Annotated in this window: 62 protein-coding genes; 26 read left to right on the forward strand and 36 right to left on the reverse strand. The window is 71.7% G+C overall.

From position 1 onward, the window contains the following. Both AB0K09_RS01825 and cynR read right to left on the reverse strand, forming a co-directional pair. Positions 1 to 1,026, reverse strand: a 1,026-nt coding sequence (locus AB0K09_RS01825; RefSeq protein WP_366063234.1) for an ADP-ribosylglycohydrolase family protein, incomplete at its 3' end; no start/stop codon positions are given. Positions 1,027 to 1,071: 45 nt separating this feature from the next. After that, entirely contained in the window at positions 1,072 to 1,971 is a 900-nt protein-coding gene (gene cynR / locus AB0K09_RS01830) for a transcriptional regulator CynR (protein ID WP_366063235.1), read from the reverse strand. A 133-nt stretch (positions 1,972 to 2,104) separates the two neighbouring features. On the opposite strand from cynR, the gene AB0K09_RS01835 reads away from it, so the two are divergent. The 3 genes from AB0K09_RS01835 (at position 2,105) to AB0K09_RS01845 (ending at position 3,752) form a co-directional block, all read left to right on the forward strand. Then, positions 2,105 to 2,698, forward strand: a complete 594-nt coding sequence (locus tag AB0K09_RS01835; protein ID WP_366063237.1) for a carbonic anhydrase — start codon at positions 2,105 to 2,107, stop codon at positions 2,696 to 2,698. A gap of 71 nt (positions 2,699 to 2,769) precedes the next feature. After that, positions 2,770 to 3,240, forward strand: a complete 471-nt coding sequence (cynS, locus tag AB0K09_RS01840; RefSeq protein ID WP_366063238.1) for a cyanase — start codon at positions 2,770 to 2,772, stop codon at positions 3,238 to 3,240. Positions 3,241 to 3,254: 14 nt separating this feature from the next. Next, entirely contained in the window at positions 3,255 to 3,752 is a 498-nt protein-coding gene (locus tag AB0K09_RS01845) for a nucleoside deaminase (RefSeq protein WP_366063239.1), read from the forward strand. Here the strand turns inward: AB0K09_RS01845 and AB0K09_RS01850 are convergent. Next, on the reverse strand, positions 3,734 to 4,147 hold the full coding sequence (locus tag AB0K09_RS01850) for a cytidine deaminase (protein WP_366063240.1): 414 nt from the start codon (positions 4,145 to 4,147) through the stop codon (positions 3,734 to 3,736). The genes AB0K09_RS01845 and AB0K09_RS01850 overlap by 19 nt on opposite strands. A gap of 22 nt (positions 4,148 to 4,169) precedes the next feature. Beyond that, the gene (locus tag AB0K09_RS01855) at positions 4,170 to 4,775 is read right to left on the reverse strand and encodes a disulfide bond formation protein DsbA (RefSeq protein ID WP_366063241.1); all 606 of its coding nucleotides are present in this window, start codon (positions 4,773 to 4,775) and stop codon (positions 4,170 to 4,172) included. Between the two features lie 160 nt (positions 4,776 to 4,935). Here AB0K09_RS01855 and AB0K09_RS01860 point away from each other — a divergent pair, with 160 nt between their 5' ends. The 6 genes from AB0K09_RS01860 (at position 4,936) to AB0K09_RS01885 (ending at position 10,051) form a co-directional block, all read left to right on the forward strand. Further along, entirely contained in the window at positions 4,936 to 5,379 is a 444-nt protein-coding gene (locus AB0K09_RS01860; RefSeq protein ID WP_366063242.1) for an RICIN domain-containing protein, read from the forward strand. A 49-nt stretch (positions 5,380 to 5,428) separates the two neighbouring features. Beyond that, positions 5,429 to 6,334 (forward strand): oxidoreductase, encoded by a 906-nt coding sequence (locus AB0K09_RS01865; protein ID WP_366063243.1) that lies wholly within the window; start codon positions 5,429 to 5,431, stop codon positions 6,332 to 6,334. 199 nt (positions 6,335 to 6,533) lie between these two features. After that, positions 6,534 to 7,541 carry a bifunctional lytic transglycosylase/C40 family peptidase gene (locus tag AB0K09_RS01870; protein WP_366063244.1) on the forward strand — a complete coding sequence of 336 codons (1,008 nt, stop codon included), beginning with the start codon at positions 6,534 to 6,536 and terminating at the stop codon, positions 7,539 to 7,541. Between the two features lie 216 nt (positions 7,542 to 7,757). Beyond that, a complete protein-coding gene (locus AB0K09_RS01875; protein ID WP_366063245.1) occupies positions 7,758 to 8,471 on the forward strand; it encodes a phosphatase PAP2 family protein in 714 nt (237 codons plus the stop codon). A gap of 102 nt (positions 8,472 to 8,573) precedes the next feature. Then, on the forward strand, positions 8,574 to 9,386 hold the full coding sequence (locus AB0K09_RS01880) for a pentapeptide repeat-containing protein (RefSeq protein ID WP_366063246.1): 813 nt from the start codon (positions 8,574 to 8,576) through the stop codon (positions 9,384 to 9,386). Positions 9,387 to 9,472: 86 nt separating this feature from the next. Then, a complete protein-coding gene (locus AB0K09_RS01885; RefSeq protein WP_366063247.1) occupies positions 9,473 to 10,051 on the forward strand; it encodes a hypothetical protein in 579 nt (192 codons plus the stop codon). Between the two features lie 19 nt (positions 10,052 to 10,070). Here AB0K09_RS01885 and AB0K09_RS01890 read toward each other — a convergent pair whose 3' ends face one another. Next, positions 10,071 to 11,657, reverse strand: coding sequence for an FAD-binding oxidoreductase (locus tag AB0K09_RS01890; RefSeq protein ID WP_366063293.1), 1,587 nt, complete (start codon positions 11,655 to 11,657; stop codon positions 10,071 to 10,073). A gap of 221 nt (positions 11,658 to 11,878) precedes the next feature. Next, positions 11,879 to 12,070: a hypothetical protein gene (locus tag AB0K09_RS01895; protein ID WP_366063248.1), complete on the reverse strand. Its 192-nt coding sequence runs from the start codon at positions 12,068 to 12,070 to the stop codon at positions 11,879 to 11,881. 91 nt (positions 12,071 to 12,161) lie between these two features. Between AB0K09_RS01895 and AB0K09_RS01900 the strand changes: the two genes are divergently transcribed. After that, complete coding sequence (locus tag AB0K09_RS01900) at positions 12,162 to 13,064, forward strand: hypothetical protein (RefSeq protein ID WP_366063249.1); 903 nt, start codon at positions 12,162 to 12,164, stop codon at positions 13,062 to 13,064. A gap of 111 nt (positions 13,065 to 13,175) precedes the next feature. Beyond that, positions 13,176 to 13,355: a hypothetical protein gene (locus AB0K09_RS01905; RefSeq protein ID WP_366063250.1), complete on the forward strand. Its 180-nt coding sequence runs from the start codon at positions 13,176 to 13,178 to the stop codon at positions 13,353 to 13,355. Positions 13,356 to 13,390: 35 nt separating this feature from the next. Here the strand turns inward: AB0K09_RS01905 and AB0K09_RS01910 are convergent, their stop codons facing one another. Continuing rightward, on the reverse strand, positions 13,391 to 13,771 hold the full coding sequence (locus AB0K09_RS01910; RefSeq protein ID WP_366063251.1) for a metal-sensitive transcriptional regulator: 381 nt from the start codon (positions 13,769 to 13,771) through the stop codon (positions 13,391 to 13,393). Between the two features lie 254 nt (positions 13,772 to 14,025). Here AB0K09_RS01910 and AB0K09_RS01915 point away from each other — a divergent pair, with 254 nt between their 5' ends. After that, a complete protein-coding gene (locus AB0K09_RS01915) occupies positions 14,026 to 14,646 on the forward strand; it encodes a DUF47 family protein (RefSeq protein WP_229358014.1) in 621 nt (206 codons plus the stop codon). 6 nt (positions 14,647 to 14,652) lie between these two features. Then, a complete protein-coding gene (locus AB0K09_RS01920) occupies positions 14,653 to 15,651 on the forward strand; it encodes an inorganic phosphate transporter (RefSeq protein WP_366063252.1) in 999 nt (332 codons plus the stop codon). A 305-nt stretch (positions 15,652 to 15,956) separates the two neighbouring features. Here the strand turns inward: AB0K09_RS01920 and pstB are convergent, their stop codons facing one another. From pstB to pstS, 4 genes are all read right to left on the reverse strand, one after another. Next, entirely contained in the window at positions 15,957 to 16,736 is a 780-nt protein-coding gene (pstB, locus tag AB0K09_RS01925) for a phosphate ABC transporter ATP-binding protein PstB (RefSeq protein WP_366063253.1), read from the reverse strand. Between the two features lie 64 nt (positions 16,737 to 16,800). After that, positions 16,801 to 17,874 carry a phosphate ABC transporter permease PstA gene (pstA, locus tag AB0K09_RS01930; RefSeq protein WP_366063254.1) on the reverse strand — a complete coding sequence of 358 codons (1,074 nt, stop codon included), beginning with the start codon at positions 17,872 to 17,874 and terminating at the stop codon, positions 16,801 to 16,803. Next, on the reverse strand, positions 17,871 to 18,866 hold the full coding sequence (pstC, locus tag AB0K09_RS01935) for a phosphate ABC transporter permease subunit PstC (RefSeq protein ID WP_366063255.1): 996 nt from the start codon (positions 18,864 to 18,866) through the stop codon (positions 17,871 to 17,873). The genes pstA and pstC overlap by 4 nt, the downstream gene beginning before the upstream one ends. Positions 18,867 to 19,007: 141 nt before the next feature. Further along, the gene (gene pstS, locus AB0K09_RS01940; protein ID WP_366063256.1) at positions 19,008 to 20,138 is read right to left on the reverse strand and encodes a phosphate ABC transporter substrate-binding protein PstS; all 1,131 of its coding nucleotides are present in this window, start codon (positions 20,136 to 20,138) and stop codon (positions 19,008 to 19,010) included. Positions 20,139 to 20,535: 397 nt separating this feature from the next. On the opposite strand from pstS, the gene AB0K09_RS01945 reads away from it, so the two are divergent. Further along, a complete protein-coding gene (locus AB0K09_RS01945; RefSeq protein ID WP_366063257.1) occupies positions 20,536 to 21,663 on the forward strand; it encodes an NlpC/P60 family protein in 1,128 nt (375 codons plus the stop codon). A 211-nt stretch (positions 21,664 to 21,874) separates the two neighbouring features. Next, the gene (locus AB0K09_RS01950; RefSeq protein WP_366063258.1) at positions 21,875 to 23,104 is read left to right on the forward strand and encodes a fused response regulator/phosphatase; all 1,230 of its coding nucleotides are present in this window, start codon (positions 21,875 to 21,877) and stop codon (positions 23,102 to 23,104) included. Here the strand turns inward: AB0K09_RS01950 and AB0K09_RS01955 are convergent. The 5 genes from AB0K09_RS01955 to AB0K09_RS01975 form a co-directional block, all read right to left on the reverse strand. After that, positions 23,091 to 23,426 (reverse strand): DUF2516 family protein, encoded by a 336-nt coding sequence (locus AB0K09_RS01955; protein ID WP_366063259.1) that lies wholly within the window; start codon positions 23,424 to 23,426, stop codon positions 23,091 to 23,093. The two genes, AB0K09_RS01950 and AB0K09_RS01955, sit on opposite strands and share 14 nt — an antisense overlap. A gap of 98 nt (positions 23,427 to 23,524) precedes the next feature. Continuing rightward, positions 23,525 to 24,109 carry a hypothetical protein gene (locus AB0K09_RS01960; RefSeq protein WP_366063260.1) on the reverse strand — a complete coding sequence of 195 codons (585 nt, stop codon included), beginning with the start codon at positions 24,107 to 24,109 and terminating at the stop codon, positions 23,525 to 23,527. 32 nt (positions 24,110 to 24,141) lie between these two features. Further along, positions 24,142 to 24,540, reverse strand: a complete 399-nt coding sequence (locus AB0K09_RS01965) for a helix-turn-helix transcriptional regulator (protein WP_366063261.1) — start codon at positions 24,538 to 24,540, stop codon at positions 24,142 to 24,144. Positions 24,541 to 24,711: 171 nt separating this feature from the next. Further along, positions 24,712 to 25,611: a LysR family transcriptional regulator gene (locus tag AB0K09_RS01970; protein WP_366063262.1), complete on the reverse strand. Its 900-nt coding sequence runs from the start codon at positions 25,609 to 25,611 to the stop codon at positions 24,712 to 24,714. Between the two features lie 298 nt (positions 25,612 to 25,909). Beyond that, positions 25,910 to 26,281, reverse strand: coding sequence for a VOC family protein (locus AB0K09_RS01975; RefSeq protein WP_366063263.1), 372 nt, complete (start codon positions 26,279 to 26,281; stop codon positions 25,910 to 25,912). A 202-nt stretch (positions 26,282 to 26,483) separates the two neighbouring features. Here AB0K09_RS01975 and AB0K09_RS01980 point away from each other — a divergent pair, with 202 nt between their 5' ends. After that, positions 26,484 to 26,885 carry a PPOX class F420-dependent oxidoreductase gene (locus AB0K09_RS01980; RefSeq protein WP_366063264.1) on the forward strand — a complete coding sequence of 134 codons (402 nt, stop codon included), beginning with the start codon at positions 26,484 to 26,486 and terminating at the stop codon, positions 26,883 to 26,885. A 288-nt stretch (positions 26,886 to 27,173) separates the two neighbouring features. On the opposite strand, the gene AB0K09_RS01985 is transcribed toward AB0K09_RS01980, so the two are convergent. Together AB0K09_RS01985 and AB0K09_RS01990 are read right to left on the reverse strand one after the other, a co-directional pair. Continuing rightward, on the reverse strand, positions 27,174 to 27,833 hold the full coding sequence (locus AB0K09_RS01985) for a response regulator transcription factor (RefSeq protein WP_366063265.1): 660 nt from the start codon (positions 27,831 to 27,833) through the stop codon (positions 27,174 to 27,176). Further along, on the reverse strand, positions 27,830 to 29,029 hold the full coding sequence (locus AB0K09_RS01990; protein ID WP_366063266.1) for a sensor histidine kinase: 1,200 nt from the start codon (positions 29,027 to 29,029) through the stop codon (positions 27,830 to 27,832). The genes AB0K09_RS01985 and AB0K09_RS01990 overlap by 4 nt, the downstream gene beginning before the upstream one ends. A gap of 130 nt (positions 29,030 to 29,159) precedes the next feature. Between AB0K09_RS01990 and AB0K09_RS01995 the strand changes: the two genes are divergently transcribed. Both AB0K09_RS01995 and AB0K09_RS02000 read left to right on the forward strand, forming a co-directional pair. Next, a complete protein-coding gene (locus AB0K09_RS01995; RefSeq protein WP_366063267.1) occupies positions 29,160 to 30,074 on the forward strand; it encodes an ATP-binding cassette domain-containing protein in 915 nt (304 codons plus the stop codon). Then, positions 30,071 to 30,925 (forward strand): ABC transporter permease, encoded by an 855-nt coding sequence (locus AB0K09_RS02000; protein ID WP_366063268.1) that lies wholly within the window; start codon positions 30,071 to 30,073, stop codon positions 30,923 to 30,925. Before AB0K09_RS01995 ends, AB0K09_RS02000 begins: the two co-directional genes overlap by 4 nt. A 160-nt stretch (positions 30,926 to 31,085) precedes the next feature. Here the strand turns inward: AB0K09_RS02000 and AB0K09_RS02005 are convergent, their stop codons facing one another. Both AB0K09_RS02005 and AB0K09_RS02010 read right to left on the reverse strand, forming a co-directional pair. After that, complete coding sequence (locus AB0K09_RS02005; protein WP_366063269.1) at positions 31,086 to 31,832, reverse strand: SDR family oxidoreductase; 747 nt, start codon at positions 31,830 to 31,832, stop codon at positions 31,086 to 31,088. Between the two features lie 115 nt (positions 31,833 to 31,947). Beyond that, complete coding sequence (locus AB0K09_RS02010; RefSeq protein ID WP_366063270.1) at positions 31,948 to 32,313, reverse strand: MerR family transcriptional regulator; 366 nt, start codon at positions 32,311 to 32,313, stop codon at positions 31,948 to 31,950. Between the two features lie 86 nt (positions 32,314 to 32,399). Here AB0K09_RS02010 and AB0K09_RS02015 point away from each other — a divergent pair, with 86 nt between their 5' ends. Continuing rightward, positions 32,400 to 33,194 carry an alpha/beta fold hydrolase gene (locus tag AB0K09_RS02015; RefSeq protein WP_366063272.1) on the forward strand — a complete coding sequence of 265 codons (795 nt, stop codon included), beginning with the start codon at positions 32,400 to 32,402 and terminating at the stop codon, positions 33,192 to 33,194. 17 nt (positions 33,195 to 33,211) lie between these two features. Here AB0K09_RS02015 and AB0K09_RS02020 read toward each other — a convergent pair whose 3' ends face one another. Both AB0K09_RS02020 and AB0K09_RS02025 read right to left on the reverse strand, forming a co-directional pair. After that, positions 33,212 to 33,745, reverse strand: coding sequence for a GNAT family N-acetyltransferase (locus tag AB0K09_RS02020; RefSeq protein WP_366063273.1), 534 nt, complete (start codon positions 33,743 to 33,745; stop codon positions 33,212 to 33,214). Positions 33,746 to 33,792: 47 nt separating this feature from the next. Then, positions 33,793 to 34,614, reverse strand: coding sequence for an NAD(P)H-binding protein (locus AB0K09_RS02025; protein ID WP_366063274.1), 822 nt, complete (start codon positions 34,612 to 34,614; stop codon positions 33,793 to 33,795). A 70-nt stretch (positions 34,615 to 34,684) separates the two neighbouring features. Here AB0K09_RS02025 and AB0K09_RS02030 point away from each other — a divergent pair, with 70 nt between their 5' ends. The 3 genes from AB0K09_RS02030 (at position 34,685) to sigJ (ending at position 37,015) form a co-directional block, all read left to right on the forward strand. Then, a complete protein-coding gene (locus tag AB0K09_RS02030; RefSeq protein ID WP_366063275.1) occupies positions 34,685 to 35,128 on the forward strand; it encodes a helix-turn-helix domain-containing protein in 444 nt (147 codons plus the stop codon). A 125-nt stretch (positions 35,129 to 35,253) separates the two neighbouring features. Beyond that, positions 35,254 to 36,090, forward strand: coding sequence for an NAD(P)H-binding protein (locus AB0K09_RS02035; protein ID WP_366063276.1), 837 nt, complete (start codon positions 35,254 to 35,256; stop codon positions 36,088 to 36,090). 34 nt (positions 36,091 to 36,124) lie between these two features. Next, on the forward strand, positions 36,125 to 37,015 hold the full coding sequence (gene sigJ / locus AB0K09_RS02040; RefSeq protein WP_366063277.1) for an RNA polymerase sigma factor SigJ: 891 nt from the start codon (positions 36,125 to 36,127) through the stop codon (positions 37,013 to 37,015). 29 nt (positions 37,016 to 37,044) lie between these two features. Here sigJ and AB0K09_RS02045 read toward each other — a convergent pair whose 3' ends face one another. Further along, positions 37,045 to 37,842, reverse strand: a complete 798-nt coding sequence (locus AB0K09_RS02045) for a putative protein N(5)-glutamine methyltransferase (protein WP_366063278.1) — start codon at positions 37,840 to 37,842, stop codon at positions 37,045 to 37,047. Between the two features lie 192 nt (positions 37,843 to 38,034). Here AB0K09_RS02045 and AB0K09_RS02050 point away from each other — a divergent pair, with 192 nt between their 5' ends. Then, the gene (locus AB0K09_RS02050) at positions 38,035 to 38,448 is read left to right on the forward strand and encodes an AraC family transcriptional regulator (RefSeq protein WP_366063279.1); all 414 of its coding nucleotides are present in this window, start codon (positions 38,035 to 38,037) and stop codon (positions 38,446 to 38,448) included. A 49-nt stretch (positions 38,449 to 38,497) separates the two neighbouring features. Further along, positions 38,498 to 38,905 carry a VOC family protein gene (locus tag AB0K09_RS02055; RefSeq protein ID WP_366063280.1) on the forward strand — a complete coding sequence of 136 codons (408 nt, stop codon included), beginning with the start codon at positions 38,498 to 38,500 and terminating at the stop codon, positions 38,903 to 38,905. A gap of 108 nt (positions 38,906 to 39,013) precedes the next feature. Here AB0K09_RS02055 and AB0K09_RS02060 read toward each other — a convergent pair whose 3' ends face one another. The 4 genes from AB0K09_RS02060 to AB0K09_RS02075 form a co-directional block, all read right to left on the reverse strand. Continuing rightward, the gene (locus AB0K09_RS02060; protein WP_366063281.1) at positions 39,014 to 39,616 is read right to left on the reverse strand and encodes an NAD(P)H-dependent oxidoreductase; all 603 of its coding nucleotides are present in this window, start codon (positions 39,614 to 39,616) and stop codon (positions 39,014 to 39,016) included. Positions 39,617 to 39,706: 90 nt separating this feature from the next. After that, on the reverse strand, positions 39,707 to 40,948 hold the full coding sequence (locus tag AB0K09_RS02065) for a GNAT family N-acetyltransferase (RefSeq protein ID WP_366063282.1): 1,242 nt from the start codon (positions 40,946 to 40,948) through the stop codon (positions 39,707 to 39,709). Positions 40,949 to 41,089: 141 nt separating this feature from the next. Beyond that, the gene (locus AB0K09_RS02070) at positions 41,090 to 42,064 is read right to left on the reverse strand and encodes an asparaginase (RefSeq protein ID WP_366063283.1); all 975 of its coding nucleotides are present in this window, start codon (positions 42,062 to 42,064) and stop codon (positions 41,090 to 41,092) included. 61 nt (positions 42,065 to 42,125) lie between these two features. After that, the gene (locus tag AB0K09_RS02075; RefSeq protein ID WP_366063294.1) at positions 42,126 to 42,623 is read right to left on the reverse strand and encodes an ABC transporter substrate-binding protein; all 498 of its coding nucleotides are present in this window, start codon (positions 42,621 to 42,623) and stop codon (positions 42,126 to 42,128) included. 221 nt (positions 42,624 to 42,844) lie between these two features. Here AB0K09_RS02075 and dtd point away from each other — a divergent pair, with 221 nt between their 5' ends. After that, a complete protein-coding gene (gene dtd, locus AB0K09_RS02080) occupies positions 42,845 to 43,270 on the forward strand; it encodes a D-aminoacyl-tRNA deacylase (RefSeq protein WP_366063284.1) in 426 nt (141 codons plus the stop codon). Between the two features lie 53 nt (positions 43,271 to 43,323). On the opposite strand, the gene AB0K09_RS02085 is transcribed toward dtd, so the two are convergent. From AB0K09_RS02085 to AB0K09_RS02095, 3 genes are all read right to left on the reverse strand, one after another. After that, positions 43,324 to 44,304, reverse strand: coding sequence for a folate-binding protein (locus AB0K09_RS02085; protein WP_366063285.1), 981 nt, complete (start codon positions 44,302 to 44,304; stop codon positions 43,324 to 43,326). A 10-nt stretch (positions 44,305 to 44,314) separates the two neighbouring features. Next, positions 44,315 to 44,752, reverse strand: a complete 438-nt coding sequence (locus AB0K09_RS02090; RefSeq protein ID WP_366063286.1) for a transcriptional repressor — start codon at positions 44,750 to 44,752, stop codon at positions 44,315 to 44,317. A 79-nt stretch (positions 44,753 to 44,831) separates the two neighbouring features. After that, positions 44,832 to 45,431, reverse strand: coding sequence for an FABP family protein (locus AB0K09_RS02095; RefSeq protein WP_366063287.1), 600 nt, complete (start codon positions 45,429 to 45,431; stop codon positions 44,832 to 44,834). Positions 45,432 to 45,696: 265 nt separating this feature from the next. Here AB0K09_RS02095 and AB0K09_RS02100 point away from each other — a divergent pair, with 265 nt between their 5' ends. Then, the gene (locus tag AB0K09_RS02100; protein WP_366063288.1) at positions 45,697 to 46,062 is read left to right on the forward strand and encodes a DsrE family protein; all 366 of its coding nucleotides are present in this window, start codon (positions 45,697 to 45,699) and stop codon (positions 46,060 to 46,062) included. 13 nt (positions 46,063 to 46,075) lie between these two features. On the opposite strand, the gene AB0K09_RS02105 is transcribed toward AB0K09_RS02100, so the two are convergent. From AB0K09_RS02105 to AB0K09_RS02130, 6 genes are all read right to left on the reverse strand, one after another. Beyond that, positions 46,076 to 46,363, reverse strand: a complete 288-nt coding sequence (locus AB0K09_RS02105; RefSeq protein ID WP_366063289.1) for a DUF3099 domain-containing protein — start codon at positions 46,361 to 46,363, stop codon at positions 46,076 to 46,078. 89 nt (positions 46,364 to 46,452) lie between these two features. Further along, a complete protein-coding gene (locus tag AB0K09_RS02110; RefSeq protein WP_366063290.1) occupies positions 46,453 to 46,740 on the reverse strand; it encodes a DUF1416 domain-containing protein in 288 nt (95 codons plus the stop codon). A gap of 40 nt (positions 46,741 to 46,780) precedes the next feature. Then, the gene (locus AB0K09_RS02115; protein ID WP_366063291.1) at positions 46,781 to 47,617 is read right to left on the reverse strand and encodes a sulfurtransferase; all 837 of its coding nucleotides are present in this window, start codon (positions 47,615 to 47,617) and stop codon (positions 46,781 to 46,783) included. A gap of 109 nt (positions 47,618 to 47,726) precedes the next feature. Next, positions 47,727 to 47,807 (reverse strand): Ms5788A family Cys-rich leader peptide, encoded by an 81-nt coding sequence (locus AB0K09_RS02120; RefSeq protein WP_366063295.1) that lies wholly within the window; start codon positions 47,805 to 47,807, stop codon positions 47,727 to 47,729. Between the two features lie 293 nt (positions 47,808 to 48,100). After that, complete coding sequence (locus AB0K09_RS02125) at positions 48,101 to 50,002, reverse strand: ABC transporter ATP-binding protein (RefSeq protein ID WP_366063296.1); 1,902 nt, start codon at positions 50,000 to 50,002, stop codon at positions 48,101 to 48,103. 104 nt (positions 50,003 to 50,106) lie between these two features. Then, positions 50,107 to 51,034: ABC transporter ATP-binding protein (locus tag AB0K09_RS02130; protein ID WP_366063292.1), on the reverse strand; the 928-nt coding region annotated here is incomplete at its 5' end.

Consider the following 51,034-nt stretch of genomic DNA (forward strand, 5'->3'; position numbering starts at 1 on the left):
GCCCTCCGTCCGTGAGAGCCAGGCCGGGGGCAGGGCCGCGTCGCCGTGCAGGGCGCCGAGGAGGTTGCCGCAGAGGGAACCGGTGGAGTCGCTGTCGCCCGAGTGGTTCACGGACAGCAGGAGGGCGTCGGCGACCGAGTCCCGGCGGGCCAGCGCGGCGTAGACGGCGATGGCGAGCGCCTCCTCGGCGATCCAGCCGCCCCCGAGGGTCTCCAGCTTCTCGGGCGTCGGCGCGCCGTCGGCGGCGAGGCCGAGGGCCGCGCGGAGGGCGGCGGACGTCTCCTCGTGGCCCGGGTAGTGGGCCAGGAGTTCCAGCGCGCGCAGGACGGAGCCGTGGAGGTGCACGCCGTCGAGGAGGTGGCGGACGATCGCGGCGAAGGCGCCGGCCGCGTACGCGCCGGTGGGGTGGCCGTGCGTGATCCGGGCGCACCGCGCCGCGAGTTCGAAGGCCCGCACGGCGGGCGCGCCCGTGAGGCCGAAGGGCGCGGACCGCATGACGGTGCCGCAGCCCTTGGATTCTGAGTTGACGGGCCCCGGCGTGCCGTCGAGGGGTTCGCGCGGGTCCGGGATATGGCCCTGGCCGAGTCCGGAGAGGCAGGCGTTTCCGGGCGCCCGCCGGGCGTAGAGCCAGGGCTCCAGCCGCAGCCAGCCGGAGCGGACGATGTCGCGGGTGCCGTCCGGCGGGGGCGGGGCGGGGTGGTTCTGGGTGTCCAGCCAGCGCAGATACGCGTTGCGGACGACGGCTGTCCCGGCGCCGCCGATGCCCTTGGAGGCGGCGCGGGCCCGGGCGCGGATGAGCCCCTCCGCCGTGAAGAGGGTCATCTGGGTGTCGTCGGTGACGCGTCCGGCGATGCCCTCGTCGTCCGGCACGAGCCCGGTGACGCCGGCCGGGCCGTACGTGGCGCGGATCGCGGTGAGGGAGAGGAATTCGACGGGGTTGCCGAGCGCGTCCCCGATCGCGCCGCCGAGGAGGCAGCCGCGGATGCGGGCGCGGAGGTGGTGGGTCGCTTGCTGCTCGTCGGTCATGGGGGTACGCGGTCCTCTCGGTGGTTCGCGGATGGTCGGTGCGGCTCAGGCCGTCGCGTAGCCCCGTTCCCGTACGAGGTCGTGTGCGAGCCGGGTGAAGGCGCGGGTCGCCGCGCTGCGGTAGGCGCCCTCTCGCCGGAGGAGCGTGACCGCGCGCGGGGGCAGGGGCGGTTCGAGGGGGACGGGCGTGAGGCCCGGGCGGTCGTGGGCGAGGGCGTCCGGCAGGACCGTGGCGAGGCCCGGGGTGCGGCGGACGATCTCGGTGAGGGCCTGGACCGAGTTGGCCTCCACCGCGATGCGCGGGCTGACGCCGTGCCGGGCGAAGTAGGCGTCGATGTGGCCGCGGGTGGCGAAGTCGGGGCTGAGCAGCGCCAGATGCAGGCCGGCGACCTCGGGCACGGGCAGCGGGCGGTCCGGGGCGGTGGCCGCCCCGGTGACGAGGCCCAGGGTCTCCGTGAAGAGCGGGGCCGCGGCGATGCCCGGCAGGTGGGGGCCGTGGAAGGCAATGCCGAGGTCGAGGTCGTCGGCGAGCAGGGCGGATTCGATGCGGTCCTGGGTGGTCTCGGTGACGGTCAGGGTGATGCCCGGGTGGCGGGAGTGGAGTTCGGCGGTCAGGGGCCCGACGAGGTAGGCGGTGAACGTGGGGGTGACGGCCAGGCGCAGATGGCCGCGGGAGAGGTCCTGGACGTCGTGCACGGCACGTTCCGCGGCGGCCAGGTCGCGCAGGGCACGCCGCGCGTGGCGGACGTAGACGTCACCGGCGTCGGTGAGCCGTACGGTGCGCCCCGTGCGGTCCAGCAGTTGCACGCCGACCGTGCGCTCCAGCTGCTTGATCTGCTGGGACAGGGTGGGCTGTGAGATGTGCAGGGCCTCGGCGGCGCGGGTGAAGTTGCCCTGCTCGGCCACGGCGAGCAGATAGCGCAGATGACGCAGTTCCAGGGCCATGGCCACAACTATAGACAGTATCAATGGCTTGCATGGGTGTTGCGTCTTGGACGCTATAGGTGCAGGTCGTGCACGGTGGTTTCAGAGCCGGTCCGGGTCGTCGGGCCGGAAGATCACCGAAGGGAGTGAACCCATGCGCGACCTCGCCGAGGGCGTCGCCCGTTTCCGCCGGGACGTCTTCCCGGCCCGCGCGGAGCTGTTCGCCCGGCTGGCCACGCGGCACGAGCCGAGCACCCTGTTCATCGGCTGCTCCGACGCCCGCGTCGTCCCGGAGCTGATCTGTGGCAGCGAGCCGGGCGAGCTGTTCGTGATCCGCACCGCCGGCAACCTCGTCCCCGCGTACGCCCCGGGTCCCGACGGCGTGGCGGCCGGCATCGAGTACGCCGTGGCCGTGCTCGGCGTCCGCGCCATCGTCGTCTGCGGGCACTCCGCCTGCGGCGCGATGACGGCCCTCGCCGAGAACCACGACCTCACCTCCGTGCCGGCCGTCGCCGGCTGGCTGCGGCACGCGGACGCCGCCCGGGCCCGTACCGCCGACGCGACCGCGACAGCCGCGCTCGTACGGCAGAACGTGCTCGCGCAGCTGGCCAACCTCGCCACCCACCCCTCCGTCGCCCGCGCGCTCGCCGAGCGGACCGTGACCCTGCACGGCTGGGTCTTCGACATCGCCACCGGCCGCATCGAGGACATCCACCCCGACGGTTCCACCGCCGCACTCGCCGCCTGACTCCGGCAGCAATCCGGCAGCAATCCGGCAGCAATCCGGCAGACAACCTGACAGACAAGGAAGACCACACCATGCCGCACGCCCAGTTCGACCCCGCCGCCCGCCAGACCCTGGCCGCCCTCGCGGTCGAGGCCAAGACCCGCAAGGACCTCACCTGGCAGCAGATCGCCGACGCCGCCGGGCTGTCGGTCGCCTTCGTCACCGCCGCCGTGCTCGGCCAGCACCCCCTGCCCGAGGAGTCCGCCGAGGCCGTGGCCGAGCTGCTCGGCCTGGACGAGGACGCCGCGCTGCTCCTGCAGACCATCCCCACCCGCGGCTCGATCCCCGGCGGGATCCCCACGGATCCGACGATCTACCGCTTCCACGAGATGCTCCAGGTCTACGGCACCACCCTCAAGGCCCTCGTCCACGAGCAGTTCGGCGACGGCATCATCTCCGCGATCAACTTCCGGCTGGACGTGAAGAAGGTCGCCGACCCCGAGGGCGGCGAGCGCGCCGTCATCACCCTCGACGGCAAGTACCTGCCGACCAAGCCCTTCTGACCGGGGAGCCGAGCATGGATTTCGTTCAGCGCACCATCGACCTCGCCCGCCGCAACGTCGCCGAGGGCGGCCGCCCCTTCGCGACCGTCGTCGTCCGGGACGGCGAGGTCCTGGCCGAGAGCCCCAACCTCGTCGCCCAGACCGGCGATCCCACCGCCCACGCGGAGATCCTCGCCATCCGCGAGGCCTGCACCAGGCTGGGCACCGAGCATCTGACCGGCGCCACGATCTACGTCCTGGCGCACCCCTGCCCGATGTGCCTGGGCTCGCTGTACTACTGCTCGCCGGACGAGGTCGTCTTCCTCACCACCCGGGACGCGTACGAGCCGTACTACGTGGACGATCGCAAGTACTTCGAGCTGGGCACCTTCTACGAGGAGTTCGCCAAGGACTGGTCCGAACGCCGGCTGCCGATGCGGCACGAGCCGCGCGAGGCGGCGGTGGACGTCTACCGGTTCTGGAACGAGCGCAACGGCGGCGAACGCCGCGCGCCTCAGTCCTCGAGCTGGTGATCGGACCAGACGTACGTCACGGGGAGCAGTTCGGCGATGGGGACGGCGCGGAGCTCGCCGCCGTCCCCGTCGGCGACGATGACCTCGATGGTGGGGTAGTAGTCGAGCAGGGCCTGGCGGCAGCGGCCGCACGGCGGTACGACGCCGCGCTCGCGGTCGCCCACGGCGACGATCGTGCGCAGGTCGTCGACGCCCTGGGCGGCCGCCGCGCCGAGCACGACCAGCTCGGCGCAGGGGCCCCCGGTGAAGTGGTAGGCGTTCATCCCGGTCACGATGCGGCCGTCCCGGCCCCGGGCGGCCGCCGCCATGGTGTGGTTGTCGCCCCGGGCGCGGGTCCGGGCGACCTCGGTCGCGGCGCCGACGAGCTCGTGGTCGACACGTTCGTTGATCGTCATGGGCCACACCCTGGCGGGGAGGTCAGCTGAAGTCCAGCTCGCCCGTGCGGGTGCGCTTCAGCTCGAAGAACTTCTCGTACCCGGCGAGCAGCCGCACACCGTCGAAGACGCGGACCGCCTCCTCGCCGCGCGGGATCGCGGTCAGGACCGGGCCGAAGAACGCCACACCGTCGACGTGGATCGTGGGCGTGCCGACGTCCTCGCCGACCGGGTCCATGCCCTCGTGGTGGCTCTTGCGCAGGGCCTCGTCGAACTCCGTCGAGTGCGCCGCGTCGGCCAGCCCGGCCGGCAGGCCGGCCTCGGCCAGCGCCTCTCTGATCAGCTCGTCCGTGGCCTCACGCTTCTCGTTGTGGATGCGCGTACCGAGCGCGGTGTAGAGGTCGCGCAGCACGTGCTCGCCGTGCGCCTCGGCGGCGGCGATGCAGACGCGGACCGGGCCCCAGCCCCGGTCCAGCAGCTCGCGGTAGCGCTCGGGCAGGCCCTCGCGGCCCTCGTTGAGCACGGACAGGCTCATCACACGGAAGCGGAGGTCCAGCTCGCGGTGCTGCTCCACCTCCAGGATCCAGCGGGAGGTGATCCAGGCGAAGGGGCAGATGGGGTCGAAGTAGAAGTCAACCTTGTGCGTCATGGGAACGAGCGTACGGGCTGGGTGGCCCGGAAGTGAGAGCCAATCGGGCTAAAGGATCTTGGGCAAATCGGGGTGCCGGCCCGTGCGGCGCCGCCTCGCCAGCCGCCCGCCGGGCCACACTGCTGCGGACGCCACCGCCGCACGCGAACGGACCGATGCCGTGACCCAGGACATCCCGCAGACGCAGCCCGCCGACGGCGTGTACGCGATCGCCCCGCCCGGCGAGGACCTGCTCACCCTCCCCGGCGAAGCCCCCGGCTCCGCCGTCGTGGTCGACCGGCGCCGCGGCCGCAAGGGTGAGCAGGAGTGGCGGGTCGAGGCGAGCGGCGACGGCCTGGTCACCATCCGGAACGTCGCCAGCGGCCTGTACCTGGGGTTCGAGGGCGAGCCGGCGGAGGACACCCGGCTGGCCGGCATCCCGGGTCCGGTGTCGTGGGCGCTGCGTCCGTCCGCGACGCAGGAGGGCAGCTACTACATCGTGGCGCCCGGGTCGGAGCTGGCGGTGGACCTCGCGAAAGAACGGGTCATCCCGCTGCTGGTGGCGCTGATGCCGCTCGACGAGAGCAACATGCGGCAGGCCTGGCAGTTCTGGGCCGGGGCGTAGCCCTTTCAAATCCCTGGCGGTCACTCCGCGATTCACTGATCATTCCGGCGTGACCCCACTCATGATCACCGCAGCGGCGGCAGGCACCTGGACCCTCGGCGACCTGGTCGTCAACCGGATCGGGTTCGGCGCGATGCGCCTGCCGCAGACCGGCGAAGCGCTCATCCCGGACGCGGTTCCGCGCGACCGCGACCAGGCCGTCGCCGTCCTGCGCCGGGCCCGCGAGCTCGGCGTCAACCACATCGACACCGCCGCCTTCTACTTCTCGCCCCTGCGGTCCGCCAACGAGCTGATCAACCGGGCCCTCGCCCCCTACCCGGACGACCTCGTCATCACGACCAAGGTCGGGCCCGCCCGGGACGCCTCCGGCGAGTGGGCCCCCCACGCCGGGCCCGCGCAACTGCGCGCCCAGGTCGAGGAGAACCTGCGCCAGCTCGGTCGCGACCACCTCGACGTGGTGAACCTGCGCATCGTCGGCAAGGGTTCGATCGCCGAACGCTTCGGCGCGCTCGCCGAGCTGCGCGAAGCCGGGCTGATCCGCCACCTCGGCCTCTCCAACGTGACCCCCGCCCATCTCGCCGAGGCCCGGGCCATCGCACCCGTGGTCTGCGTCCAGAACAGCTACGGCATCGGGATGCGGCCGGAGCAGGACGCGTTCGTCCGCGCCTGCGGCGAGCAGGGCATCGCCTTCGTGCCGTTCTACGCGATCGCCGGGACGGAACGGGAGGCGGGGGCGAGCGGCGGCGACGCCCCCGAGATCCTGTCCGTCGCCCGCGCGCACGGGGTGAGCGCCGCGCAGGTCCGGATCGCGTGGACGCTGCACCGGGGCCCGCACGTGCTGGCCATTCCGGGCACGGGCGACCCGGACCACCTGGCCGCGAACGTCGCGGCGGGCGCGCTGCGGCTGTCCGCCGACGAACTCGCGGTGCTCGACGCGCTGCACGCGCGGGGGTAGGCGGGGGTAGCGGGGGCCGGTTGCGGTGAGTCCGGGACACCGGGTGGCGGGTGTGCGCCCGCACGGTGTCCCATTCCTACCGCCGGCCGGTGAGAACCGGGGGGCTGCACCCCCGGCCCCGGCAAGGCGGTCCCGTTCCTGCCGGTGCGTTAATCAGGCGGCGTAGACAGGAAGCTGACGGACCCTGAAAACTGCTGGGGTGCGGAAGATCTGGGTTGCGGGTGGGGTCGGCCTCGGGCTCGCGGTGAGCTTTCTGGCGCTGCTCGTCATCGGTGTCTACTCGGCCGCCTGGAAGCTGGGGAGCCCCGGTTCGGGCGGGGTCGGGCTGGCGAACGGGTCCGTGCCGGCGCAGTACGAGGCGCTGGTGCAGAAGTGGGGCAACCTCTGCCCCGCGCTCAACCCGGCCGTGCTCGCCGCCCAGCTCTACACCGAGAGCAACTGGAACCCACGCGCCGTCAGCCCCGCCGCCGCGCAGGGGATAGCGCAATTCATCCCGGACACCTGGGCCACGCACGGGATCGACGGGAACGGTGACGGCAGACGCGACGTCTGGGACCCGGCGGACGCGATCCCGTCGGCCGCCGCCTACGACTGCGAGCTGTCGGGGGACGTGAAGGGCGTCCCGGGGGACGTCACCGACAACATGCTCGCCGCCTACAACGCCGGTCCGTACCGGGTGATAAGCGCGGGCGGCGTGCCGTCGATCAGCGAGACGCAGGGGTACGTCAAGGAGATCCGCACCCTGGCCAAATCTTTCGCCCGCCCCGTCACCCGGGTCGCACCCTCGCAGCAGGCCGCCGGGGCCATCTACTACGCCCAGGACAAGCTCGGCACGCCGTACCTGTGGGGTGGCGACGGCACCAAGGAGGACGGCGGGCGCTTCGACTGCTCGGGTCTGACCAAGGCCGCGTACGCCTCGGTCGGGATCGAGCTGCCGCGCGTGGCCAACGACCAGTGGAACGCCGGGCCGCACCCCAAGCGGGACGAACTGCTCCCCGGGGACCTGGTCTTCTTCGCGCACGATCTGAAGGACCCGCGCAGCATCCATCACGTGGGGCTGTACGTCGGAGGCGGATACATGATCCATGCGCCGCGCACGGGGGCCGTGATCCGGTTCGAGAAGATCGACGCGCAGCCCGACTACATGGGGGCGACCCGGGTGACGGCGGATGGCGCGAAAGCGCTCCCGAAGCAGAACAGTGTCTGAACCCCGCGAACGGGGCTGCGGGGACGGTCACCCTTCGATAACGTGATGGTGATCATTGGGTGGAGAGTGGAACGCCTGGTCGGAGTACGGCGTTCCATGAGTGTGGGGAAACAGCACCGTCGTTGACCCGGCGGTGCGCGGACCACGGGGGTCGGTGGCTGGATCAGCGGTGACAGGCGAACAGATAGGGGCCGGGCTATGGCTGGACTCGTATGGGTGGCAGATCCCGTGCCGGAGGCCAGCGGCGCGACCAACCCCGACGTCAGCCTGCTCTACGACATCAACGGCATCGCGAAGGCGGCGCCCAACTGGGTCGACCGCGGCATGGCGTTCATCGGCGAGTACGGGATCGTCTTCGGGTTCGCCCTGCTGATGCTCTGCGCCTGGTGGAGCGTCCGCAAGAGCGACGACGCGGTCGGCGGCTTCGCCGCTCTGCTCTGGGCGCCGCTCGCGGCCGGGCTGGCGCTGTTCGTCAACGTCCCGATCCGCGGCTTCGTCCACCGGCCGCGGCCCTTCCTCGAACACCAGGGGCTCGACGTCCTGGTCAAGGGCAAGACGGACTTCTCCTTCGTGAGCGACCACGCCACGCTGACGATGGCGCTGGGCGTGGGCCTCTTCGTCGCCCACCGGCGGTACGGGCTGATCGGGATCGGGCTCGCCCTTTTTGAGGGCTTCTGCCGGGTTTATATGGGTGTGCACTATCCGACCGATGTGGTCGGGGGGCTGGCGCTGGGTACGGCGGTGGCGCTGCTGCTGGCCCCGCTGGCGATGATGGCCCTCACGCCGCTCGCCCGGCGGCTGGCGGGATCGCGCGCGGGCCGGCTCGTGCGGTCGCCGCGGGCCCGGGCGACCGTGGTCCGGGCCGCGCCCGAGGAGACGGGGCTCACGGGGCGGCAGCCGCTGCACCACGACAGCGACCTGGCGGCGTAGGCGCGCACCGGGCCTCGCGCACCGCGCACCGGCACCGCGCACCGAGCTTCGCGCGCCGTGCGCGACAATGGGGGCACCCCCTTGTCGTAGGAGTGCCCTCCCATGTCCCAGCCGCGCGAAGCCCTCGATCTGCTGTCCGACTGCGCCAACTGCTTCGGGCTGTGCTGCGTAGCGCTGCCGTTCGCGCGGTCCGCCGACTTCGCCGTCGACAAGGACGCGGGCAAGCCGTGCGCGAACCTGCGCACGGACTTCAGCTGCGGCATCCACGCGAACCTCCGGGAGCGCGGCTTCTCCGGCTGCACCGTCTTCGACTGCTTCGGCGCCGGACAGAAGGTGTCGCAGGTCACCTTCGACGGCCGGGACTGGCGGCAGGCCCCCGGGACCGCGCGGCAGATGTTTGACGTGTTCCCCGTGATGCGGCAGCTGCACGAGCTGCTCTGGTATCTGAACGAGGCGCTGGGCCTGCCCGCCGCCCGTTCGATACGCGGCGATCTCCGCCGCGCCTACGACGACGTGGACGGCCGCACGCGCGGCAGCGCCGAGGAGCTCGCCGCGCTGAACGTGCCGGCGATCCGGGCCGAGGTCAACGAGCTGCTGCTGCGCACCAGCGAGCTCGTCCGGGCCCGCGTCCCCGGCAAGAAGAAGAACCACCGGGGCGCCGACCTCATGGGCGCCAGACTCAAGGGCGCCGATCTGCGGGGCGCCAATCTGCGCGGCGCCTACCTGATCGCCGCGAACCTCGAGAACGCCGATCTGCGCGACGCCGACCTCATAGGCGCGGACCTCCGCGACGCGAACCTGCGCGGCGCCGACCTCACCGGCAGCATCTTCCTCACCCAGGCCCAGCTCAACGCAGCCAAGGGCGACGCGGCGACGAAGATTCCGCCGGCCCTCACGCGCCCCGCGCACTGGTAGGCCGCCGGATGGCCTGAATCGGGCCTCTCCCCTGCCCCGGCGCGGCTATATGTTGCCCGCGACCACGACAAGGGGGGAACATCCGTATGAGATCACCAGGTCACAGACCCCGCACCCTGCTGTCGGCCCTCTTCGCGATCCTCGTCGCGATCTTCACCGTGGGCCTCGCCCCGGCCGCACAGGCCGGTACCCAGAGCCTGGACAACACCTGGGCATGCAGCGTGCCCGCCGGCTACACCTACGACCAGGTGGCCAGCCGGCTCAACGTCTGCGGATCCGGCTTCACCACGCAGTACCACCTGCGCACTCCGCAGGACAACATCTGGGTGTGCAGCGTGATGCCCGGCTACACCTACGACCAGGCCGCGAGCCGGCTGAACACGTGCAGCACCTCCGGCTTCGCGACCAGCTACCACATGCGCGCGCCCTCCGACGGGCTGTGGGCCTGCTCCGTGCCCGACTGGAACCTGACCTACGACCAGGTGGCCAGCCGGCTCAACACCTGCAGCACGTCCGGCTTCGCGACCAGCTACCACATCCGCGTTCCCGCGAACGGCCTGTGGGCCTGCACGGTGCCGCCCGGCTACACCTACGACCAGACCGCGAGCCGGCTGAACACGTGCAGCACCTCCGGCTTCGCCAACAGCTACCACCTGCGCGGCTGACGCCGCCGCCGGAGCACGGTCACAGCGCCTGGGGGAAGTCGAAGAGGCGGTGCGGGTCGTACTGGCCCTTGATCTTCGCCAGCCGGTCGGCCGCGCTGCCGTAGTAGGCCTTGCGCCAGTCCTTCAGCCCCGGGTCCGTGTAGTTCTGGTACGCCGCCCCGGACGCGTACCGCAGCATCGCGGCGTGGATCCCGTCCAGCCACGAGGTCTGCGCCGCGCCGGGGTCGCCGGCCTTCCAGGAGGTGAGGTACTGCGCCAGGAAGCGGGAGCGGCGGTGCACGAAGGCCGTCGCCAGGGGCTGCACCCGGTTGACCGCCCCGCCGAGCGCCGTCAGCTGCACCGAGGCGCCGCCTCCTCCGCCTCGCCGGCCGAAACGTTCCATCTGGTCGATCAGGGCACGCACGCCGGCCGTGCCGAGCGAGCGGTCGAAGAAGTCGGAACGGGCCGCGTACGTCTCGCGCTCCAGCTTCCCGGCCGCCTCGCGGCCTGGCGTACGGCCGGGCAGGTGGCACTGGGCGGTGGACTTGTCGTCGCAGCCGGCGTACGCCCGTACTGTGTCGAGGAAGGAGTGCGGGCGCAGCCGGGGTGCCGCCGTGTTGCCGCCGCCCGCCTTCGATATCAGCCGGTCCAGGGCGTTCTCGAGGTCGCCCCGGGTGCCGATGGTGAACGCGGCGACGGATATGTGCGGCGTCCCGCCCGCGGCGACGGACAGGTCGCACGCGGACCAGATCTCGTCCGGCAGCGCCGGGCCCCACTCCTGCCAGGCGCGCAGCACGTCGGCCGCCTTCGCCCAGGGCCAGGAGACGTAGCCCGTCACCCCGCCGGCCACCTTGCGCGTACGGAACCGCAGTTCGGTGACGACGCCGAAGTTGCCGTTGCCCGCGCCGCGCAGGGCCCAGAAGAGGTCGGGGTTGCGGGAGGAGTCGCACTCGACGGTCCTGCCGTCGGCGGTGACGAGCGTGGCGCCCGTCAGGCTGTCGCAGGTCAGGCCGTAGGCGCGGGAGAGGATGCCGTGCCCGCCGCCGAGGGTGAGGCCCGAGACGCCGACGGTGGGGCAGGAGCCCGCCGGAATGGCGACGCCCTGGCCGCCGAGCGTCGAGTAGACGTCGATGAGCTTCGCACCGGCGCCGACCACGGCCGTGGTGGAGGTCGGTGTACGGATGGCTTTCAGCCGGGACACGTCGATCACCAGGCGGTTGTCGCCGCTCGACCAACCCGCGTAGCTGTGGCCGCCGTTGCGTATGGCGACCGGTACGGAGAAGCGGCGGGCGAAGGACAGGCAGGCGGCTATGTCCGCCGTGCCGGACACATAGGCGATGCCGGCCGGGCGCAGCCGGTCGAAGCGCGTGTTGTACAGCCGGCTCGCCGCCGTGTAGTCCGCGTCGCCGGGGCGCAGGAGGCCGCCGCCGAGGCCCTTGCCGAGCGCCGTCCAGTCGGAGGCGCGGGCCGTGGACTTCGCCGCGGAGGTGGCGGCGGCGGACGCGGTGCCGAGGCCCTTGCCGGTGCCTGTCGTCGCGTGCCCGGTGTCCTCGCTGCACGCGGCGGCCCACACGCCGGTTGTCGCCGCGAGTCCGGCGCCTGCGGCCAGCAGCCTGCGCCTTGTGATGGCCATGTCGCCCCCTTGCCGATCGCCTTGCCGGCGCCTTTCCCCGATGGCGCCGTTCATTCAGATGGCGGGCGGAGTCGGAAGGTTGCGCGAGCCTTGGCGTCCCTTGCCGGCAGCAGGAAGGCGGTAGTTGCGGTGGTCGTGGATTCCGCCGGACCCTCGGCGTGGTGGTTGCCCGCCGTTGCGGCGGGGGATTTTCGCGCGGCGGCCCGGACGCGGGCCTACGCGGCGCCTCTCGGGTCCGGGGTCCGGACGGAGGCCAGGTGGGTGGTGGCGTCCTCGCGGGCCAGGGAGCGGGCTCGGCGGGCCGGGCCGCGCCAGCCGCAGGCGCAGCGGGCCGTGCAGAAGGAGCCTCGTTCGGACGTGGTGACGACGTGGTCCGCGCCCGGGCGCGGAGAAACGGAGTCGGACACGCGACCACGCTACCCCGTGCGTGACGGTGACGGTCCGCTCGTCGTTGGACAAACCGGGTTCCAACCGGCGTTACGGCAGGGGGCTACGGTCATGGCGGTGCACGGGCACAGGCGCAGGGGCGCGGTCGTGGCCGCGCTGACCGGTGCCGCCGCCGGCCTGTTGCTGGTGCCGGGGTGCGCCGAGCGCCTGTCGGGGAGCCAGGACGGGCGGGACGGTGCGGTCGTCCGCTCCGGCACCGCCGCCCAGGCCCACGACGCGGCCGTGCTCCTCGACCCCGGCGGCGCCCGTGCCGCCCTGCGGCGCGCGTCGGGCGTCCTCGCCCGGGAGGGCGGCGCGCGGGTGCGGACGTCCATGGAGACCGTCAGCGGCGGCACCCGGCTCACCATCCGGGGCCGCGGCGTCTACGACTTCGCCCGCCCCGTCGGCCGGCTGATCGTGCTCGTTCCCGAGGACGCGGCCGGCGCGGCCGAACACCGGCCGATCACCGAGATCTTCACCCCCGGCGCGCTCTACATGAAGAACAGGGGCGCGGGCGTACCCGCCGGCTCCTGGGTCCGGATCGGGACGGCCGCGCTCCCCGACGGTGATCTGCTGACGAACGGCGCGACGGATCCGCTCGCCGCCGCCGAGCTGCTCGGCGGCGCGCGTGACGTCGCCTATGTGGGGGACGACGTCGTCGACGGGGAGCGGGTGGCGCACTACTGGGGCACGGTCGACCTGGCCCGGGCCGCGCGCGTCGCCCCGGCCCGGGACCGGGGGCCGCTGACCGCCGCGGGGACGGGGTTCGCCAGCGGGACGGTCGCCTTCGACGCGTTCCTGGACGAGGCCGGACGGCCCCGGCTGCTGCGCTATCGCTTCGGGGTCGGGAGGCCGCAAACACCGATGACCGTCGTTTCGACGGTCGAACTCTCGGACTTCGGTTCACCCGTGGACGTCACGCTTCCCGCACCCGGGGATATCTATGCGGGGACCGTCGCTTCGCCGCGGAAATAGCGCGCCAGGTCACGCTTGGCCATGGAAATGGTCCTTCTGTGCCATGCGCGGAGTGTGTACCGATCACTACGCTGGAAAGCCGGGAGCGGAAGGCGCGGGGAGGTGAATCACGTGGTTTCGCGACGCGGTTCGTCGAGCGGGACGGATCCCGTGGCCCTCATCGAGATCGATCTCTACGGCGAGTTGATGATCGCGGCGTCCAGCGCGGCGGAGGACCGGCTGAGCGCCGCTCGCATCGACGAGGTGCTGCGCGTCGTGCGCGGCGAGGGCCCGAGGGAGACGGAGGGCTGAGCCTTCGTGAGCGGGGGCCCTTCGGCCCCGGTCGCTCACGTGCGCAGCAGGCGGGCGATCGCCGCGCTCGCCTCCTCCACCTTCGCGTCGATCTCGTCGCCGCCCTTGCGCGCCGCGTCGGCGACGCAGTGCCGCAGGTGCTCCTGGAGGAGCTGCAGGGCGAAGGACTGCAGCGCCTTCGTGCTCGCCGAGACCTGGGTCAGTATGTCGATGCAGTAGACGTCCTCGTCGACCATCCGCTGGAGGCCCCGGATCTGGCCCTCGATCCGGCGCAGCCGCTTGAGGTGCTGGTCCTTCTGCGGGCTGTAGCCGTGCGGGCCCGCGGGCGACTCGCCGTGGCAGGCCTCCGGCGTGCCGGCCGGTCCGCCCTCGGCGGGCCCAGTGGTGCTGGTCACTGTCGCATCCGTGGTGGTCATGGCGCCCTCCGTCGTCCCACCGGGTCCTGTCGGCGTATCCGCGCTGGTCGTCCGCTTGCGCGAGTACCCGGCCGATATACCCCTGGCGGGTATATCGTACCGAAAATGTCCTCCGAAGGCGGTGGCCGGACACCGGTACCGCCTTGAAGAGCACTCTGCCCGATGGGCGACACTGAGGGAATGCCAGTTAGCTGTGGCTGGATGATGCGCCTAGCATCGACGAGACCGAATCCGTTGCACCCCGAGGATCCCACGTGCGCTTTCGTCTGACCCCCAGGGAGACGAGCTTCTACGACATGTTCGCCGCCTCCGCGGACAACATCGTCACGGGCTCCAAGCTCCTGATGGAACTGCTCGGCGCGGACGCGTCCGCCCGGGCCGAGATCGCCGAACGCATGCGGGCAGCGGAGCACGCGGGGGACGACGCGACGCACGCGATCTTTCACCAGCTGAACTCCTCCTTCATCACGCCGTTCGACCGCGAGGACATCTACGCCCTCGCCGGCTCCCTCGACGACATCATGGATTTCATGGAGGAGGCCGTCGATCTGGTGGTCCTCTACCAGATCGAGGAATTGCCCAAGGGCGTCGAGCAGCAGATCGAGGTCCTCGCCCGGGCGGCCGAGCTGACCGCCGAGGCGATGCCGAACCTGCGCACCATGACGAACCTGACCGAGTACTGGATCGAGGTGAACCGTCTCGAGAACCAGGCCGACCAGATCCACCGCAAGCTGCTCGCGCACCTCTTCAACGGCAAGTACGACGCCATCGAGGTGCTCAAGCTCAAGCAGATCGTGGACGTCCTGGAGGAGGCGGCCGACGCGTTCGAGCACGTCGCCAATACCGTCGAGACCATCGCGGTCAAGGAGTCCTGACCTCCGGTGGATACGTTTGCACTTGTCGTGACCATCGCGGTCGCGCTCGGCTTCACCTATACGAACGGCTTCCACGACTCCGCCAACGCCATCGCCACCTCCGTCTCGACGCGGGCCCTGACCCCGCGCGCGGCGCTGGCGATGGCGGCGGTCATGAACCTCGCCGGTGCCTTCCTCGGCAGCGGCGTCGCCAAGACGGTCAGCAAGGGCCTGATCGAGACGCCGACCGGCAACAAGGGGATGGGCATCCTCTTCGCGGCGCTGATCGGCGCGATCGCCTGGAACCTGATCACCTGGTACTTCGGGCTGCCCTCGTCCTCCTCGCACGCCCTCTTCGGCGGCATGGTGGGCGCGGCGCTCGCGGGCGGCACGGCCGTCATCTGGTCGGGCGTACTCGAGAAGATCGTCATCCCGATGTTCCTCTCGCCGCTCGTCGGCCTGGTGCTCGGCTATCTGGTGATGGTCGCGATCATGTGGATGTTCCGCAGGACCAACCCGCACAAGGCCAAGCGCGGCTTCCGGATCGCCCAGACGGTGTCGGCCGCCGGCATGGCGCTCGGCCACGGCCTCCAGGACGCGCAGAAGACCATGGGCATCGTGGTCATGGCGCTGGTGATCGGTGATGTGCAGGGCAAGGACGAAGCCATCCCGATCTGGGTGAAGATCGCCTGTGCGCTGATGCTGTCGCTGGGCACCTACGCGGGCGGCTGGCGCATCATGCGGACCCTCGGTCGCAAGATCATCGAGCTGGACCCGCCGCAGGGGTTCGCGGCCGAGACGACCGGCGCGTCGGTCATGTTCACCACGGCGTTCCTGTTCAAGGCGCCGATCTCGACGACGCACGTGATCACTTCGGCGATCATGGGTGTGGGCGCGACGAAGCGGGTCAACGCGGTGCGGTGGGGAGTGGCCAAGAACATCATTCTGGGCTGGTTCATCACGATGCCGGCGGCGGCCGGTGTGGCCGCCCTCGCGTACTGGATCGTGAACCTCGCGTTCGGGTGATGCGCGCTTTCCGTGCGCGGACGGGCCCGCCCCCCTGGCTCTCACAGGGGGGCGGGCCCTTTGCCTTGCGGCGGCACCGCCATGCAGCGCCGCAAGGCGGCCTTTTGCGGGGCGCGTCTTCGGGTGCGGGCCGGCTGTGGCCGGTCGCGCAGTTCCCCGCGCCCCTTCGGGGCACGCCCGATGCGGCTGGGGGTCCGGGGGTTGTCCCCCGGGGAGGCACAGCCCCGCGCCCCTTCGGGGCACGCCCGATGCGGCTGGGGGTCCGGGGGTTGTCCCCCGGGGAGGCACAGCCCCGCGCCCCTTCGTCAGCCGAAGCGGCCCGAGATGTAGTCCTCCGTGGCCTGGACCGACGGGTTGGAGAAGATGCGCTCCGTGTCGTCGATCTCGATCAGCTTGCCCGGCTGGCCCACGCCCGCCAGGTTGAAGAAGGCCGTGCGGTCCGAGACGCGTGCCGCCTGCTGCATGTTGTGGGTCACGATGACGATCGTGAAGCGCTCCTTGAGCTCCCCGATCAGGTCCTCGATCGCCAGCGTCGAGATCGGGTCGAGCGCCGAGCACGGCTCGTCCATCAGGAGGACCTGCGGCTCGACCGCGATCGCGCGGGCGATGCACAGCCGCTGCTGCTGACCGCCGGAGAGGCCGGCGCCCGGCTTGTTCAGGCGGTCCTTGACCTCGTTCCAGAGGTTCGCGCCCTTCAGCGACTTCTCCACCACGTCGTCCAGCTCGGACTTGCGGAGCCGGCCGCCGTTGAGGCGGACGCCGGCCACCACGTTCTCGTAGATGGACATGGTCGGGAAGGGGTTCGGGCGCTGGAAGACCATGCCGACCGTGCGGCGCACGGAGACGGGGTCGACGCCGGCTCCGTAGAGGTTCTCGTCGTCCAGCATCACCTTGCCCTCGACGCGGCCGCCGAGGGTGACCTCGTGCATGCGGTTGAGGGTGCGGAGGAAGGTGGACTTGCCGCAGCCGGACGGGCCGATGAAGGCGGTCACGGAGCGGGGCTCGACGGTCATGGAGATGTCGTCGATGGCCTTGTGGTTGCCGTAGAAGGCGGAGAGGCCGCTGACGTCGATTCGCTTGGCCATGGGGATCACTTCTGCTTTCGTATGACCGCGTCAGCGGCCGGTTGCGCGGCGGAGCCGCAAATCATTACTTCGGGGCCTTCCAGCGGGCTACGCCGCGGGCAACCAGGTTCAGGATCATGACGAAGGCGATCAGGACGAGCGCGCCCGCCCAGGCGCGGTCGTAGCTGGCCGCGTTGCCGGCCGCCCACTGCTCGTAGATGTAGTACGGCAGGGACGACTGGGCTCCGTCGAAGGGGTTGTTGTTGATCACCTGGGAGCCGAAGACCAGGAGGACGATCGGGGCGGTCTCGCCGGCGATGCGGGCGACGGCGAGCATGACGCCGGTGGCGATGCCGCCGATGGCGGTCGGGAGGACGACCTTGAGGATCGTGCGCCACTTCGGCACGCCGAGGGCCAGGGAGGCCTCGCGCAGCTCGTTCGGGACGAGCTTGAGCATCTCCTCCGTGGAGCGGACCACGACGGGCATCATCAGGATCGCCAGGGCCATCGATCCGGCGAAGCCGGAGTAGCCGAAGTCCAGCATGATGATCCAGAAGCTGAGCACGAACAGGCCCGCGACGATCGACGGGATGCCGGTCATGACGTCGACGAAGAAGGTCACGGCCTTGGCCAGCCGGCCCCGGCCGTACTCGACCAGGTAGACGGCGGTCAGCAGGCCGATCGGGGCCGCGATGGCGGTGGCGATGCCGACCTGTTCCAGGGTGCCGATGATGGCGTGGTAGACGCCGCCGCCGGGCTGGATGGTCAGGACGCCGGCCATGGAGTGGCTGAGGAAGTTCCCGTCGAGCACCTTCACGCCCCGGCTGACCGTCTCCCGGACCAGGGAGACCAGCGGGACGACGGCGAGCACGAAGCAGGCCCAGACCAGGCTGGTGGCCAGCCGGTCCTTGGCCTGGCGACGGCCCTCGACGCTCGCCGCGAGGACGTAGGTGGCGATGACGTACAGGGCGCCGGCGATCAGGCCCCACTGGATCCGGCTGCCGAGCCCGGCGCCGATCCCGATGCCCGTGCCCACGGCGACCGCGCCGGCCGCGACGGCGGCCGGGGTCCAGCGGGGCAGCCGGGCCTGGCGCAGGCTGTGTGCGGGCTCGGGGGCGCTGTCGGCGACCAGCGGCTTGTCCATGGTCACTCCGCTCATGCCGTGTACTCCTTGCGGCGGGCGATGATCATCCGGGCCGCGCCGTTGACCAGGAGGGTGAGGAGGAAGAGCACCAGACCGGAGGCGATCAGCGCGTCCTTGCCGAGTTCGCCGGACTCCTTGAAGCTGCTCGCGATGTTCTGGGCGAACGTGCCGCCGCCCGGGTCGAGCAGGCTCGTGCCGATGTCGAAGCTGGGGGAGAGGACGGTGGCGACGGCCATCGTCTCGCCGAGGGCCCGGCCGAGGCCGAGCATCGAGGCGCTGATGACGCCCGAGCGGCCGAAGGGCAGGACGGACAGCCGGATGACCTCCCAGCGGGTCGCGCCGAGGGCCAGGGCGGCCTCCTCGTTCATGCGCGGCACCTGGAGGAAGACCTCGCGGCTGACGCTGGTGACGATCGGCAGAATCATGATCGCCAGCAGGATGCCGATGGTGAAGAGCGAGCGGGCGGCGCCGTCGTGGTAGGCGAGGATCCCGGTCCAGCCGAAGTAGTCGTTCAGCCAGCCGTAGAGCCCGCCCAGGTGCGGCACCAGGAAGAGGGCGCCCCACAGGCCGTAGACGATGGACGGGACGGCGGCGAGCAGGTCGATCACGTAGGACAGCGGGGCGGCGAGCCTGCGCGGCGCGTAGTGCGAGATGAAGAGCGCGATGCCGATGGCGACGGGGACGGCGATGAGCATCGCGATGATCGAGCTGACGACCGTGCCGAAGGCCAGGACGGCGATGCCGAAGACCGGCGGGGTGGCGTTGGCGTTCCACTCGAAGGTGGTCAGGAAGTTGCCCTGGTCCTTCGAGAGGGCGTTGGCCGCGCGGACGGTGAGGAACACCGCGATCGCGGCCATGATCGCCAGAAGCAGGATGCCGGAGCCGCGGGAGAGCGTGAGGAAGATCCGGTCACCGGCGCGGGTGGCGCCCTTCGGGGCCCCGGCGGGGGCCGGGGCGCTGCCCGGTGCGGGCGGCGGGGTTGCTGTGGTTGCTGGGGTTATGTCCATTGTGAGTCCACGGGTTCTCCGGTTCTGCGGAGCGCCCGGCCGGCGTGCGGCGGGGTGGGCGTTCCTGGCGGCGGTGCACCGGATGGGTGCGGGCCGGGCCCCTCACTGGGGAGGCAGGGGGCCCGGCTCACACCCCCTGGGTCAGGAGAGGGCCGCGACGTTCGCGCGGACCTTCTGGGCGATCTCGGCCGGCAGCGGGGCGTAGCCGAGGCCCTTGAGGACGGACTGGCCGTCCTCGCTCGCGATGTAGGTGAGGAAGGACTTCACGGCCGGCAGCGTCTCGGCCTTGTTGCCCTTGTCGCCGACGATCTCGTAGGTCACCAGGGTGATCGGGTAGGCGCCCTCGGCCTTGGTGGTGTAGTTCAGCTTCAGGGCGAGGTCCTGGCCGGTGCCGACGACCTGCGCCTCGGCGATGGCCTTGGAGGCGTTGTCGGAGCTGGCCTCGACCGGGGCGGCGGCGCCGGTGTTCAGCTTCACGGTGTGGATGTTGTTCGCCGTGGCGTACGAGAGCTCGAAGTACGAGATCGCGCCCTTGGTCTGGTTGACCTGCGAGGAGACGCCGGCGGAGCCGTCCGCCGACTGGCCGCTCTTGTTCGGCCAGGCCTTGGCGGGCGCGTAGGACCACGACTTGTCGGCCGCGGCCTTGAGGTACTTGGTGAAGTTGTCGGTGGTGCCCGACTCGTCCGAGCGGTGGAAGGCCTGGATCTTCAGGTCGGGGAGCTTGGCGTCCTTGTTGAGCTTGGCGATCGCCTCGTCGTTCCACTTCTCGATCTTGCCGTCGAAGATCTTGGCGAGGGTGTCGGCGTCGAGGACCAGGTTGTCCACGCCCGGGACGTTGTAGCCGATGGCGATGGGGCCGCCGACCATGGGGAGGTTGATGCCCTGGCCGCCCTTGACGACGCTCTTGGACTTCTCGACCTCTTCCGGCTTGAGCGCCGAGTCGGAGCCGGCGAAGGCGGTCTTGCCCTGGAGGAACTCCTGGATGCCCGCGCCCGAACCGGTGGCCTTGTAGTTGACCTGGATGTCCTTGCAGGCCGCCGTGAAGTTCTTGACCCACAGGTCCATGGCGTTCTTCTGCGCGGACGAGCCCGAGGCCAGCAGCTGGCCCTTGCCCTCGCACTTGATGTTGCCGGCGGCCTTGGTGGAGTCGCCACCGTTGCCGGAGCCGCCGCCGTTGTTGTCCGAGCCGCACGCCGTGAGGGCCAGGGCGCCGGAGACGGCGATGGCGCCGAGAGCGACGGCGCGGAGCCGGTTCTTGCGCTGAAGCTTCACTTTCGGGTGTTCCTTCCGGGAGCCGCCGCTCGGGCGGCGTGCGAGAGGTCGTTCGGTGCGTGGTTGGGTTTCTTCGGTATTTACGCAGGTCAGCGCGTGGATGGCTGACCCGGGTGGGGCCCCTTGTGAGGGTCCTTCCCGCACCTTGCACGACAGAAATTAGGCAGATCAGGTGAAGCCGTCGAAGGACCCGAGTGAACGGAGGGTGAACCTCGGCCGTCAGGGCGGTGGCCCTTGCGAACGGCCGGTTCCGATCGAACTGTGACGTGGGTCTCTGTCGCTTTCCGGACAGTCATGGCAGCATCCGAAGGCTTGCGTGACGGCGTGTCAGGCTTGGGGCTGAAATCGTCGGGGGGTCCGGGTGGGGCCCGTGGGGCGGAAGGGCAGGGGCGGCAGGGTGACGGACGTATCGGGCAGGACCGGCGGGGCTCGTCGGGCGCGCCGGGGCGGTACGCGGCTGGTGGCCGCGACGGCGCTGGTGTGCGGGGTGGTCGCCGGGGTGCTGGGGATGCCGGGCGCGGCGTACGCGGATCCGCTGCCGCCGTCATCGTCATCGTCATCGTCCTCCTCGCCCTCCTCGCTGGCCGAGGTGCACCAGCAGGTCGAGACCCTCTACCGGCAGGCCGAGACCGCCACCGACGCGTACAACGCGGCGAGCGAGCAGCAGCGGCTGCAGGAGAAGTCGATCGCCGACCTCAAGAACTCCACCACCGCCGCCCAGCAGCGGCTGGACAGGCTGAAGGACCAGGCCGGCGCGCTGGCCCGGGCCCAGTACCGCAGCGGGGGCCTGCCCCCGCAGGCCCAGCTCATGCTCTCGAAAACGCCGCAGGACTTCTTCGACGGTGTCTCCCTCACCCGCAAGAGCCAGCAGGCCACCCGGGGGCTGATCGCCGAGACCACCGCCCTGCGCACCGAGCTGGAGGGCTACACCAAGGCCGCCAACGAGCGCTGGAAGCTGCTCGACGCGGAGCGCAAGAAGAAGGAGAGCGCCAAGAAGGAGATCGAGGCCAAGCTCGACGAGGCCAAGAAGCTCGAGTCGCGGTTGCAGGAGCAGGAGCGCGACCGGCTGCGGCAGCTGGAGGAGGAGCAGGCCCGGCTCCAGCAGTCCCGCTGGCTCAACTCGACGGCCGGCGGCGTCTCCGTCCAGGACCTCCTCAAGGCGTCCGGCGCCGCCAGCGCCGAGGGCCGCCGCGCCATCGCCTTCGCCACGGCCCAGATCGGCAAGAACTACGTCTGGGGCGCCGAGGGCCCGGACACCTATGACTGTTCCGGCCTCACCCTGAAATCCTGGGAGGCCGCGGGCCGCGCGATTCCGCGGACTTCGCAGGAACAGTGGCGGTCCCTGCCGAAGGTGGACATTCGCGATATGCGGCCGGGGGATTTGATTATTTATTTCTCGGACGCGAGCCATGTCGGCATGTACGTGGGTGACGGCATGATCGTCCATGCGCCGCGGCCCGGGCGGCAGGTGACGCTCGCCGGCGCGGGCACCATGCCGATCCTCGGCGTCGTGCGGCCGGGGTAGTTCTCCGCTGTGACCCGGATCGCCGGACGGGTCCTTTTCCCGTCCCGTCCGGCGCCCGCCGGCGTGAGGTATCTCATTCCGCGTTCCGGCCTTTCCGGGCAGAAACCGGCCATTGACTGGTGCATATGACGCAGGCGAATGGCTCCGTACCATTCCGTTCCCATTCCTTCCCCGCTATGGTCGCCCCGGGGGAGAGAAGGAATACGACGTGATGCCCGTGACCGCAGACGACGGGCTGACCCTGTTGCTCATCGAGGACGACCCCGGCGGGTCGCTCTCGATGCCGGACGTCACCGAGATGACGAGCGCGACGGGGAAGCCCGTCCGCATACGCACCGCCCGCAACCTCACCGAGGCCGAGCGGCTGCTCACCGACGACGTGCACTGCATCCTGCTCGACCTGGGTGCGCACGGCGAGCTGGAGACCCTGCGCCAGGTGCTGCGGCTCGCCCCGCGCCAGGCCGTGCTCGCGCTGACCGCCGAGACGGACGCCGAGCGCGCCGCCGAGGCCGTCCGGGTCGGTGCGCAGGACTACCTGGTGCGCGAGGAGCTCGACGGGCGCGTGCTCAGCCGCGCCATCCGCTACGCCGTCGAGCGCAAGCGCGCCGACCTGGCCCAGCGCCAGCTCACCGAGTCCCGGCTGCGGGCCCAGGAGAACGCCCGGCTGGAGCGCGGGCTGCTGCCGACCCCGCTGCTGGCCGGCTCCGACCTGCGGTTCACCGCCCGCTACCGGCCCGGCCGCAGCCGGGCCCTGCTGGGCGGGGACTTCTACGACACCGTGCGGACGCCCGACGGCACCGTTCACGCCATGATCGGTGACGTCTGCGGGCACGGCCCCGACGAGGCGGCCCTGGGCGTGGAACTCCGCATCGCCTGGCGCACCTTGACCCTGGCCGGGCTGAGTGGCGACGAGCTGCTGCGCACGTTGCAGGAGGTCCTGGAGCACGAGCGCTCCGACGAGGAGATCTTCGCGACCCTGTGCACGCTCGACATCGCCCCGGACGGCCGCTCGGCCGGCCTGTGCCTGGCCGGTCACCCGGCGCCGCTGCTGGTGGCCCCCGGCCGCCCGCCGGTGCTGCTGCCCCAGGAGGGCGGCCCGGCGCTGGGCCTGCTGCCGTATTCGGGCTGGCCGCGCCATCAGGTGGAACTCGGCGACGAGTGGAGCCTGTTGATGTACACGGACGGCATCATCGAGGGCCGGGTCGGGGACGGCGCCCGGCGGCTCGGCCAGGAGGGCCTGAGCGAACTGATCGCCCGTCAGGCCGGAGCCGGACTGGGCGGCGAGGAGCTGCTGGACGCCGCCGTCGCCGAGGTGCAGGCGCTGAACGGAGGGGAGTTGACGGACGATGTGGCCGTCATCCTCCTGGGCCGCGGCGGTCCCGTGCCCGTCGCGGTGCCGGCGGCCGCGCCCTCGATCGCCTCTTGCCTCAGCGGCCGTTGAACGGGCCGTAGGGCCCGTCGGAGCTGGAGCCGCGCCGCCGGCGCGGACCGCCGCCGACCTGCCGCAGGGCGGGGCGGACGTCCACGAAGTACACGATCGTGGCGATCAGGCCGAGGATCGGCAGGAAGTTCAGGATGCCGAAGAAGAGATTCACGGCCACCGCGATGCCGAGGATGATCAGCCAGAAGCCCTTGCTCTGCTTGTCGGCCGCGCGGTAGGCGTCGTTGCGGTGCACGGCGGCGTCGATCAGCGCGACGAGCGTGAAGACGAGCAGGCCGATGGACACCCAGTACATGACCTCGCCGAAGGCCTCCACCAACATGCCGTCCACCTCTTCGTCGATCCCGTTACCGCCACCGTACCGCTACCCCCGGGGAACGATCCGGGCACCGCGCGGGTGCCCGGAATCCCCGGCGGGTGTCAGGCCTGGTCGTCCGCCTTGGTGCCCGTGGTCCCCGTGCCGTCCGTCTTGCGGGCGGCGGCCGGCTTGCGGGCCGCGGGCTTCCGGGCGGCGGCCGGCTTGGCGTCCGCGTCCTTGGCCTCGGCGGCCGGCTCGTCCTTCTTCTCCGCCTCCGACCCGGGCTCGACGGCCACGGCGATCTCCGTGATCTCCTCGGCGGCCTCGCCGCGCCAGGTCTTCACGGCCTCGCGGCCCCGCTCGGCCAGCTTGTCGAAGGTCTCACCGGCCTTGGCCGCCGCTCCGACCGCCTGGCCGACGCCCTGGAGAGCCAGGTCCTGCACGGTCTGGCCCAGCTTCTTGGCGTCGGTGTCCAGGTTCCCCGCGATCTTGTTGAACTGCGCGGTCAGCCGGTCCTGGGCCTCCTTGGCCTGCTGCGTCACCCGCTCGCCCAGCGCCTTCGGGTCCGTCGTGCGCACCCGCTCGATGATCCCGGGCGCCTCCGCGACAAGCTGCCCGATCTTCTCCGCCGTGAGGTCGGCGGCGCCGGCGGTGGCGTAGGCCGTGTCGGTGGCGGCCTTGCGGATGTCCTGCGTGGTGATCGCCATGGCGATTGGTCTCCCGTCTCCCGGATAAGGGATCAGCGGATGGGTTTGCTGTCGTCTTCGTCCGGCTCGTCCGTCTCGTCCGTCGCGAGCGCGTTCTCCTTGCGGAAGGACTCGTAGATCTGGAGCAGCACCTGCTTCTGCCGCTCGTTGATCGACGGATCGGCGAGGATCACGCTGCGGACCTCGGCCTCGTCCCGGTCCCGCTCGTCGAGGATCCCGGCCTGTACGTACAGGGTCTCCGCGGAGATCCGCAGGGCCTTCGCCAGCTGCTGGAGGATCTCCGCGCTCGGCTTCCGCAGCCCGCGCTCGATCTGGCTGAGATACGGGTTGGACACTCCGGCGGCATCCGCGAGCTGCCGCAGCGTCAGCTGCGCGGTGCGCCGCTGCTCGCGCAGGTACTCGCCGAGGTTGCCGACGTTGAGTGAAGCCATGCGGACGATGCTGCCGCAGCTTGCTAACTTTTGCAAGCAGGTGCTTGCAACTGTTCGTGTGGTCGCTCGTGCCGGCCGGCTGAGCCGAGGCACGATAGTTGTCGCATAGGCAGGATTGTTGTCACCGGCGACGCTGTGAGTGCATGGAAGGTTGACCTGCCGGTTGCGGCTTCACTTTCCGGCCTGGCGGGCGCAGTGGTGGGCGACGGTATCGGCGAAGGCGCGGGCCAGTGGGGAGAGGGCGTCCCAGCGGCGGACGGCCCAGCCCGCGGTGAGCGCGGGGAGGGCGGGGATCGGGATCAGCCGCAGGTCGGGGTGGCCGGGGCCGGTCCACTCGGGCAGGGTCGGAACGACCGCGTGACCGAGCCCGAGCTCGGCCAGCAGGATCGCGGTGTCCCAGTCGGTAACGCTGGTGTCGAAGATCGGCCGGATGCCCGATTCGGCGAGCCGTGAGCCGAGCTGGATACGCGCGGTCGAGTTCTCGGGCAGGCCGATGAGCCGGGCATCCTGCAGGTCGGCGGGTTCGATGAAGGACTTGGCGGCGAGCGGGTCGCCGGCCGCAACGGCGAGTGACCAGGGCAGGTGGACGACGGGGCGCTGCTCCACGGTGCTGCCCGCCGGCCGCAGGGTGATCCAGGCGAGGTCCACCGCGCCGACGGCGAGCGCGTCGAAGCAACCGCGGCTGGAGGTCTCGGTCTGGAATTCGAGGCTGGCTCGCGGGAAGCGCCGGCGGAAGTCGACCACGGCGGCGGCCATGAAGTGCCGGACGGTCGTGGCACCGGTGGTGACCCGTACCGATCCGCCCTCCGCGCGGGCGAGTTCCTCGATCCGGTGCACTGCCTGGTCGATGCGCCCCAGGCCCTCGGTCACCGCCGTGTGCAGCAGCCGCCCCGCCGAGGTCGGCGCAATCCCGCGCGGGTGGCGTTCGAGCAGGCTGAGTCCCAGTTCCCGCTCGAGTCGCTTCACGTGCTGGCTGACGGCCGACTGCGTACAACCCAGGTCACGGGCGGCACCGCTGAGCGAACCGGTTCGGCAGGCCGCTGCAAAGACACGGAGATCGTCAAGTGTCACGAGACCCAAGCTACTGCTCGGGTGTTTCCCAGCAAACCCGTGGATTGACTTGGGTGTCGCCAGGTTTGATCATCGTTCTGGGCCCAGGGCGGCAACCCGCCCGCTGTCTCTTCCGCGGTCCGGACGCGGTCCTGGATGCGGGCGGGTGCCGACCCGCCACGGGCCCGACTGGCTTCCCGGCCCCGGCCGCCCCACCTCTCGGCTCATTGATTTCCCGGACAGGAGCACACAGCGGAGATCGAGTATCGGCTCGGCAACCCCGACGGCACAGCCACACTCATCGCCGCGAGAACGCCGATCAGCGCGTGACGATGCAGAAAGGATGCCCAGCAGGATCGGTGAGGACCCGCGCCTTGTCCCCATGCGGCTGGTGATCCGGCTTGCCCGCACCCAACTCCAACAGCCGGGCCTCGGCCTGGTCCAGGCTCTCCGCGACCCTGAAGCAGATGTGAAGCTGCTGGGGCACGATCTGGTCAGGCCAACTCGGAGCCCGGTAGTCCTCAACCCGCTGGAAGCCGATGAAGAGTCCGTCCTCACGATTGAGACCGGCGAACCCGGCGTCGGACTTCGGGTGCGGTTCAAGGCCGGTGGCCTGCTGATAGAACGCCGCCAGAGCCAGCGGATCAGGGCAATCCAGTGTTATCGCAACCAGCTCCATCTGCAGGGGCATGAGACCTCCGAGCCGATCAGTGGACTTCCGCGCACGCCATGCAAGCGGCTGCCTATTGGATGAGCGGGACGGGGAGAGCACGTTCGTTCCACTCAACCGTAAGCACAGCAGGTCAGGGCCTCCACATGCCAACAGTTATCCGGGACAGGACATCGCCGAGCACCGGGGAAGATGTTGCGCCGGTGCGCCGTTGTTACCCGGCATGACACGATTCCACGGCTTCGACCCCGCCACCGCGGGCCTCCTCGACGGCAAGAACTTCGCCACCCTCGCCACGGTCAACCCCGATGGCGGCCCGCAGACTTCGGTGGTCTGGTTCGTGCGCGAGGGCGACACGGTGCTCATCTCCGTGACCGCCGGCCGCAAGAAGACCCGGAACATCGAGCGCGACCCCCGTGTCAGCCTCACGGTCTTCGATCTGGGCAACCCGTATCACTCGGCCGAGATCCGGGGCACCGCCGAGTTGCTGCCCGACCCGGACAAGGCACTGCCGAAGCGGCTCTCGCAGCGCTACCTGGGCGAGGACCCGCCGCACGAGAAGGAGACGGAGACCCGGCTGATCGTCAGGGTCACCCCGGAGCGGGTGAACGGCTTCTCGGTGTAGGGCCCGGGACCGGCTGCGTGGGCCGAAGTGCTCAGCCGGCGAGGGTGGTTTCGAGCCAGTTCCGGTAACCGGTGGGTGCCAGCCGGGCGTCGGGGCCGCGGTGAGGGCGTCGCCGTCGACGGCGGCGAACATGCCGGCCCGGTCGTTGAGGTTGACGCCGGCCGCCCATGTCACGCCTCAAGATGCCCGGACTTACCGGGGACAGAGCGAGCAGCCACGTCCCGGACAACTCTCAGCACCGCAGGTCAGCGCCTCACCCTGCCCGCACTTGTCCGGGACAGGACACGCTCAACGCCGAAGCTCCACCAGCCCGCTCTCATAGGCGATGATGACCAGCTGGACCCGGTCGCGGGCGTCGAGTTTCGACAGCAGGCGGGTCACGTACGTCTTGGCGGTCGCGACGCTGATGCGCAAATGGGCCGCGATCTCGCTGTTGGACAGGCCCGTGCCGACGAGGCCCAGCACTTCGCGTTCGCGGTCGGTGATGGCGGCCAGTGCGCCTCGCTTCCTGGTCGCCGGGGTGGGACGGCCGGCGAAGTCCCTGATCAAGCGGCGGGTCACGCTGGGAGCGATCAGCGCGTCGCCCGCGGCGACCACCCGGATCGCCGCGAGGATGTCGTCCACCGCCATGTCCTTGACGAGGAACCCGGCCGCGCCGGCGCGTAGTGCCCCGTAGACGGATTCGTCGTCGTCGAAGGTGGTCAGCACGAGGACATGCGCGGTACTCGGACCCGCGACGATCCGACGGGTCGCCTCGATGCCGTCCATGCCGGGCATGCGGATGTCCATCACGACGACGTCGGGCCCGGCGCCCACGGCCAGTTCGACCGCCTCGGCGCCGGTCCCGGCCTCCGCGACGACCTCGATGTCGGGGGAGTCGGTGATGACCATCTGGAGCGCGGTCCGGATGAGCGGCTGGTCGTCGGCGAGCAGGACACGGATGGTCATGAGATTCCTGACGGAACGGGGAGGCGGGCGGTGACCCGGAAGCCCCCTTCGGGGCGTGATTCGGCACGGAAGTCACCGTGCAGCAGGCCGACTCGTTCGCGCATGCCGATGAGCCCGTATCCGGAGCCCGGGCTGTTGGCGCGACCGGGTCCGTTGTCCAGGACCTCGATGGAGAGTTCGGCGTCCTGGCAATCGATGAACACCTGGCAGGAGTCGGCCCCGGCATGACGCACCACATTGGTGACCGCCTCCTGAATGATCCGGTAGGCGGACATGTCGATCTCGGGGGGCAGCTGCCGCCGCTCGCTTCGCCAGTGCACGTCGACCCGTACCCCGGCCTCCGTCGTCCGCTCGGCCAGCCGGTCGATGTCCGCGAGGCCGGGTGCCGGGTCGAACGGCGCCGCCTCCGCCTGCTGCCCGGGCTCCGCCTGGCGCAGCGCGCCGAGCATCCGGCGCAGGCCCGCGAGTGTCTCCCGGCCGGCGGACTCGATCGCTCGCAGCGCGCCACGGGCCGCCGCCGGCTGGGTTTCGACGACCCGGCCGGCCGCACCGGCCTGCAGAGCGATGACGCCAATGCTGTGCGCGACCATGTCGTGCAGCTCGCGGGCGATGCGCAGCCGCTCGGCGGTGACCGCCTGGGTGGTCAACTGCGCGCGCAGTGCCTGGGCATGCCGCCGGTCCTCGCGTACCGAACGCCCCGTCAGCCAGGCGACAACGGCGACCAGGACCATGACCAGCACAGCGGACGCTCCAGGACTCGCCCCGAGCAGCAGACGGACGAGCACGTAGCCGGCCATCACCGCCAGGGCCATGCCTGCGGCGGCGCGACCCGTGCGGCGCGGCCGTGTGGCGGTGATGCAGCCGAGCGCGACATCGAAGGCCAGGAACTGTGCCAGTGGGATGTCCGCCACGCTCACCGTCGTCGAGGCGGTGACCGAACCGCCCAGCAGCAGCGCCAGGGCCGGCAGCGGCCGACGGCGCAGCAGCGCGCAGGCGATCAGCGCCAGGGCGCTGGCGACGCCGCTGATCAGCGCGTACCGCAAGGGGTCGACATGGGAGGCCGGCGGCTCCCCATGCGCATGGGGCAGCCTGACGTACAGAAGGGTGGAGTAAGCCGTGGCCGCGCACCAGGTCAGCGCCGTCCATGCGCCCGGCGTCAGGCGCTTGAGCAGCGGAACGGGTGGCGTGGCGGACATGCGGTGATCGTAACCGTGGGCCCGTCGAGGGGCGTCGAGCCATGGTTGTACACCCGTGGTCGACAGCGGTGCGGACAAAGTCGGCCGTCTGTTTGATGTGCGCGGCGGCCGACTGCCGAACCATCGGAACGTGATCGAAGTCAACGGACTAACGAAGCGCTACGGCAGCACGACTGCCGTCAACGGGCTCACCTTCACCGTGCGGCCCGGCCTTGTCACCGGATTCCTCGGCCCCAACGGCGCGGGCAAGAGCACCACGCTGCGGATGGTCCTGGGGCTGAACGAGCCGACCAGCGGCAGCGTCACCATCAACGGCCGCTCGCTCCGCGACCTGCCGCGCGGGATGCGCCACGTCGGCGCCCTCCTCGACGCGGGCGACCTCCACGGCGGGCGCAGCGCCCGCGCCCATCTGACCGCGCTCGCCGTCAGCAACCGCATCCCGCGCACCCGGGTGGACGCGGTGCTCCGCGAGGTCGGACTGACCGCTGCCGCGGGCCGCCGGATCGGCGGGTACTCGCTCGGCATGCGCCAGCGCCTCGGCATCGCCACCGCCCTGCTCGGCGACCCGCCGGTCCTGCTCTTCGACGAGCCGCTCAACGGCCTGGACCCGGAGGGTGTGATGTGGGTCCGCGGCCTGTTCCGCCGGCTCGCCGCCGACGGCCGCACCGTATTCGTCTCCAGCCACCTGATGAGCGAGATGGCAGCAACTGCCGACCACCTCGTCGTCATAGGCCGAGGCCGCCTGATCGCCGACGAGAGCGTGGCGGAATTCGCCTCCAGGGGCACCCGGCCGGGCGTGACGGTGGACACCCCCGACCCGTCCGCGCTCACCGCCGTACTGAGCGCCGGGGGCGCCACCGTGCAGGCGGACGGCACGCGGCTCACGGTGACCGGCCTCACGGCCGCCCAGGTGGGGGAGATCGCCTTCCGTCACCGCGTTCCCCTGCACGAACTGGGGGCCCGGAACGCCACGCTGGAAGACGCCTTCATGCAACTGACCGCGGACAGCGTCGAATACCTCGCAGGAGCAGGAGAATCCCGGTGACGACCGCAGCGCATGACGTACCGGTCGACGTGTCGGTCGACGAACACCCCGCCGGATTCCGCGACCTGGTCTCCGCCGAGTGGATCAAGCTGTGGTCGCTGCGTTCGACGGTGTGGGCCTTCGCGGCCGCGGCGTTGGCGATCATCCTTTTCAACGTGAATGCCGCGTACGCCGACTACAGGAACTGGCCGGACTACGACGCGGACACGAGGGCCGGATTCATTCCCAGCTGGGCATTGCGTGACGCGTTCACCAACTTCGCCGGGAACGGTGTGATCCTGGCGATCAGCGCCATCGGCGCGCTCACCGTCACCAGCGAGTACGGCACCGGCCTGATCCGTACGACCTTCGCCGCCGTACCCGCCCGCCGCTCCGTCATGGCGGCCAAGGTGGTGGTCGTCGCGGTCGTCACCACCGGGTTCGGTGTCCTGTCCGCCGGAGCGTCGTTCTTCCTGACCCAGGCGGTCCTGTCGGGACGCCATACCGGGATGTCGATCACTGACCCCGGCGAGATGCGCGCCATGGCCGGGGCCGCGCTCCTCGCACCGGTCTCGGCGCTGGTGGGGATGGGCCTGGGGGCGATCATCCGGCACAGCGCGACCACCATCGTCACCAGCGTCGCCGTCCTGCTGATGCTGCCGATCAGCCTCAGCGGCGACCACTACTGGACGGCCGTCATCGGCCACACCATGCCCCACTACGCGTGGACGCACCTGATGGAGGGCGACGGCGCCGCGTGGGCCCACTACGCGTTCCCGACGACCGTGGCCGGAGCCTGGACCGTCTACGCCGCCTGGTCCTTGATCGGGATCCTGCTCGCCGTGGTGGTCCCGTCCCGCCGCGACGTGTGAGGCGGCCAGGATCAGTACCTGCTCCTTACTGGTGGCCATTCGAAGCGGCTCGCGCAGCGCTGTCCGGGCGAGGACCCGCCGCACGAGAAGGAGACGGAGCGCCCGCTGATCGTCCGGGTCGCCCCGGAGCGGGTGAACGGCTTCGCGGCGTAGGTCCCGCTCAGCCGGCGAGGGTCGTGGCGAGCCAGTCCCGGTAGTGGGTGGGTGCCAGCCGGGCGTCGGGGCCCGCGGTGAGGACGTCGCCCTCGACGGCGGCGAACATGCCGGCCCGGTCGTCGGTGATGACGGGGCGCTCGTCCTTGCGTGCGGCCAGGGTGATGCGGGCGAGCTCGTCCAGCGTGAAGACGTCGGGGCCGGCGATGTCGAGGGTCCCGTTCAGGGGCGCCGAGGTGGCGACGCCGGCCAGGGCGTCGACGACGTCGGCGCCGGCGATCGGCTGGACGGGGGTGGCCGGCAGGCGGACGGCGTTGTCGTCGGCGGTCATGGCGATCGTGGGGTCCATGAACTCGAAGAACTGGGTGGCGCGCACGATCGAGTACGGGGTGGGGCCGCCGCGCAGCAGGTCCTCCTGGAGCACCTTGGCGCGGTAGTAGTCCAGTCCTGGGACCCGGTCGACGCCGACGATCGACAGGGCGACCTGGTGGCCCACCCCGGCCCGCTCGCCCGCGGCGAGCAGGTTGCCGACGGTGGTGCGGAAGAAGGCGAGGGACCGGTCGTCGAAGGTGGGGGAGTTGCTCACGTTGACGACCGTGTGGGCGCCGGCGAGCGCCTCGTCCAGGCCGGCGCCGGTGAGCAGGTCCACGCCCGAGGACGGCGACGCGGGGACCGCCTCGTGACCCGCGTTCCGGAGCTCGGTGACGAGCCGGGAGCCGATGAAACCGGTACCGCCGATGACGGTGATCTTCATGGTGTGCCTGCCTTCGTGAGCCGGTCGCTCCCCCCGGACGTACACCTGGATACCCGATCTCCGGGGCCGGGGGCGGCCGGCGCGGCCGTGCGACGTGTCGCCGGGGCCGCCGCCGTCACCGTCGCCGCTCGGCCGGCCCTGCGGCGATGACCGCGTCGAGCATGCCCTGCGACGCCCGGAGGTCCTCGATCGCGCGGGCGATGCGCTCGCGCTCCTGCCTCAGCTCCGCCACCAGCTCCGGGCACACGGGCACGAGGCCCGTGCCCTCGTCGCGCACGCACGGCAGGACCCTCGCGATCACGGCCGTCGGGAGGCCGGCGGCGAGCAGGGTGCGGATGCGCCGCACCGTCTGTACGTCCGCCTCGCCGTAGACCCGGTAGCCGCTCGGCAGCCGGGCCGGCGTCAGCAGGCCCTGTTCCTCGTAGTAGCGCAACAGCCGCTCGCTCACCCCGGTGCGGCGGACCATCTCCCCGATGCGCACGTGACCTGCACCTCACCGCGTTGACTCTGACACCGGTGTCAGACCTTAGCGTCCCGGTCATGCCCATCGTCGAAGGAGAGACACCCATGCCCGCCGCTCTGCCCGCCTCCCGCCTCGGCCGCGTGGTGCGCGGCACCGGCCCCGGCCTGCTGCTCGCGCACGGTGCCGGCGGCGGCATCGACGCCAACTTCGGGCCGGTTATGGACATGCTGGCCGCGCAGCACACCGTGGTCGGGCCCGACTACCCCGGCACCGGCCGCACTCCGCGCGCGGCCGGTCCGCTCACCCTGGACGGGCTGGCCGACGAACTGGTCGCCACCGCTGTGGAAGAGGGCCTGGAGACCTTCGCCATCGCGGGCTACTCGCTCGGCACCGCGCTCGCCGTGCGCGCGGCCACCCGCCACCCCGGTCGCGTCACCGCACTGGTCCTCACCGCCGGCTTCGCCCGCCCCAACCCGCGGTTCCTGCTGGCGGCCCGGCTGTGGCGGGACCTGGTCCGGGCGGGCGACCCCGAACGCCTCGCGGCCTTCACGTCGTTGATCGCCTTCGGTGCGCCCGCCCTCGACGCCGTGTCCCAGGACGACCTCGACGCCGCCCTCAAGGCGGCCGCGGCCACCGTCCCGCCCGGCACGCCGGACCACCTGGACCTGCTCATCGACGGCGTCGACGTGAGCGCCGACCTGGCCGCGCTGACCGTGCCGGCCCTCGTCGTCTCCACCACGCTCGATCAGCTCGTCACCCCGTACCACCACCGGCAGCTCGCCGACGGCATCCCCGCGGCGCGGTACGCCGAGATCGCCACCGGGCACCTTCCCTTCGTCGAACGGCCCGCGGAGTGGGGCGCCCTCATCCGGGACTTCCTCCGCGACCACCGTGGCTGAGGGGGCGTCCGGACCGGTCACATGGGGAACGACAGCAGCCGCACCTCGCCCGCCGGCCATTCCGCGCCCTCGCGCAACGGCGTCCACATCGTCCGCAACGGCATGACGACGGGTCCCGCGGGTTGCTCGACGCGGACGTCCCCCTCCAGGGCCCGCCAGCCGAGCCGCCGGTAGAGGGGCACGAGCGGAGGCCGGCAGAAGAGGAGCCCGTACCGCGGCCCCGTCGTCCGCGCGTGATCCAGGGCCGCCGCCACGACCAGCCGGGCCAGCCCGCGGCCCCGCACATCGGGGGCGACGGCCACTCCGCCGACTCCCATCACCTCCGTGGCGGTGCCCCCGATCGACACGGGCAGCCGCAGCAGGCCCGCGTGGGCCACGAGGCGGCCCTCCAGCCTGATGCCGAAGTGGTCCTCCTTGGGCAGCCATGTCAGACCGGCGTCCGCGACGCCGAAGGGATCGTCGCCGTCGCCGAGGATCTCGCTCTGCTCGGTCTTCGTGTACCGCGCGAGCCGCGTCGGCGCCGGGGTCGCGGAAGGCGGGTGATCGGTCATCCCCGCATGGTGGTGTGCCCGTAGGACGTCGGGCAACCGGGGGCGGGCTATCCCCGTGCCGCGGCGACCGTGGCCGCGTACACGTCCAGGGCCGGCCGGGGCTCGCGGCCCAGGAGGGTGCGCAGGGCGTTGTCCCCGATCCCGCCGCCGTCGAGGAAGCCGCCGGCGATCGCCGAGTACGTGCTGAGCAGCATCGGTACCTGATAGGGCAGCGCCTCGCCCCCCGCGGTGATCGCCGCGCGGGTCGCGGCGAGCGAGCCGGGCCGGTAGGAGCCGCCGATCGCCCGCGCCAGGTCGGCGCCGCCCAGGGGAAGCTCGCCGACGAGCTCGTGGATCCGCCCCGTGTGCGGTTCCGGTCTGCTCGCCACCCGGGCCGCCACCGCGGCGAGGTCGGCGCGGGCGACGGCGGCCAGCCGTCCCCCGCCCAGCGGCGCCGCGATCGTGCCGTCGGGGCCCGGGGCGGCGATGCCGGCGAGGAACTCGGCGTAGAGCCCGTTGCGCAGGACCGTCCAGGCGAGCGGGCTCCGCGCGAGGCGGCGTTCGGTCCAGCGGTGGGCGAGCGCGTACGTCAGGTGGTCGCCGTCGCCGCTGAGGCTGGTGTAGACGACGTGCCGCACGCCCGCCTTCTCGGCCGCCGAGATCGCCGCGTCGTGACGGGCGATGACGACGTCGTCCTCGCCGTAGCCGGCGGAGACGATCAGCAGCGTGTCCACGCCGGTGAAGTCGAGCGACGACGGATCGTCGAAGTCGACGCGCCGCTCGGCGGCGGAGCGGGGCGTACGGGTGCCGAGCACGACGTCGTCCCGCCCGGCCAGTTCGCCGGCGACGAGCCCGCCGAGCGCGCCGCCGGCGCCGGTGATCAGAATCATGGGATACCCCTCCTGAGCTGTGTGTTCCCATCTTCCGGAGGGGACCTGGATCCCGTAAGGAGGCACATTGATGTCAGCAGGGCACACAGAGGTAACCACTCCCGTGCCGGGCGAGCCCGTGATCGTCTGTGACACCCCGCAGGACGAGTGCGGGGTGCGGGACGTGCTCGACCGGCTGGGCGACAAGTGGTCGGTGTACGTCGTGGTCGAACTGGCCTCGGGCATCAGACGGTTCAAGGAGTTGCAGCGCGCCATCCCGGGGGCCGTCTCGCAGCGCATGCTCACCCTCACCCTGCGGCGGCTGGAGCGGGACGGGCTGGTCGGGCGGACCGTGTACCCCACCATCCCGCCCCAGGTGGAGTACGAGCTGACGGACCTGGGACACAGCCTCACCCATCTCGTGAAGGCCCTGGCGGACTGGTCGATCGCCCACCGCCCGGCCATCGCGGCCGCCCGCGAGGCCTGGGACGCCGCCCGCGCGGAGCCGGCGACGGCTTCGGCGGATCTCCGGTAGTCCGTTCGCCCTCCGCGTTCGCTGTCACATTTCCCGGTTCCGGACAGTCATGAGGGTGAGGGCCGAATCAGCAGGCCCGGTCAACAGGTCCGATCCACAGCGCGAACGAAGACGGAGAAGCAGCCATGAGCGCCACGACGTCACCCCTCCTGGTCACCGGTGGTACGGGCACGCTGGGGCGGCATGTCGTGCCGCTCCTGCGGGACGCCGGTCGCGAGGTGCGCGTGCTCAGCCGGCACGGCGCGCGGCAGCCGGGCTCGGGCGGCGTCGAGTACGTCACCGGCGATCTGCTCAAGGGCGAGGGGATCGAGCCGGCGGTGGACGGCGCGGAGATCGTCCTGCATCTGGCGGGCGGGGCCAAGGGCGACGACGAGGCGACCCGGAATCTCGTGCGGGCCGCGTCCCGGGCCGGGGTGCGGCACCTCGTGTACATCTCGGTCATCGGGGCGGACCGGGTGCCGCTCGGTTACTTCCGGTCCAAGCTGGGCGCGGAGCGGGCCGTCGCCGAGTCGGGGCTGGCATGGACGACGCTGCGCGCCGCCCAGTTCCACGATCTGGTCCTGACGGTGGTGCGGAAGATGGCGAAGCTGCCGGTGGTTCCGGTGCCGGGCGGGCTGCGCTTCCAGCCGGTCGACTCCCGCGACGTGGCGGCGCGGCTCGTGGAGCTGACGCTCGGCGAACCGGCCGGCCCGGTGCCCGACCTGGCCGGCCCGGCGGTGTACGGGCTGGCCGAGCTCGTCCGCGGCTACCTGGAGACCTGCGGCAGGAGCCGGCCGATGATGCCGGTCCGCATGCCGGGGAAGGCCGGCCGCGCGTACCGGGCCGGAGAGAACCTCTCCCTCGACGGGGTCGAGACGGGCGGGCGGACCTGGGAGGCCTTCCTGGCGGAGCACACGGGCGCGGTCACGGGCGCGGTCACGGGCGCTGTCACATCCGTCCCGTCCCGTACGTCACAGGAGTGACGGATGTGACGGCTGTTCAGGGAGAATGTGGCCGGTGGACGAGAAGGAATTCCTGGCGAACCGCTTCGAGGCCCACCGCGGCCATCTGCGGGCGGTGGCCTACCGGATGCTCGGGTCGCTCAGCGAGGCCGACGACGCCGTGCAGGAGGCGTGGCTGCGGCTGAGCCGGGCCGACGCCGGGGCCGTGGAGAACCTGGGCGGCTGGCTGACCACCGTCGTCGGCCGGGTGTGCCTGGACATGCTGCGCTCGCGCGCCTCGCGGGGCGAGGAGTCGCTGGACGCGCGACTGCCGGATCCGATCATCGGGCGGCCGGACGCCGAGGCGCTCGACCCGGAGCACGAGGCGCTGCTGGCCGACTCGGTCGGGCTGGCGCTGCTGGTCGTGCTGGAGACGCTGGCTCCCGCCGAGCGCCTGACGTTCGTGCTGCACGACATGTTCGCCGTGCCGTTCGACGAGATCGCGCCCGTGGTCGGGCGCAGCTCGGCGGCGGCGCGGCAGCTGGCCAGCCGGGCGCGGCGCCGGGTGCAGGGCGCGGCGCCCGCGCCGGACGCGGATCTGGCGCGGCAGCGGGAGGTCGTGGACGCCTTCCTCGCCGCCGCCCGGGGCGGCGACTTCGACGCGTTGCTGGCCGTCCTCGACCCGGACGTCGTCCTGCACGCCGACACCGGCGTGGCCGCCGGCGGGGCGCTGAAGGTGGTCCGGGGCGCGGCGGCCGTGGCCGGCCAGGCCCTCAGCTTCCGGCGCGCCTCCCAGCAGGCCCGGCCGGCGCTGGTCAACGGTGCCGTGGGGATCGTCGCGGCGCTGGAGGGCCGGCCGGTGTCGGTCATGGGATTCACCGTCAGCGGCGGGAAGATCGTCCAGATCGACATCCTCGCGGACGCGGAGCGCCTGCGCGGGCTCGACCTGACGATGCTCGGCGACTGAGAGGCGACTGAGAGGCGACTTCGGAGCGGTCACCCGCGTCGTGTGCCGATGACGACCGTGGCGTCCAGGTCGTCGCAGGTCACGACGCGGGGGAGCAGCCCGCCGCGCGCGAAGGTCCCGACCGTGCGCGGCGCCTGCCGCTCGCTGGTCTCGACCAGCAGCCGGCCGTCCGGCGCCAGCCAGGCGAGCGCACCGGCGGTCACCCGGCGCTGGAGGTCGAGGCCGTCCGCGCCGCCGTCCAGCGCGACCCGCGGCTCGTGGTCGCGGGCCTCGGGCGGCAGCAGGTCGATGGACGCGGTGGGCACGTACGGCGCGTTGGCCACGATGACGTCGACGCGCCCCCGCAGCCGGGCGGGCAGCGGGGCGTACAGGTCGCCCTCGTACACACGGCCGTCGCCGCCGAGGTTGCGGCGGGCGCAGCGCACGGCGGCGGGGTCGATGTCGGCGGCGTGGAGCTCGACCGTGCCGAGGGCCGCGAGCAGCGCGGCGCCCACCGCGCCCGAGCCGCAGCACAGGTCGACGACCACCGCGCCGGGCCGGGCGAGCGCGATGGCCTGCTCGGCGAGGAACTCGGTACGGCGCCGGGGCACGAAGACCCCGGCGTCGACCGCGACGCGCAGCCCCCGGAACTCGGCCCAGCCGAGGACGTGTTCGAGGGGATGTCCGGCGACGCGCCGGTCCACCATGATGTCGAGTTCGTCCGGGGTGCGTGCGGCCGAGAGGAGCAGCTCGGCCTCCTCCTCGGCGAAGACGCAGCCGGCGGCGCGCAGGGCCGGGACGACGGTGGAGAGCGAGGAGGGGGAGGTGAGGGATGTCGGAGCCGACATGAGGTGAGGGCCTTTCGGATACCGAAGGGCGCTCCAGCGGTCAGGTCACGCAGACGCGTGCGTACGACCGCGGGACGGGAGCACCCGGTCTGCCACAGCGGTAATGGGGCTCACCTCCTCGGTCGTTCACTGCCTGAGGCGGCACACAGTAGCCGATCACGGCTTCGGTGTCATGGGTGCGATGATGCGCACATGGCCAACGCATCCGACCGCGCGCGCCGGGACACGGAGGACTCCAACCGCCGGATGCTGCGCGCCCGGGACGCCATGGACCGCGCCTACGCCCAGCCGCTGGACGTGCCCGCCCTGGCGGCGATCGCCCATGTCTCGCCGGCGCACTTCACCCGGGTCTTCCGCGCCACGTTCGGCGAGACGCCGCACCGCTACCTCCAGCGCCGCCGGGTCGAACGGGCGATGTTCCTGCTGCGGGAGACGGGCCGCAGCGTGACGGACATCTGCTTCGACGTCGGCTTCTCCAGCCTCGGCACGTTCAGCCGGACGTTCCGCGACATCGTGGGGGAGTCCCCGAGGGCGTACCGGCGGAGCGCGCCGGAGGCGGGCGTTCCGACCTGCTTCGCGATGGCGTGGACACGGCCACGCGGCTGAGCAGTTTCGGAGAAGTTCTCGCGCCACCCCCGACCCTAGGGTTGGGGACATGTTCAACGCCATCACGCACTCGCAGATCTACGTCCTCGACCAGGACGAGGCCCTCGACTTCTACGTCGGCAAGCTCGGCCTGGAGGTCGTCGCCGACATCCCCCTCGGCTTCATGCGCTGGCTGACCGTCGGTGTGCCCGGCGAGCCGGGCCGGCAGATCCTGCTGGAGAAGCCGGGCGCCCCGGCGCTGTCCGAGGAGACGGCCGCGCAGGTCCGTGACCTGGTGACCAAGGGGGCGATGGCCGGCTGGCTCATCTTCACCACCGAGGACTGCCACGCGACCTACGAGACGCTGCTGGCGCGCGGCGTCGAGTTCACCGAGCCGCCGACCGAGCGGCCGTACGGGATCGACTGCGGGCTGCGCGACCCGTTCGGGAACCGCATCCGCTTCACCCAGCCGAAGTAGCCGCCCCCACGGGGCCCTTCACGGGCTACCGTCCTGGTCAGGCAGAAGATCGTTCTGGGCGCGGTCGAGGTCGTCCGCGTCCTCGAACGTCCGCCTCAACGGAGTGACTCACTGGCCGTACGGCCGCGCCGCGCGGGCCTCGCGCAGGGACAGGGCCCACCAGGCCAGCTGGTCCAGGAGGGTCTTGGCCGCGTTCTCGGCCGCGGTGCCGGCCGAGTCGTCGAGGTGGCGGCCGTTCGCGTCGAAGGCGCCCCAGGGGTTGTGGAGGCTGATCGTCTCGCGGATCGTCACCGCGTGCAGCTCCGCGAAGACCGGCCGCAGGTGCTCGACCGCGCGCAGACCACCGGAGAGGCCGCCGTACGAGACGAAGGCGACCGGCTTGGCACGCCACTGCGTGTAATGACGGTCGATGAGGTTCTTGAGCGTCGCGGGGTAACTGTGGTTGTACTCCGGCGTGATGACGATGTACGCGTCCGCCTGCTCCAGGCGCGGGGTCACGGCGGCCAGCGCGGCCGCGTCCTCGGGGCCCGGCTCGCTGCTCAGGTTCATCGAGAGCGGGTGGTCGGCGAGGTCGATGACGTCCACGTCGACGTCGTCGCGCAGGTCGAGCTGTGTGCCGAGCCAGTTCGCGACCGTGGGGCCGAACCGGCCGTCCCGGGTGGAGGCGACGATGACGGCCAGGCGGTAGGGGGAGGTCAGAGTCGTGGACATGGTGGGAGGCTCCTTCTCGGGTGTTCGCGGGCGTTCGCGGTGTGCCGGGAAGAAGCCTCCAACCTCAAGCAACCTTGAGGTCAAGTCCCGTCAGAAAATGTCCGGGCACCAGGGGCGGCGCGCCGTGCGCAGCAGCAGGTCCGCCTGCCCGGCCGCGCCCGGACGCTCCTCGCGCACCCGGCCGAGCGCGGCCAGCCGCACCGCGGACTCGTCGCCGAGGGAGAGGGAGCCGAGTTCGCCCACGCCCAGGGCGAGTTCCGCCGGGCGGGAGGTGGGCACGCAGCTCGCGCCGTCCGGGCCGGCCTCCAGCAGCCAGCGCCCGGCCGCGTAGCCCTGCGGGTCGGTCACGTCGAGGACGAGCGAGCCCGCGCAGGCGTACGTGCGGGCCGTGAGCAGCGCGGGGACGTCCAGGGGGCGCAGCCAGAGGAAGTCGGCGTGCGTGGTGACGCGGGCCGCGCGCGGGTCGGGCAGGAGCAGGGGGAGCAGGTCGTCCGGGGCGCGGCGGCCGCTGTCGACCGTCCGGATCCAGTCGATGGACAGGAGGAAGTGCCACAGGGCCCGCTCGGCGACGGGGGTGACGGCCACCAGGTCGGTGACGGTCGCGGTGTTGAGGGGGCGCTTGGCCTCCCAGCGGTCGTCGGCGGTGTAGGTGACGAGGCCCTCGGGCGTGCCGTCGGGGGCGCGGTAGAGGGCGTAGAAGGGCTCGCGCCAGGTCAGGCCGGGGCGGGGGATCTCGCCCGTGGCCGTCCGCCACCAGCGCTCGGTGCGGTCGACGGCGCCGTGCCGGACGGTCCGCAGCCGCTCGTGCAGGGCAGGGCCGAGCTCGCGCACGCAGGCGCCGTCGACGAGCTCGACGCTGCCGCCGTCCTCCGGGCCGGAGTGGCGCGGGTCGAGCCCGGCGCGGGACGCGTCGATCTCCCACTGCGTCGTCCAGGTCGCGGGGCCGAAGCCGAACCGGCCGTATATCGGGTACTCGGCGGATATCAGCGTGGCGGCGGCGTCGCCGCGCTCCTTGGCGGCGCGGATGTCCCGCTCCATCATGCGGCCGAGCAGTCCGCGCCGCCGGTGCGTGGGGGAGACGGTGACGTTCGACAGCGCGTCGACCGTCACCGACGCGCCGCCGGGCAGGCTCAGCCGCTGCTCGAAGCTGCGCAGCGTGCCCACGCAGCGGCCGGCGTCGAAGACGCCCTGGGTGCGGGCGAAGTCCATGTTCGAGCCGCGCAGTTCGATCTCTTCCTTGGTGGCCGCGGGCGGCATCAGGAAGCCGGTGTACAGGGCGCGGACCCACTCGGGGAGATCGGTGTCGTCGATGCTGCGGACCTGGATGTTCATGGACCGACGCTAGGCAGCGCGCCTCGTGAGTCGCACCCGGTTTTTCGCTGCTCTCACGGCGTGCGCGAGGTTCTCACGCCAGCGCGCGGATGTGCGGGCTCCGCGCGCCGGGGGCCACCGGCGGCCGGCCCGCCACGGGGGTCAGAACGCCACGCGTATCTCGCCGACCCGCAGGCCGCCGCCGAGCAGCGGGGCCTCGCCGATACGGGCGAGCACGGGCGAGTCGACGCCCAGCAGCTGGAGCGCGCGGGCCAGCACGGGCCCCGTGGCGCGACCGGCACCGTCGTCGATCTTGAAGGCGAGCGCACGGCCGTCCGGCAGGGCCACCGCCTGGACCGCCTCGGCGCCCATCTTCGCCAGGACGCCCGGCATCTCGCGCATCAGCCAGGTGTCGGGGCGGCGGGTGCCGGCCACGTACTCGGGGTGGGCGCGCATCGCGTCCGCCACCGCCCGCTCGGCCGTGCCGGGCTCGGCGAGGACGAAGCCGCGGAAGGCGCGGGCCAGACCGGTCAGGGACAGCGCCATGAGCGGGGCGCCGCAGCCGTCCGTGCCGACGTGCGCGACACGCTCGCCGGCCGCTTCCTCGACGACCTCCAGCACGAGCCGCTGGAGCGGGTGGCCGGGGTCGAGGTACGACTCCACCGGCCAGCCGTTCAGCGCACAGGCGGCGATCATGGCGGCGTGCTTGCCGGAGCAGTTCATCGTGACCCGGTCGCGCACCTGCCCGGAGGCCAGGTACGCCTCGGCCTCGACCGGGTCGTACGGCAGGTCCGGCGGGGTCTGCAGATGGCCGTCGTGGAGGCCGAACTCGGCGATCATCTTGCGGACCAGTTCCAGATGGAACGTTTCGCCGGAGTGGCTGGCCGCCGCGAGCGCCAGCCGCTCGCCGGACAGCTCCAGCCCGGCACGCAGGACGGCCGCGGCCTGCATGGGCTTGTTCGCGGAGCGCGGGAAGACGGGGGCGGCGATGTCGCCGAGCGCCAGCTCGACGGAGCCGTCGGCCGCCAGCAGCACGAGGGAACCCCGGTGCCGGCCCTCGACGAAGCCCGACCGGACGACCTCGGCGAGGACCGGGGACGTTCCGAGGGGAGGGGCGGGGGTCGAGGAGGACGTCATCGTCGGCCTTCCGGAGATGCTGCGGACCGCTCCGCAGGGTCACCGGCCGTTCACCGGGGTCTCACAGGAGCAGGTCGTCTACTTGCGCTTCTCCTTCACGGTACCTTCGCGCGATCTCCGCACCGCAATCGTCCGCCATCCGCTGCAACTGCTGGCGGCGCACCGACACCTGCCGCTCGTACGTCCCGAGGCGGGCCATCGCCTCCCGCAGCTCCCGCTCCGTACGGGCTCCGGGGTCCGACAGGCCCACCTCGGACAGCATCTGCTCGGCCAGCCGTCGGCACTCCTCGCTGCGCGGCGTGCGCAGCGTCACATGACGGGCGGAGGAGCGGTGCGCGGAGGGGCCGTCCGCGAGGATCTCCGACAGCCGCTCCAGCAGGCCGCCGGCCTGCTCCTGGGCCGTGCGGCGGGCCAGCTCGGCCCGCACGATGTCGATGCGCCCCTGGAGCAGCCGCCGCACATAGCTGAGGTCGGCCTCCTCGCGCTGGGCGTCGCGCCGCAGCGCGCGCAGCTCGGGCAGGCCCAGCTCGCCCAGACTCCGGCCGGGGACGTCCGCCATCGGGCCGGAGCGCTGGCTGGGCGGTCTGGCGTGCAGCGTGTCCGCCTTCTTGAAGTCCTCGGTGGGTGTGGTCATCGCGATTTCCGTCCCCTCGGGCGGTGTGCGCGGCCGGAAAACACCGCCTGCACGCATCGTGCCACTCCGTGCCCCCGGCCCGCAGGGGCTCTCCACCCGAACGGCCCTCACGGGGGGCCCGGCGGGTGCCGGGCATCATGGTCCGTATGCGTGCTGTGGTGCAGAGGGTGAACGGGGCGTCCGTCTCCGTCGACGGACGGGTGGTCGGCGAGGTCGTCGGGGAGGGGTTGTGCGTGCTGGTCGGCGTGACGCACGACGACACGCCGGCGAAGGCGGCGCAGCTGGCCCGCAAGCTGTGGTCCCTGCGGGTGCTGGGGGACGAGAAGTCCTGCTCGGACGTGGGGGCGCCGCTGCTGGTGATCTCGCAGTTCACGCTTTACGGTGACGCGCGGAAGGGGCGCAGGCCGACCTGGAACGCGGCTGCGCCCGGCGGCGTCGCCGAGCCGCTCGTGGACGAGGTCGTGGCTCGGCTTCGCGCGCTGGGGGCGCGCGTCGAGACCGGGGTGTTCGGGGCGGACATGAAGGTGTCGCTGACGAACGACGGGCCGTTCACGGTGCTCCTGGAGGTGTGAGAGGACTGGGGGCTACGCCCCCAGACCCCCAGAGGCCCCCCGACCGCGCTTCGCTACGGCTCGACCACCGTCTCCTGCGACGCCGTCGTGTTCTCTCCGGCGAGGAGCGTCGCGTCCACCGCGACGTTCCGCTTCACCAGCGCCAGCGCGATCGGCCCCAGCTCGTGGTGGCGGGCCGATGTCGTGATGAAGCCGATCTGGCGGCCCTCCGGGCCGTCCGCGGCCAGCCGTACGGGGGCGCCGTGGCCCGGGAGGGTGACGCCGCTGCCGTCGAGGTGCAGAAAGACCAGCCGGCGCGGCGGCTTCCCCAGGTTGTGGACGCGGGCCACCGTCTCCTGGCCGCGGTAGCAGCCCTTCTGGAGATGGACCGCGACGCCGATGAGGCCGAGCTCGTGCGGGATGGTGCGGTGGTCGGTCTCCAGGCCCAGCCGGGGGCGGTGGGCCTCCACGCGCAGCGCCTCGTACGCCAGGACGCCCGCGGCGGGGCCGTACTCCCCGGCGAACGCCGACAGGCGCTCGCGCGGCAGGAACAGGTCGCGGCCGTGCGGGGTCTCGCGAACGGTGACGCCCTCGGGGGCGGCCGCGATCGAGCCGGCCGGGAGGTGGATGACGGCGAAGTCGGCCGTCCGGTCGGCGACCTCGACCTTGTAGAAGAACTTCATGCTCTCCAGGTACGCGAGGAGCGCGTCCTGGGTGCCCGGCTCGACATGTGCCCAGGTCGTCCCGCCGTCGTCGACGAGGGACAGGGCGTGCTCGATGTGGCCGTGCGGGGAGAGGATCAGGGCCTCGGTGGCCTGCCCGGGCGGCAGCTCGCTCACGTGCTGGGTGAGCAGGAGGTGCAGCCAGCTCAGCCGGTCCGGGCCGGTGACGGTGACGACCCCGCGGTGCGAGAGGTCGACGAAACCGGCCCCGTCGGCGAGCCGGCGCTGCTCGCGGAACAGATCGCCGTAGTGCGCGGCGACACCTTCGTCCGGGCCCTCGGCGGGAACGGCGCCGGGCAGCGACAGCAGAGGGCTCTTCGTGGGAAGCGGCATGTCGTCAAGCCTACGGCGCGGCGGGATCCGCCTTCCCGGCACAGCCCGAACAACGGCCGAAGATCGCGAAATGCTTCAGGTCGGTGTCGAAGCCGAAGTCCTCGCGCAGCTTGGCCGTGAAGTCGGCGGCGACCGACAGGTCCGCCTCGATGACGTCCGTGCAGTCGCGGCAGACGAGGTGTATGTGGTGGTGCCGGTCGGCGAGGTGGTAGGTCGGGGCGCCGTGCCCGAGGTGGGCGTGGCTGACCAGGCCCAGCTCCTCCAGCAGCTCCAGCGTCCGGTAGACGGTCGAGATGTTGACCCCGCCGGCGGTCTTGCGGACCTCGGTGAGGATGTCGTCCGGCGTGGCGTGTTCCAGCCGGTCGACCGCCTCCAGGACGAGCTGTCGCTGCGGGGTCAGCCGGTAGCCGCGCTTACGGAGATCGCTCTGCCAGTCGGTGTCCACCACGCCCCCAGTCTAGGCAGCGTCACCCCTGCCGCACTCCCCCCACAGCGGGGCCGCCGCCCGGCCGTGGGGGAGCGCGCGATTACTCCCCGGTCTCCGGGTTGTAGGGCGTGCCGTCCTGGCGGAAGAAGGAGACGCCGTCCGGCATGTCCTCCGGCAGGCTCTCCGCCCACTCCTTGAGGTCGACGACCTTCTTCAGGTGCGCCGACATGTACGGGCGCAGCGGCACCTCGGGGGTGGCCTTCTCGCCGACCCACATGAGGTCGCCCTTGACGTAGCCGTACAGGCGCTTGCCGCCGGCGTACGGGCCGGAGGCGGCGGTCCGCGCGACCGCGTCCGTGGCCAGGTCGATCTGCGGCTTCTGGTCGGCCAGCTCGCCGTACCAGACCTCGGCGACGCCCTGGTCGCGGATCATGACGACCTCGACCTTGCGGTCCTTGTCCAGGCGCCAGTAGCCGGACTCGGTCTCCAGCGGGCGGACCATCTTGCCCTCGGCGTCGAGCACCCAGCTGTGCGAGACGTACTCCAGGAAGTCCCGGCCGTCGTGGCTGAAGATGACCTCCTGCCCGAAGTTGCACTTCTCTTCGCCCGGGAAGTCGGCGACGCCGGCGCCCTCCCACTTGCCGAGGAGGAAGGCCAGGGGCACGAGGTCGGGGTGGAGGTCGGAAGGAATCTCGATCATGTGCTCAGACGATCTTCGCTAGAGGTGCGGACGGGGGCGGTCAGCGCTGGCCCTGGAACAGCTTCTTCCAGGTCAGTCCGGCGAACGCGAGAACGCCGACGGCGACCAGTACCAGCAGGGTGGTGAAGAAAGCCTCAAGCACGTGCGTGCTCCTTGGTCGAGAGGGTGGACGGACCGCGGTCGAGTCTAGTCTCACGGGTCGCGCCGGGCGCTGTGAGGTGGATCGTCCGTGGTTCGTCACGTGATCAGCCCGTAGGCTGCTGCCATGGCGAAGAAGCTCGTGATCAAGGTGACGGCCGGTGCGGAGGCGCCGGAGCGGTGCTCGCAGGCGTTCACGGTGGCGGCCGTCGCCGTCGCCAGCGGCGTCGAGGTGTCGCTGTGGCTGACCGGTGAGTCGTCGTGGTTCGCGCTGCCCGGGCGGGCGGAGGAGTTCGAGCTGCCGCACGCCGCGCCGCTGCCCGAGCTGATCGAGGGCATCAAGGCCGGCGGCGGCCGGATCACGCTGTGCACGCAGTGCGCCGCGCGCCGCGGCATCGAGGAGAAGGACCTGATCGAGGGCGCCCGCATCGCCGGCTCGCAGGTCTTCGTCAGCGAGATCATGGCCGACGGCGTGCAGGCGCTCGTCTACTAGTCCCGCTCGTCCACTAGTCCCGCTCGTCCTGTTCCCGGCCGGCCCCGGGGCGGCGCTTGCCGTCCAGCTCGTCCCACCAGCGGTCGGACTCGGGGTCGCCCGACGGGTCGTCCCACCAGCGGTCGTCCGGGCCCCGGCGGTTCGCGACGATCGCCGCGACCGGGGGGATCAGCATGGCGAACAGGCACATGCCGACGGCGGCCGGTACCGACCAGAGCCGCACGACGGCCCACGCCAGGACGAACAGGCCGATACACGTGCCCATCATGGCGAAGTACAGGTGGCGTCGCCGCGCGTACACGTTTCCACGGTAGCGCGGAGGGCCGCACCCCCGCCGAGGCGTCCAACCCCGGGTGTGCGGCCCTCCGGCCGTTCTCGGTGCCGTCAGGGTCAGACGGCGATGGCGACCTCGGCCAGTCCGCCCTCGCGCGCCACGACCGTACGGTCGGCGGTCGCGCCCGGGACCAGGGCCCGTACCGTCCACGTGCCCTCGGCCGCGTAGAAGCGGAACTGTCCGGTCGCCGAGGTGGGCACCTCGGCGGTGAACTCGCCGGTGCTGTCCAGCAGCCGCACGTATCCGGCGACGGGCTCGCCGTCGCGGGTCACCGAGCCCTGGATCGTGGTCTCACCGGGCTTGATCGTCGAGGCGTCCGGGCCGCCGGCCTTCGCTCCACACATGTGCGTTCCCGTTCCCTTTCAGTAGGAGTTCGGCAGGAGTTCAGTTGGCGCCGAGCTCGATCGGCACGCCGACCAGCGAGCCGTACTCGGTCCAGGAACCGTCGTAGTTGCGGACGTTGGACTGGCCGAGCAGCTCGTGCAGCACGAACCAGGTGTGCGCGGAGCGCTCGCCGATGCGGCAGTAGGCGATGGTGTCCTTGGACAGGTCCACACCCTCGCCCTCGTAGAGGGCCTTCAGCTCGTCGTCCGACTTGAACGTGCCGTCGTCGTTGGCCGACTTCGACCACGGGATGTTGCGCGCGGTCGGCACGTGGCCGGGGCGCTGCGACTGCTCCTGCGGCAGGTGCGCCGGGGCGAGCAGCTTGCCGCTGAACTCGTCGGGGGAGCGCACGTCGACGAGGTTGAGCGTGCCGATTGCGGCGATCACGTCGTCGCGGAAGGCGCGGATGGAGGTGTCCTGCGGCCGGGCCCGGTAGTCGGTCCGCTCCCGCTCGGGTACCTCGGCGACGAGGTCGCGGGAGTCGAGCTCCCACTTCTTGCGGCCGCCGTCGAGGAGGCGGACGTCCTGGTGGCCGTAGAGCTTGAAGTACCAGTAGGCGTAGGCGGCGAACCAGTTGTTGTTGCCGCCGTAGAGGACGACGGTGTCGTCGTTGGCGATGCCCTTCTCGGACAGCAGCTTCTCGAAGCCGGCCTGGTCGACGAAGTCGCGGCGGACCGGGTCCTGGAGGTCCGACTTCCAGTCGATCCGGACGGCGTTCTTGATGTGGTTCTTGTCGTAGGCCGAGGTGTCCTCGTCGACCTCGACGAGGACGACCTTCGGGTCGTCGATGCGGGCCTGGACCCAGTCGGCGTCCACCAGGACGTCACTGCGGCTCATGCTGTTCTCCTCCGGGCTGGTGCGGGATGCGCGGCGCACGTGCGCACTTCTTCACGTACGTGACGTGCGCGATGTGGGGCGGGAGGTGGGACGGGGGGAGCGTGCCCCGTCAGATGGGACGACACAGCATGGCGGCGACGCGGCACAGGTCGACTGCCCGCCGCTTCGTGAGATCCGCCTGTCGTTGCATGCCACCGATCGTAGGGAGGCGGCGGGGGGCGTGTCACCGGTGTTTCGTATTTCGAGACAAAATATTCCGCCATCCGGGAATGGCGGGGTGCCGGCGGTGCTCGCGGAGGGTGGAGCGTGGTGCGTCCGCACGATCGGTTCCGCTTCGCGGACCGGGGTGTCCGCCCTTTGGACGCCCTGCTGCGGACCGGGGAAACCGGCTGATCCCGACTCTAAGGGCGGTTCGCCGGGGCGGAAAGACACCGGGCCCCCGCCGTGCGGTACGGCGGGGGCCCGGGAGAGCGGGGCGCAGCCCTATGCCTCGGCCACCGGCTGGGCGAACTGCGCCTCGTACAGCCGCGCGTACGCCCCGCCCGCGGCGAGCAGCTCGTCGTGGCTGCCCTGTTCGACGATGCGGCCGGACTCCATCACGAGGATGACGTCCGCGTCGCGGATCGTGGAGAGGCGGTGGGCGATGACGAAGCTGGTGCGGCCCGTGCGCAGCCGGCCCATGGCCTGCTGGATGAGGACCTCGGTGCGGGTGTCGACCGAGCTCGTCGCCTCGTCGAGGACGAGGATCTCCGGCTCGGCGAGGAACGCGCGGGCGATGGTGATCAGCTGCTTCTCGCCGACGCTGACGTTGGAGCCCTCGTCGTCTATCACCGTTTCGTAGCCGTCGGGCAGGGTGCGGACGAAGCGGTCGACGTGGGTGGCCCTCGCCGCCTCGACGATCTTGTCCATGGAGACGCCGTCGGGCGCGCCGTAGGCGATGTTCTCCGCGATGGTGCCGCCGAACAGCCAGGTGTCCTGGAGGACCATGCCGACGTGGGAGCGCAGCTCCTCGCGGGACATGGCGGCGGTGTCGACGCCGTCCAGGGTGATGCGGCCGCCGTTCACCTCGTAGAACCGCATCAGGAGGTTGACCAGCGTCGTCTTGCCGGCGCCGGTCGGGCCGACGATGGCGACGGTCTGGCCCGGGCGCACCCGGAGCGTGAGGTCCTCGATGAGCGGCTTGTCCGGCTCGTAGCGGAAGGAGACCTTCTCGAACGAGACCTCGCCGCGCACCGCGCCGTCCGGCTTCGGGGCGTCCTCGGCGTCCGGGGACTGCTCCTCGGCGTCGAGGAGTTCGAAGACGCGCTCGGCGGAGGCGACGCCGGACTGCACGAGGTTGGCCATCGAGGCCACCTGGGTCAGCGGCTGGCTGAACTGGCGGGAGTACTGCACGAAGGCCTGCACGTCGCCGATGGACAGCGCGCCGCTCGCCACCCGCAGACCGCCGACCACGGCGACGAGCACGTAGTTGAGGTTGCCGATGAACATCATCGCGGGCTGGATGATGCCGGAGATGAACTGCGCCTTGAAACCGGCGGCGTAGAGCTCCTCGTTCTCCCGGCGAAACGTCTCGGCGGACTCCTCCTGGCGGCCGAAGACCTTCACCAGCGAGTGGCCGGTGTACATCTCCTCGATGTGGGCGTTCAGCTTGCCGGTGGACTTCCACTGGGCGACGAACTGCGGCTGCGCCCGCTTGCCGATCTTCGTGGCGACGACGACCGACACGGGGACGGTGACCAGGGCGACCAGGGCCAGCAGCCAGGAGATCCAGAACATCATGGCCAGCACGCCGACGATCGTCAGCAGCGAGGTCATGATCTGGCTCAGGGTCTGCTGGAGGGTCTGGGCGATGTTGTCGATGTCATTGGTGGCCCGGGAGAGGACCTCGCCGCGCTGCTGCTTGTCGAAGTAGCTCAGCGGCAGCCGGCCCAGCTTCTCCTCGACCTGCTCGCGCAGCCGGAAGACCGAGCGCTGGACGACGGTGGTGGCGATGCGGGCCTGGACGAAGCCGAAGGCGGACGCGGCGACGTAGATCAGCAGCACCCACAGCAGGATCGTGCCGACGGCGTCGAAGTCGATGCCCTTGCCGGGCGTGAAGTCGACGGCCGACAGCACGTCGGCGATCCTGCCGTTGCCCTGCTGCCGCAGATGGGCGAGGGCGTCGGCCTTGGTGATGCCGGCGGGCAGCTGCTCGCCGACGACGCCGGCGAAGATCCGGTCGGTGGCGCGGCCGAGGATCTTGGGGCCGGCGACGGTCAGCCCCACACAGAGCAGCCCGCACACGAGGGCCGCGTATATGAGGCCCCGTTCGGGGCGGAGCTGGGCGAGCAGCCGGCGGCCGGAGCCGCGGAAGTCCATGGACTTCTCGGTGGGCTGGCCGCCCATGAAGCGCGCGATCCCGGCCGCCGGTGCCGGACCCCGGCGCTGGGCGCCGCCCGGTGGGCCGCCCGGCGCCGGGGCGCCCTGCGCGGATTTCGGGGACGGGGACGTCACGCTGCTTCCTCCTCGGTGAGCTGGGAGAGGACGATCTCCCGGTACGTCTCGTTCGACGCCATGAGTTCGGTGTGGGTGCCGGTGCCGACGACGCGGCCCTCGTCGAGGACGACGATGCGGTCGGCGTCGCGGATGGTCGACACGCGCTGGGCGACGATGAGCACGGTCGCGTCCCCGGTCTCGCGCGCCAGCGCGGCCCGCAGCCGGGCGTCGGTGGCGTAGTCGAGGGCGGAGAAGGAGTCGTCGAAGAGGTAGATCTCCGGCTTGCGCACCAGGGCCCGGGCGATGGCCAGCCGCTGGCGCTGACCGCCGGAGACGTTGGTGCCGCCCTGGGCGATCGGCGCCTCCAGCCGCCCGTCCAGCGCCTCGACGAAGTCGCGGGCCTGCGCGGTCTCCAGCGCGGCCCACAGCTCGTCGTCGGTGGCGTCGGGCTTGCCGTAGCGGAGGTTGGAGGCGACGGTGCCGGAGAAGAGGTACGGCTTCTGCGGTACGAGCCCGACGGCGCGGGCGATGGCGGCCGGGTCGAGTTCGCGGACGTCCACGCCGTCGACCAGGACCGTGCCGGCGGTGGCGTCGAAGAGCCGGGGCACGAGCCCCAGCAGCGTGGACTTGCCGCTGCCGGTGGAGCCGATGACGGCCGTGACCTCGCCGGGGCGGGCGAGCAGCGAGACGTCCTTGAGGACCGGCTCCTCGGCGCCCGGGTAACGGAACTCCACACCGCTGAGCTCCAGCCGGCCGCGGCCGCGCAGCTCGGTGACGGGACGGACCGGGGGCGCGACGCTGGTCTCGGTGGTCAGCACCTCGTGGATGCGCTCGGCGCAGACCTCGGCGCGCGGCAGCATCATGACCATGAACGTCGCCATCATGATCGACATGAAGATGTACATGAGGTAGCTGAGGAACGCGGTCATCGCGCCGATCTGC

Origin of the sequence: Streptomyces sp. NPDC049577 (assembly GCF_040675635.1) — a bacterium.
Lineage (GTDB): Bacteria > Actinomycetota > Actinomycetes > Streptomycetales > Streptomycetaceae > Streptomyces.

Coding starts and splice junctions, on each gene's coding strand:
- AB0K09_RS01885 (WP_366063247.1), top strand. CDS start 9,473: ATGAGATCACCAGGTCACAGACCCCGCACCCTGCTGTCGGCCCTCTTC.
- AB0K09_RS02120 (WP_366063295.1), bottom strand. CDS start 47,807: ATGCAACGACAGGCGGATCTCACGAAGCGGCGGGCAGTCGACCTGTGC.
- AB0K09_RS01835 (WP_366063237.1), top strand. CDS start 2,105: ATGCGCGACCTCGCCGAGGGCGTCGCCCGTTTCCGCCGGGACGTCTTC.
- cynS (WP_366063238.1), top strand. CDS start 2,770: ATGCCGCACGCCCAGTTCGACCCCGCCGCCCGCCAGACCCTGGCCGCC.
- AB0K09_RS02050 (WP_366063279.1), top strand. CDS start 38,035: ATGGCCAACGCATCCGACCGCGCGCGCCGGGACACGGAGGACTCCAAC.
- AB0K09_RS01955 (WP_366063259.1), bottom strand. CDS start 23,426: ATGTTGGTGGAGGCCTTCGGCGAGGTCATGTACTGGGTGTCCATCGGC.
- AB0K09_RS02110 (WP_366063290.1), bottom strand. CDS start 46,740: ATGTGTGGAGCGAAGGCCGGCGGCCCGGACGCCTCGACGATCAAGCCC.
- AB0K09_RS02030 (WP_366063275.1), top strand. CDS start 34,685: ATGTCAGCAGGGCACACAGAGGTAACCACTCCCGTGCCGGGCGAGCCC.
- AB0K09_RS02075 (WP_366063294.1), bottom strand. CDS start 42,623: ATGGCGGACGTCCCCGGCCGGAGTCTGGGCGAGCTGGGCCTGCCCGAG.
- pstB (WP_366063253.1), bottom strand. CDS start 16,736: ATGGCCAAGCGAATCGACGTCAGCGGCCTCTCCGCCTTCTACGGCAAC.
- AB0K09_RS01990 (WP_366063266.1), bottom strand. CDS start 29,029: ATGTCCGCCACGCCACCCGTTCCGCTGCTCAAGCGCCTGACGCCGGGC.
- AB0K09_RS02045 (WP_366063278.1), bottom strand. CDS start 37,842: ATGTCGGCTCCGACATCCCTCACCTCCCCCTCCTCGCTCTCCACCGTC.
- AB0K09_RS02055 (WP_366063280.1), top strand. CDS start 38,498: ATGTTCAACGCCATCACGCACTCGCAGATCTACGTCCTCGACCAGGAC.
- dtd (WP_366063284.1), top strand. CDS start 42,845: ATGCGTGCTGTGGTGCAGAGGGTGAACGGGGCGTCCGTCTCCGTCGAC.
- AB0K09_RS01855 (WP_366063241.1), bottom strand. CDS start 4,775: ATGACGCACAAGGTTGACTTCTACTTCGACCCCATCTGCCCCTTCGCC.
- AB0K09_RS01900 (WP_366063249.1), top strand. CDS start 12,162: ATGGCGGTGCACGGGCACAGGCGCAGGGGCGCGGTCGTGGCCGCGCTG.
- AB0K09_RS02035 (WP_366063276.1), top strand. CDS start 35,254: ATGAGCGCCACGACGTCACCCCTCCTGGTCACCGGTGGTACGGGCACG.
- AB0K09_RS02085 (WP_366063285.1), bottom strand. CDS start 44,304: ATGCCGCTTCCCACGAAGAGCCCTCTGCTGTCGCTGCCCGGCGCCGTT.
- AB0K09_RS02060 (WP_366063281.1), bottom strand. CDS start 39,616: ATGTCCACGACTCTGACCTCCCCCTACCGCCTGGCCGTCATCGTCGCC.
- AB0K09_RS02100 (WP_366063288.1), top strand. CDS start 45,697: ATGGCGAAGAAGCTCGTGATCAAGGTGACGGCCGGTGCGGAGGCGCCG.
- AB0K09_RS02070 (WP_366063283.1), bottom strand. CDS start 42,064: ATGACGTCCTCCTCGACCCCCGCCCCTCCCCTCGGAACGTCCCCGGTC.
- AB0K09_RS01850 (WP_366063240.1), bottom strand. CDS start 4,147: ATGACGATCAACGAACGTGTCGACCACGAGCTCGTCGGCGCCGCGACC.
- AB0K09_RS01960 (WP_366063260.1), bottom strand. CDS start 24,109: ATGGCGATCACCACGCAGGACATCCGCAAGGCCGCCACCGACACGGCC.
- pstA (WP_366063254.1), bottom strand. CDS start 17,874: ATGAGCGGAGTGACCATGGACAAGCCGCTGGTCGCCGACAGCGCCCCC.
- AB0K09_RS01910 (WP_366063251.1), bottom strand. CDS start 13,771: ATGACCACCACGGATGCGACAGTGACCAGCACCACTGGGCCCGCCGAG.
- AB0K09_RS02015 (WP_366063272.1), top strand. CDS start 32,400: ATGCCCGCCGCTCTGCCCGCCTCCCGCCTCGGCCGCGTGGTGCGCGGC.
- AB0K09_RS02005 (WP_366063269.1), bottom strand. CDS start 31,832: ATGAAGATCACCGTCATCGGCGGTACCGGTTTCATCGGCTCCCGGCTC.
- AB0K09_RS01985 (WP_366063265.1), bottom strand. CDS start 27,833: ATGACCATCCGTGTCCTGCTCGCCGACGACCAGCCGCTCATCCGGACC.
- AB0K09_RS01880 (WP_366063246.1), top strand. CDS start 8,574: ATGTCCCAGCCGCGCGAAGCCCTCGATCTGCTGTCCGACTGCGCCAAC.
- AB0K09_RS02065 (WP_366063282.1), bottom strand. CDS start 40,948: ATGAACATCCAGGTCCGCAGCATCGACGACACCGATCTCCCCGAGTGG.
- AB0K09_RS01980 (WP_366063264.1), top strand. CDS start 26,484: ATGACACGATTCCACGGCTTCGACCCCGCCACCGCGGGCCTCCTCGAC.
- cynR (WP_366063235.1), bottom strand. CDS start 1,971: ATGGCCCTGGAACTGCGTCATCTGCGCTATCTGCTCGCCGTGGCCGAG.
- AB0K09_RS01950 (WP_366063258.1), top strand. CDS start 21,875: ATGCCCGTGACCGCAGACGACGGGCTGACCCTGTTGCTCATCGAGGAC.
- AB0K09_RS02125 (WP_366063296.1), bottom strand. CDS start 50,002: ATGGGCGGCCAGCCCACCGAGAAGTCCATGGACTTCCGCGGCTCCGGC.
- AB0K09_RS01975 (WP_366063263.1), bottom strand. CDS start 26,281: ATGCCCCTGCAGATGGAGCTGGTTGCGATAACACTGGATTGCCCTGAT.
- AB0K09_RS02115 (WP_366063291.1), bottom strand. CDS start 47,617: ATGAGCCGCAGTGACGTCCTGGTGGACGCCGACTGGGTCCAGGCCCGC.
- AB0K09_RS01845 (WP_366063239.1), top strand. CDS start 3,255: ATGGATTTCGTTCAGCGCACCATCGACCTCGCCCGCCGCAACGTCGCC.
- AB0K09_RS01965 (WP_366063261.1), bottom strand. CDS start 24,540: ATGGCTTCACTCAACGTCGGCAACCTCGGCGAGTACCTGCGCGAGCAG.
- AB0K09_RS02020 (WP_366063273.1), bottom strand. CDS start 33,745: ATGACCGATCACCCGCCTTCCGCGACCCCGGCGCCGACGCGGCTCGCG.
- AB0K09_RS02025 (WP_366063274.1), bottom strand. CDS start 34,614: ATGATTCTGATCACCGGCGCCGGCGGCGCGCTCGGCGGGCTCGTCGCC.
- pstC (WP_366063255.1), bottom strand. CDS start 18,866: ATGGACATAACCCCAGCAACCACAGCAACCCCGCCGCCCGCACCGGGC.
- AB0K09_RS02095 (WP_366063287.1), bottom strand. CDS start 45,431: ATGATCGAGATTCCTTCCGACCTCCACCCCGACCTCGTGCCCCTGGCC.